Here is a 57671-nt window from a genome sequence, read left to right on the forward strand (position 1 = left end):
TCTTAGTAAAGCAGGATCAAGAACATCTGGACGATTAGTAGCCGCAATTAATATAACACCTTCATTGCCTTCAAATCCATCCATTTCTACTAATATTTGATTTAATGTTTGCTCTTGTTCGCTATGACTATTATTTATATTTATACCTCTTTTTCTTCCAATTGCATCAATTTCATCTATAAAAATAATGCATGGTGCATATTTTCTTGAATTTTCAAACATATCTCTAACTCTAGAAGCACCTACACCTACAAACATTTCAACAAAATCGGAACCTGATATTGAAAAAAAAGGAACATTAGCTTCACCAGCAATTGCTTTAGCTAATAATGTTTTACCTGTTCCAGGAGGACCAACCATTAATATTCCTTTAGGTATTTTTCCTCCAAGTTTTTTAAATCTTTTCGGTTCTTTTAAATAATCAACTACTTCAGAAACATCTTCTTTTGCTTCCTCGCACCCTGCTATATCTGAAAAAGTAATTTTTCCTTTGTTTTTTAATAACATTTTAGCTTTACTTTTCCCAAACAAAAATATTCCTTTACCTCCATTAATATATACTTGATTTATAAAAAAAAATAATATACATGTTGAAAAAAATGAAGGAAGACACGAAATAAAAACAGACAAAATAATATTACGACCTTTAGGATGAACTCCGATAATACTAACTTTATGATTCAATAATATATCTAATAGTCTGGAATCATTAATAGGTATATATGTAGTATACTGCGACAGATCCTTTCTAATTACTATAATTTGTTTTCCATTAATTCTAGCTTCACGAATTTTATTTCTATTAACTTCTATTAAAAAAGTAGAATAATCAACTTCATAATTATTTAAATAATAATTATTTATTTTTTGAAATAAAGATATTCCTATAATTAAAATTAAAGTCCATATAATGAAATTTTTAACTGTATTAGTCAAAAGATAACCCCACTTTACACTGATATTAAAACAAAACAAAAAAAATTATATTTTAAATCCACGAGCTATAATAAAAACTTCACGAGAATTCACACGTGAAGAACGTGGTTTATAAACTTTTACTATTATGAATTTACTATAAATTTTTTGTATATATTTATTAAAACCATGACCATGAAATAATTTTATTATTAAATATCCTTTACTCGACAAAACACGTATCGCAATTTTTAATGCAATATTACTTAATTTAAATACATTAACATTATCAACAATTGAACAACCACTAATATTAGGTGACATATCAGACATAACCACATTCCAAGAATGTTTTTTTAAAAAAAAAAACATTTTTTTCTGTATATCTATATCAGTAATATCTCCTTTAAAAAAGGTAACATTTTTTAAAGGACGCATAGGTAAAATATCATATGCGTAAATAATACCTGTATGACCTATCTCTTGACTAGCATATTCTGACCATCCACCAGGATGAGATCCTAAATCTATAATATTCATACCTTTTTCAAAAATTTTTTCTGATTCATTAATTTCTTTTAATTTAAACCATGATCTAGATCTTAAATTCCTTCTATTTCTTTCTCTGACATAAGGATCTTTACAGTGCTTTCTAAACCAATTTTTAGAACTACTCAAATTTTTTCTAAAAATCATAGTATATTAGTACCAATAAATATAAAAATATAGAAATTCAATAAAAATATATTATACATAAAAATATTTATTTTTTTTAAATTACTTAGATATTTATGTATAAAAAATAATCAGTATATTTTAAAAAACTATTTAATTAAAAATTAATAGATATAATCTATATATTATTATTTTAAATATATTCAATTTTTTTAATTAAATATTCTACTGAACCAGAAGGAGTTTTAACTAATATAATATCATTTTTTTTTCTTCCGATTAAAGCCCTTGAAACGGGCGAATAAATAGAAATAGAATATTCTTTATAATTTGCTTCATCATCACCTACAATAGTATATACAAAGATATTATTTGTATACATTTGTAATAACGTTACAGTACATCCAAATATAACAATACCCTTATAAGGTATTTTTGTTACATCAATAATTTGAGCACAAAGTAACTTATTTTCAATTTCACATATTCTATTTTCACAAAAACTTTGTTCTTCTCTAGCTGAATGATACTCAGCATTTTCTTTTAAATCACCTAATTGTCGAGCATCTGAAATTGCCTTCACTATACAAGGTCTTATAGTATATTTTAATTTTTTTAATTCAGATTTTAATTTATTAAAACCCCGTAATGTCATTGGAACTTTATTAAACAAGCTCTTAACTCCTTTACGTTACAATATAAAAAATGAAATCTAACTTCTTCATATTATAAATAATATATCTCTATAAAAAAGAGAAAAATATAAATAACGTTGAATATTTTAATATTATGTTAAAATATATTATAAGTACATAATTATATATGTATCAATTAAAAATATATAATCAATAAAATTATTAAAAAATATTAAAATTATCAAAAAAAAATAAAATTATAATATCAATATATTTATTTATAAAAATAATATTTTTTTTATATATTATAATAAAAAAATATATACATTAGTTAATTTTAATAATTTATTAATATTCTAAATATAGAGCGATAAATATGAAATCAAATAAAATAAGTTTTTTAATTAAAAAAAAATTAAATTTAAAAACAGTAAAAATACATAAACAATATAATAATATTATTATTACAGCAATAGGAGATTTTTTTATAGGAATGAATTCTTTTGAAAAACAAAAAAATATATATAAAATATTAATGCCTTATTTTTTAAAAAAAGAAATCCATGCAGTTACTATCAATGCATATACTATATCTGAATGGAATAAAAAAAATTTTATTAAATAATATAAAAATATTTTTTAAAAAATACAAAAAATTGATTATATGATCATATATCACAAATATAAAAAAAACATGTGATATACTATTTAATATAGTAATTTTATTTTTAAAATATATAAAAATTTGATTTATAAAAAATATTATTTAAAAAAAATAAATATTATATTAAAAAATTTTCATCTTCAACTTATAAATATCTAGAGAAAAAATTATGTACGCAATATTTTTAGATCGTAATAAACAATATAAAGCAAAATTTGGAAAAATTATTAGATTAGAAAAATTAAATATAAAAATAGGTCAAAAAATATTATTTAAAAAAATAATATTATTATCTAATAAAGAAAAAATATTAATTGGGAAACCAATATTAAAAAATATTTATATCGAAGGATCTGTATATAAACATGGAAGAGATAAAAAAATAAAAATTATAAAATTCAATCGTCGAAAACATTACAAAAAAAATCAAGGACATAGACAATATTATACAGATATTCAAATAAAAAATATTATTTATTTATAAAATAAATTAAGGAAAAAAAAATGGCACATAAAAAAGCAGGCGGTTCTTCACGCAACGGGAGAGATTCTCACTCAAAAAGATTAGGTATTAAAAAATATGGAGGAGAACACGTTTATTCAGGAAATATTTTAGTTCGACAAAGAGGTACAAAATTTCATCCTGGAAATAATGTAAAATGTGGAAAAGATCATACATTATTTTCTATTGCTAATGGAAAAGTAACATTTCAAAAGAGAGGTTTATTAAAAAGAACATATGTCAGTGTTATTTGTATAACATAAAAATATTAAATTATATAAATAAATAAATATTATTTAATTTGTATTACAAATATTTAAATAAGAGAGATATAACATGAAATTTGTTGATTCAGTTACGATTCATGTATCTGCTGGAAACGGAGGAAACGGATGTATAAGCTTTAGAAGAGAAAAATTCATACCAAAAGGAGGACCGGATGGAGGAGATGGAGGAGATGGGGGAAATATTTGGATAATTTCTGATTTAAATATGAATTCATTAACTGATTATAAAATTAAAAAAATATTTTATGCAGAAAACGGAAAAAATGGATCAGGTTCTAATAGTTCCGGAAAAAAAGGGAAAGATACATTTATTAAAGTTCCATTAGGAACTAGAATATTCAATAACGAAAATAAATCAATAATATCAGATATAATCTATAAAAATCAAAAAATTCTTATAGCTAAAGGAGGATGGCACGGTTTAGGAAACTCAAGATTTAAATCATCTACAAATAGAACTCCAAGAAAAAAAACAAATGGAACAATTGGTGAATATAAAATTATATCATTAGAATTAATATTAATTGCAGATGTTGGAACATTAGGTTTACCAAATTCCGGGAAATCTACTTTAACTAGCTCATTATCAAACGCAAAAACAAAAATAAATAATTATCCATTTACAACATTAAATCCTATATTAGGAACAGTGCAAATAAAAAAAAAAAAATTTATTATTGCTGATATACCGGGAATTATACAAGGAGCATCATCTGGAGTAGGTTTAGGAATAAAATTTCTAAAACATTTATCTCGTTGTAAATTATTATTACATATTATTGATATAACAACAATCAAAAAAAAAAATATTAATAAAATTAGATCAATCATTTTAAAAGAATTAAAAAATTTTAATAAATCATTATTTAACATACCAAGATGGTTAATTTTTAATAAAATTGATAGTTTAAGAAAAAAAAAAATTATTAAATTAATGGTATATATAAAAAAAAGAATGAAAAAAAATCAAAAATATTATTTGATTTCAGCTAAAAAAAAAATTGGGACGAGAAAATTATCTAAAGATATAATTAAATATTTATATAAAAAATATATTTAAATAATTTTTTTTTTAATAAAAATAAAATATCATATTTTTATTAACAAATAAAAAAAATAAAATATTTTATTTTTAATTAACTTTAAAAACATAACTTTATTTATTTCTATAGAATAGAAATATATTTTTATAATTTTTTTTATAAATAAAATTTATCTTTATTAAAAACCCGGATTCAAGTATACCGGGTTTTTATAAAAACATAAATTATCTCTTTGAAAACTGAGGTTTTTTTCTAGACTTACGAAAACCACATTTTTTACGTTCTACACGTCTAGAATCACGAGTAACAAAACCTTCTTTTCTTAACATATCTCTTAAGGAACTATCGTATTTTATTAATGCGCGAGTAATGCCTTGACGAATTGCGCCAGCTTGTCCCGAAATTCCCCCGCCCTTAACAGTAATATAAAAATTAAATTGATTTAACATATTAACTAAATCTAAAGGCTGTTGTACCACCATGCATGCTGTTTCTCTTCCAAAATATTTCTTCAAGGAGCGTTTATTAATAATAATTTTACCTTCTCCTTTATGTAAAAAAACACGAGCTGAAGAGCTTTTACGGCGACCTGTACCATAATTTATATATTTAGACATAACATCACAATCCTATCTTTTAAAGAATTAAATATCTAAAAAAATTGGTTTTTGAGCAATTAAATTATGTTCATGAAACGGAAATACTTTTAATTTTTTAAAAATAAGTCTACCTAAAGAATTTCTAGGTAACATTCCTTTTATTGCTTTTTCAATTACACGTTGTGGATGATGTAATAACATATATTGTAAAGTATATTTTTTTATACCCCCAACATACCCTGTATGATGATAATAAATTTTATTAATTGCCTTTTTTCCAGTAACAATTATTTTTGATGCATTTATAACTATGATATAATCACCAGTATCTACATGCGGGGTATATTCTGGTTTATGTTTTCCTCGTAAATATGTAGATATTTTACTTGCAAAACGACCTAATATTTTATTAGTTCCATCAACATAATACCAATATTTCATAATTTTATTTGAATTAGCCGAAAAACTTTTCATAATATATTACCTATATAGTTATACAAGTTAAAAATATATTTACTAATTTTTGTTTCTATAAAAAAAATTCTTTTCTATAAATATAGAATATATTTATAGAAATTTATATATTATAAAAATATAAAAATAATTAATTTGGAAAATAAAAAATGAATACTAAAAAAAAAATATATTTATTAAGAAATAAAATAAATTATATTGATAAAAAAATAATTAAACTATTAACATGTCGAGAATCTTTATCAATAGATATTGTAAAAAATAAAATATATAATCAATTTAATATTCAAGATAAAAATAGAGAAATAGAATTATTCAAAAATTTATATAGACTAAGTAAAAAAAATAAAATTAATCCTATATTTATAGAAAAAATATTCAAAATTATTGTAAAAAATTCTATTTTAATTCAGAAGAAATGGAAAAAAAAAATATTAAATTCCAAAAAAGAATTTCGTTGTGCATATTTAGGTCCTATAGGTTCATATTCATCTGCCACTTTTAATATTATTGCCAAAAAAAACAAACATATTTTATTAGAAGATGAACATATTGATTTTCAATCTATGATAAAATCTTTTAATCAAAAAAAATGTCAATTAGCATTATTGCCTATTGAAAATAGGATATCAGGAATTATTCCTGAAGTATATAATATACTAAAAAAACAAGAAAAAATTCATATTATTCAAGAGATAAATATATCTATTCAACATCATTTGTTTGCTCTAAAAAATTGTTTTTTCTATAATATAGAAAATATATATAGTCATATTCAACCATTTATACAATGTAGTATGTTTTTAAAAAAATTTCCAGAATGGAAAAGATATTATTTCAATAGTACTTCTGCAGCTATGAATCAAATTTCTATAGAAAATAAAAACACATCTGCTGTAATAGGAAATTCAATAGGTGGTGCTTATTATAATTTAAAAAAAATAGCAACCAATATATCTAATATAAAAAATAATATAACTCGATTTATACTAATTTCAAAAAAACCAAAAAAAATATCTAAAACAACTCCATCTAAAATAACTATATTATTAACATTAAAGAATAGTCAGATTAATAAAAAGAAAATATTAAAAATATTAAAAAAAAAACATATTTTAATTATAAAAATAATTTTAGCAAGTAAGATAGAAGAAAAAAAAGAAAAAACATATTTATTGGAAATAGAATCTAATATACAGTCAGAAATTATACACAATACATTAAATAATATACAAAAATATGTAAAATGTATAAAAATACTAGGTTGTTATCCAATTGAAAATAAAATAATAAAAATATATTAATTAATTTAAAAAAAAATTTTTATATATAAAAAAAATAATTATTCTATAATAATAATTATATTACTAATATAAGGATATTTAATCACCGTTATGTTTAATAACTTAACAAAAAAAATAACTGATATTTTTGAAAAAATTTCACATAAAAGTCAATTAAAAGAAAAAAAAATAAAAGAAACACTTAAAAAAGTAAAAATAGCATTACTAAATGCTGATGTATCATTAGAAGTTATAAAAATATTTTTAAAAAATATAAAAAAAAAAACATCAGAAATTTATATAAACAAAAATTTTAGTCCTAGTCAAAATTTAATACAAATTGTATTAAAAGAACTAATCGCAATAATGGGAAATAATTGTTATTTATTTAATTTTTTATTAAATGAATTAACAATTTGTACTATTATAGGTCAACCAGGTTCGGGTAAAACTACAAGTACAGCAAAATTAGCTTATTTATTATCAAAACAATATAAAAAAAAAGTACTTGTAGTATCTATCGATATATATAGACCAGCTGCAATTTTACAATTAAAAAATCTAATAAAAAAAACAAAAGCTAACTTTTTTTCGTCTAATCTCAATCAAAAAATAAATAAAATTGTAAAATCAGCAATAAAAACAGCAAAAAAGGAAAAATATGATGTATTATTAATTGATACAGCAGGGAGAATGCATACGAATCAAATAAAAATAAATGAATTAAGAAAAATACAAGATTATATTCAACCACATGAAACACTATTTGTTGTTGACTCTATGACAGGACAAGATGCTATACATTCAATTAATATATTTAACAAAAATTTTAAATTATCTGGAATTATTTTAACAAAACTAGATAGTGATACACGCGGGGGGATAGCTTTATCTATTAGAACATTAACAAAAAAACCAATAAAATATATTGGTATAGGCGAAAAAATTTATGATCTACAAATTTTTCACCCGGAAAGAATTGCTAAAAGAATTTTAGGAATGGGTGATATATTATCTTTAATAGATGATATTCAAAATAAAATAAAAAACAAAGAATTAAATCTATTAAAAAAAACTACCAAAAAAGGAGATACATTTAATTTAAATGATTTTTTGATACAAATAAAACAAATAAATCAAATAGGTGGAATTAATTCACTAATAAATAAATTACCAATTAATATATTTTCTTCAAATTCAATATTAGAAAAAATTGATGAAAAATCTCTTATAAAAATTGAAGCTATGATTAACTCAATGACTGAAAAAGAAAGAAAATTTCCATCTATTATAAAATTTTTAAGAAAAAAAAGAATATCAAAAGGTTCTGGAAATACAATACAAGAAATAAATATTTATCTAAAAAAATTTGAAAATATTAAACGTATCATGAAAAAAATCAAAAAAAGCAAAAAAAATAAAATATTTGAAAAAATTAAAAATTATCTGATAAAATAATATGTATAATAAATATATTAAATAAAAATTTAATATCATTTAAAAAATATAAAGGATTTCACATGATTAAAATAAGACTTGCTCGATATGGGGTAAAAAAAAGACCGTTTTATAAAATAATTGTTGCAGATGTTAGATCTGCTCGAAACGGGAAATTTATTGAACATATTGGATATTTTAACCCATTTGCTAAAAAAAATGAAAAAAAAATATATTTTTCTATTGAAAAAACAACATATTGGTTAAAAAAAGGAGCACAGAAAACAAATCGAATAAAAAAGTTATTAAATCAATATAATAAAAAAAATTATTCTAATTAATAAACTGAACATTGATTAATTTTTAATTAATTATGATTATTATTGGAAAGCTAGGTACACCATACGGGATTTTAGGATGGATACATTTAATTTCATTTACAGAAAAAAAAAAAAATATTTTTAATTATTTTCCTTGGAAATTAAATAAATTAAATATAACTATATATAAAAAAGATATAACTATATATAAAAAACATATTAATAATTTTATCATAAAATTAAAAAATATAAATAATAGAAATCAAGCTTTTAATATTTCTCAACAAAATATTTTAATTAAAAGAACACAATTACCAAAATTAAAAAATAAAGAATATTATTGGAATGATATTTTATCCTGTTATATATTTAATTTAAAAGGAAAAAAAATAGGATCAGTAATTAATATTATAGATAATAAAATTTACAATACATTACTAATACTATGTAATAAAACAAATAAAAATATATATATTCCATTTATACAACCAAATATTATTAAAAAAATAAATCTTAAAAAAAAAATTATTATTGTTAAATGGTTTCATTATAAATAAATACATTTTTTATATAATAAGAAAAAAAATGATACAATTTAGTATTATAACAATTTTTCCAAATATGTTTAACCCCATATTTAAATATGGGATAATAAGACAAGCAATCAAAAAAAAAATAATTAACATCAAAATATTAAATTTACGAGATTTTAGTATTAATAAAAGAAAAACCGTAGATGATAAAATATATGGTGGGGGGCCAGGAATGTTAATTATGTTTTTACCTCTATTTAAAGCTGTTATAAATGCAAAAAAAAATTATAAAGAAAAAAGTATAGTGATATACTTATCACCACAAGGAAAAGTATTAAAACATAATCATATAAAATATTTCATTAAAAAAAAACATTTAATATTTATTTGTGGACGATATAAAGGAATTGATGAAAGATTCATACAAACACAAGTTGATGAAGAATGGTCAATTGGAGATTTTGTATTAACTGGAGGAGAATTACCAGCCATGATATTTATAGATGCTATTACACGATCTATACCTGGAGTATTAAATAATAAACATTCCTTAATTGAAGAATCCTTTAATAATGATTTACTAGATTGTCCAAATTATACAAGACCAAAAAATATAGCGAATCATATCGTTCCTTCAATTTTATTATCAGGTAATCATAAAAAAATTAAAGAATGGAGATTAAAACACTCATTAAAAAATACTTTATTAAAAAGACCTGATTTATTAAAAAATAAAAAAAATAAAAAATAATAATATTAATATATATTTTAAAGTTAATTATATGAGAAATTAAAATATGAACAATCATATCCAAATAATTGAAAATGAATATAAAAAAAAAAATATTCCACAGTTTAAAGCAGGGGATTCTCTTTTAGTAAAAATATGGATCTTAGAAGGAAATAAAAAACGTATACAATCATTTGAAGGAATAGTAATTTCTAAAAGAAATAGAAACCTTAATTCATCATTTACTATCCGTAAAATATCGAATGGAGAAGGCATAGAAAGAACTTTTTTAGTTCATTCACCAAATATAAATAAAATAAAGATCATAAAAACTGGGTTAGTTAGAAAAGCAAAATTATATTATTTACGTAAATGTAAAGGAAAATCTGCTCGTATAAAAGAAAATTTAAAATAAATAATATAAAAATGTATATATTTATTTTATAAATTATAAAAAATTTAAATAATTAATAATTTAATTTATTTACATAAATTATGCAGTCATAATATTATTAAATTGACTGCAAAATATATATTTATTATATAATATATTATTGATTGTTAATTTATTTACTTTAATAACAGGGTTAACCTATATCAACAGAAATAGTTTGCCCATTTTTACTATAAAAAACTAATCTACTATCTATATTTACATTATCTCCAATCACAGATATAAATTGTATAATCTCTAAACCAGATCCAATTAATATAACTCCTTTTATAGAATAAAGAATTTTACTATTTTTCATAGTATATGTACCGGAAGTAAAAAAAATAAAATTTCCTAAAGTAATATCTACTTCCTTTCCACTAAAATTAACTGCATATATAAAAACATATTCTAAACTCTTAATAATATCTGTATATTTATCTTTACCAGCTATACATGGCATTGGAAGATGCTCATATGATTCTTTTCTTCCATTTTTAGTACTTTTACAATTCATTAAATGAGCATTCAACTTTTCTTATAAAAAAGATTTCAAAATTCCTTTTTTTAATTAATATTTTATATTGACCTCGCGCTCTCCATCATCAATATTGATTAATCCCATAAAAATAAAAAGAGTAGAATTATCAACCACAGTATACAATGAAAAAGCAAATTTTTTTTTCCAATTTTTTAGAAAAAATAGATATTTTTTTATGAACAAAATCTCCTTCTAATCCATTATCTACCGGTCTCATGAAATAAAATTTCAAACCAAATAGAACTTAAAACAAAAATAAAACTACCAGTAGTAGAAGATTTTTCAAATAAAAAAACAAGAGTAATACAAATATCTGCTTGCGCCCAAAAATCAATTAATATTTCATTATTATTTTTTTTAAAAAAATCACTAAATTGTAATCTATCCCCTCCCCACTATCACCTTTCTCATGAATATAATCTTATTTAACAATTATTCTAATAAAAATATTCACTAAAGGACGAATATCATGAGAAATAAAATTATTATCTGTTAAATCAATAATAACTTCTTCGTATTTGCATGTTAATGCGGGATAAATATCAATAACACAATAATCTTTTTTTTCTTACTAAAAAATAAATCTCCTTCAAAAAATAAATTTTTTTAAAAGAAAAATTTTTTATTGAATTAAATGGAGTATATATATGATTTATATATAAATATGATTCTTTTTAAAAAATATTTCAATCTATAACAGATAATAAAGAACAACCAAATTTAGTAGAATTAACTATATTACTTAATATACTAGAACTAGTATACGAAAAAATAGAAGAAAAATTTTTTACTACTCTTGTTATTTATACTTTCATCAGAAAAATAAGTTCCTGATTTAATAGTTTTATTTTCTAATATCCATACTTCTTTTTCTTTGAATTGAAAATAAATATCACCAAAATCAACTTTTTTTATCCAACATATTATTTAAAAATAAAAAAATATGATCTTTAATAAGATCATATTTTTTTAAAAAAAATATCTATCATAATTTAATATATCTTAAAATAATTAAGAAAATTAAATATTCTACATAATATATAGAAAATATTTATTTTGTAATATAAAAAAATAATAAATAAGTTTTCTTTAAAGAAATATTTTTAAAAATATTCTATATAATATAAAATTAATTTTAATTAAAATAATTATTATAAAAAACTACATAATTATTTCATTAAATGTTAATATATAAAATATATAATAATTATCACTTTTTATTAAAAATGTATAAAGATAGGAAATATTATGAAAAATAAATTTAAAATAATAATAATTAATGGACCAAATTTAAATTTATTAGGTACAAGAGAACCGAAAATATACGGAAAACAAACATTGTCAGAAATAATAGACAAAACAAAAAAAGTTGCCAATGAATTACATATTAAATTATATGATTTTCAATCTAATGCGGAACACAAAATAGTAGAAAAAATACACGAGTGCAAAAAAATAAAAATACAATTTATTTTAATTAATCCGGGTGCATTTGCACATACTAGTATATCAATCAGAGATGCGCTTTTAGCAATACAAATCCCATTTTTTGAAATTCATATTTCTAATATATTTTCAAGAGAGAATTTTCGTTCACACTCTTGGATATCTGATATATCTCGTGGAATTATATCTGGTTTTGGTTCTGATGGATATATTTGGGCGTTACACACAGCTGTAAATATTTTATTAGCAAATAAATAAATATAAACACTATGGAATAAATTTTTTTTAAAAAAATATTTTACTTGTTAATCTGTTTACTTTGATAATAAATATTTAATTTTCTTCTCAACGTACCTCTATTAATACCTAAAATTAAAGCTGCTTTTGTTTGATTACCTCTTGTATATTGCATAACACTATCAAAAAGAGGTTTTTCTATTTCAGATAAAAGCATTTGATATAAATTATTTTTTTTATTTTTACATGTTATTAAAAAATAATTTTTTAAAGCAATTTCAATATAATGAATTAAAGGAGTATAGAATACTTTTTTATTAAAAATATTTGATACTATATACTTACTAGGATTTTTTCTATTATTTAGCATATATTTACTTAATTGTTTTGTACATGATAAATTCTTAATATAAAGATATATATAAAATTTTAATATTATAAACAAATACATTAATTTAATAATTATTAATTATATCGTATATAAAAAATAGATTTTATGCAACTAAATTATATTATAATTATATAAAATATACATTATTTCATATCTTCTGAATATAAAAAATTGATTAATCGCATCATATCTGTTGGTGGGTTAACTAACCAAGTTTTTTTTTTATTAATAACTGGATGAATAAAACCTAACATTCTAGAATGTAACGCAGGCCTAGAAAATTTTAAAACAAAATTATACATTTTATCCGAAATATCTAAAAAATTTAATTTTATACCTTTATAATATAGTTTATCACCAAATACAGGGTGAAAAATAGAAGACAAATGTACTCTAATTTGATGCGTTCTTCCTGTTTTTAACTGCACACGAAGATATGTATAATTTCTAAAAATTGTAATAACTTTATAATAAGTTAAAGCTGATTTTCCACCTATACCAACAGTCATCATAGTTCTACGGTAAATATTTCTTTTAATGGGGCGATCAATAAAACCATCTTGCTCAATTCGGCCAATAACAATTACATCATATTCTTTTATTACTTTTCGTTTTTTAAATAAAGAAATTAAATAGTTATATGAATCAGCAGTCTTAGCTACTACTAATAAACCTGAAGTGTTTCGATCTAATCTATGAACAATACCAGCTCTAGGTAAAGTTATACTATTTTTATAATGATAAATTAAAGCATTAAATAACGTACCTGAAATATTTCCATAACCTAAATGTACTACCAAATTAAAGGGTTTGTTAAGTACTAATATTTCAGAATCTTCAAAAATAATATCTAAAAATATATTCTCTTTTTTTATTTTAATACAATTAAAATCTTTTTTTATACAAATGGAAATTTTATCTTTAAAAAAAATTTTTTTTTTGGAGAAGTTATAACATTATTGTTTACTACGATATATCCTGATAAAATCCATTTTTTTATACACGAACGAGAAACGGAGGAAATAAGTTTTACCAATATTTTATCTAATCTATATGGTTGTAATTTTAAATCAGGAACAATAAAATTTAATTTAGTTATATTAGACATTTAATACCTATTAAAAGGACATTTTTTAAAAAAATTCATTACATATTATATATGATCATATATTATGATATTTTATCTATATTTTAAATAGTTTAACAGATATATAATATTTTATATATAAAAAATATTATTTTAATTAATTAAAATAAAAAAAATAATATATTTATATTTATAAAATGTGTATTTATAAAAATAAAAAAAATATACTGTTTAAAAAAATATATATATTTATATAATAATTTTTTTTATTGCATTTTTAACAATATTTATGGATATCAGTTTTATGAAAACAGATGAAATTCGTTCTTTATTTTTACAATTTTTTAATGAAAAAAAACATACTATTGTTTCAAGTAGCTCTTTAATTCCTAAAAATGATGATAGTTTATTATTTACAAACGCTGGAATGAATCAATTCAAAAATATTTATCTAGGATATAAAAAAAAAAATCAATCATCTTTCACTAGTTCTCAATACTGTATTCGAACAGGAGGAAAACATGATGATTTTAAAAAAGTTGGTTATGAACCTTATCATCATACATTATTTGAAATGTTAGGAAATTTTAGTTTTGGGGAATATTTTAAAGAAAAAGCTATTATATATGCTTGGGAATTTTTAACAGATAAAAAATGGTTACAACTATCAAAAAAAAAAATATGGGTTACATATTATTATGAAGACTATGAAACAAAAAATATTTGGCTAAATATCATTAACTTACCGTCTGATCATTTAATCGCAATATATGATAAAAATGATATGAAATATAATTCTGATAATTTTTGGAGAATGGGGGATTTAGGTCCATGCGGGCCTTGTACAGAAATTTTTTATAATACAAGAAAAAAAAATACAAACATCCAGATTATAAAAAATAGTCATGAATTAAAAAAAAATTGTTTAGAAATTTGGAATTTAGTATTTATGCAATTTAATCAGATTACAATAGATAAAATGATTAAACTACCAATTCCATCAGTAGATACTGGAATGGGTTTAGAACGTATTTCTGCAATTTTACAGAATGTATCTTCAAGTTATCAAACAGACAATTTTATTACATTAATTCAATTAATTAAAGAAAAATTAAAAATCAAAAAAAAAAATAATGTTTCATTAAAAATTATTTCAGATCATATTCGAACATCTTCTTGTTTAATTTCTGAGAATATTATTCCTGGTAATGAAGGAAGAAGCTATGTATTAAGGAGAATTATTAGAAGAGCATTGAGTCATGGATATTTTCTAGATTTGAAAAAACCATTTTTTTATAAATTATCTAAATTTATCATTTATAGTTTTAAAAAAATTAATTCTGACTTTAATATTTATAATCAAATTCATAACATAAAAAATGTTCTATTTACTGAAGAAAAACAATTTCATCTTATTTTAAAAAATGGAATGAATAAATTAAAAAAGGAAATTAAAAAACAAAAAAATAATAAATTATGTGAAAAAAAAATATTCTATTTATATGATACTTTTGGATTACCCCTTGAAATTACTCAAGACATTTGCAGAGAAAAAAAAATAACAATTAATATAGCTAAATTAAATAAAATTTTTTATTCAAACAAAAAAAAACAAAAAAAAAATAAAAAAACAAAAAAAAATTCATATTTAATGTTTATCACCAAAAAATCTATTTTTGATGGTTATAATGAATATATAAAAAAAACTAAAGTAATTCAAATTATTTATAAAAATCAAATTGTTTCTTGTTTAAAAAATAAATATATAGGAATTTTAGTATTAGAAATAACACCTTTTTATGGTGAATCCAGTGGACAAATAGGAGATTCTGGTGAAATTATTAGTGATAATGGAATATTTATAGTTGAAAAAACAAAAAAAAATGGAAATTTTATAGCTCATATTGGATTTATAAAAACAGGATTTATAAAAATAAAAGATATTGTACAAGCTAAAGTTAATATTAAAAAAAGAAAAAAAATACAATCAAATCATACTTCTACGCATTTATTACATTTCGCATTAAATAAAATCTTTAAATCAAAAATTAATCAAAAAGGATCACTGATCAATGATAAATATTTAAGATTTGATTTTCAATATAATAAAGATATTACAGAAAAAAATATAAATAATTTAGAAATTATAGTAAATAAAAAAATTCAAAAAAACATACCAATAAATGCTATTATTACTTCACTTAAAAAAGCAAAAAAAAACAATGTTATATATTTACCATCAAAAAAATATAAAAAAACAGTACGTATAATTGATATTAAAGATATTTCTACTGAATTATGTAGCGGAACACATCATGATAATACTGGTCAAATTGGATTTTTTAAAATTATTTCATATAAAAAAACTGGACATCAAACAAAACGAATCAAAGCAATAACAGGAATAAAAGTAATTAAATATTTTCATAAAAAAACAAAAAAAGAAAAAAAAATAGAAAATCTATTTACAAATAATAAAAATAATATTTATCAATCCATAAAAAAAATTATTAATAATTTCAATGATATCAAGAAAGAAAATACAAAACTAATAAACCAAAATATTTTACAAATTTCTGCAAATTTAATATCAACCGCATATTTTTTTAAAAAAATATTTTTTATTATTAAAACTGTATCTTATCAAAAACATAAAATTATTAGAAAAATATCGGATATTGTTAAAGAGAAATTAAAAAAAGTAATTATTATATTACTTAATAAAAACGCAACTATAATAACATTTTTAATTAATATTACAAAAAATATAATAAAAAAGATTTGTACTTTAAAAATAATGAAAATTATATTCTCAATATTGCCGGGGCAGGGAGGGGGGAAAAAAAATATTGTAGAAGGAAAATTAACGAATAAAAAAATACATTCACATCAAATAAAAGAAATAAAAATAAAAATAATAAAATACATAAAAAAGCAAATTAAATAATAAAATTTATTAATAATTAAAAATATAATCTATATACGATCTATATAAATATTTAATTTAATTAATATAAATTTATTTAAAAATTTATAAATATATATCTGATTTTTTGAAAAGGAAAAAAAAGGAATGCTTATTTTAACTCGTCGCATTGGCGAAACATTAATAATCGGCGATGAAATAATGATAACAATTTTAGGAATAAAAGGAAATCAAATTCGCGTTGGTATTAATGCTCCAAAAGAAATACCAGTACATAGAGAAGAAATATATAAAAGGATTCAATTAGAAAAAAAAATATTACAGAAAATATAAAAAAAAATAATACTATACTGTATTTTGTTCACATTCAAAATACAGTAAAACAATTTTCTTAAAAAATATTTACTAAATTAATATATTTTTTAAAAAAATTACTAATAAATAGAATTAATAATATAATATCTAATATTTATTTAAAATAAAATATACAATTAAATTTCATTTGACTTATTTTATAAAAAAAGTAATATAGTTATTATTATTTATAATAAATATTGGTGAGATGGCCGAGTGGCTTAAGGCGCTCCCCTGCTAAAGGAGTATGTATTAAAATGCATCGAGGGTTCAAATCCCTCTCTCACCACAAAAAAAGAATCATATTATTTATGCATCCGTAGCTTAGTTGGATAGAGCACTCGGCTACGAACCGAGAGGTTGGAGGTTCGAATCCCCCCGGATGCATAAATAATATTATTTTTAAATATAAATGAAATAATTTTACATCTGTAATTTTTTTTATAAAATAATAAAATTATTTTAAAGACAGTTAGGTATTATATTATGTATATTCCTAGACTCTATTTCAATCAATTTATCAATCTTGACACAATTATAGAATTAAAAAAAAATACTATACATTATTGTTTAAAAGTAATCAAACTAAGAATAAACAGTATTATTCATATATTCAATAATACAAATTACATTTTTATATCTAAAATAATATATATAAAAAAAAATAAAATTTTTGTTAAAATAATAGAAAAAAAAAAAGATGATAAAGAATCACCAATAAATATTCATTTAGGACAAATAGTTTCTAAAAAAATGAATATTACAATTGAAAAATCAGTGGAGTTAGGTGTAAAAACAATTACTCCAATTATATCTAGAAATAAAAAATTCGATAAACAAAAAAAAAATATTATTTTAAAAAAAAATTATCACTGGAATAAAATAATAATTTCTGCATGTTCTCAATCACAAAGAAATATTTTACCTATTTTAAATAACCCATGCTCAATATATGAGTGGTGTAATTTAATACCCTATAAATCTACTAAAATTATTTGTAATTTAAATTCTATTAATAAAATTCATAATATTCCTTATAAATATAAAAATATTTATATATTAATTGGGTCAGAAACAGGATTTAATGAAAAAGAAATAAAATATACACAAGAAAAAAATTTTTTAAATGTTTCTTTAGGACCTAGAGTTTTAAGAACGGAAACAGCTAGTATGGTAGCTATAACAGCATTACAAATATATTTCGGGGATATATAATTCAATTATATTAATAATACAAAAAAAAGAAAAAATAATATTAAAAATATTATTCTTTCATTAAAGATTTGTTAATCATTTCAGTTAATACTAACATTCTAGACTTTAAATGTTTAACGCAATGCATTGATTTTTGTTTTTCTATTTCTAACTCATAACAAACATTTAAAGCGGTAATAAAAATTAATTGTTCTATATTTGAAACACCTGTTTTTTCCTTTAAATCTTCTAATCGTTTACTTAAAATATTCGCTATATAATGTAAATCAGAAGAATTATTATCAGGACAATTCACTCGTATAAAACGTCCAAATACTTCTATATCAATAGATTTCAATGACATAAATTATTTCTCTATAAAAATAGATTAAAAAATATTAATAATAATATTGTATTATAAAATTTTTAAAAATATATTTTTATATTTTGATTATTAATATATTTCTTTTATTTGATCTGCATAACTAACTAATAATAAATCAGCTTTTCTAATGCAGAATAAACCAACAGAAACAATTCCAGGTAAATTATTAAGAGTTTTTTCTAAATCAATAGAATTTTTTATATATAAATTATGTATATCAATAATACAATGTCCGTTATCTGTAATAAAGTTCTCTCTATATTTTGGCATTCCACCTAACTTAATGATTTCTTCAGAAATTTTTCTTAATGCCATAGGAATCACTTCAAGGGGAAATGAATAACAATCAAAATGTCTGACATATTTTGATTTATCGATTATACATATAAATTTTTTTGCAACCGAGGATATAATTTTTTCACGAGTTAATGCTCCTCCAGCACCTTTTATCATTTCCATTGAAGTGTTCACTTTATCGGCACTATCAATGTAAATATCTAAATGTTCTAAACTATTCAAATCTATAATAGGTATATTGTGTTTTCTTAACTTTTTTTCTGAACGTATAGATCCAGGAACTACCCCACGAATAGAAGATGAAATTTTCGATAATTCTTTAATAAAATAATTTATTGTAGAACCTGATCCAATTCCAATAATTGCATTTTTAGGGACATATTTTAAAGCAAACTTTGCTACAGATTTTTTTAACGTATTAAACATATATTCTCCAACATACATTAAAAACTATGCTATTAATGATATTAAATAAAATTATTTCTATAAATATAGAAATCAAGAATAAATACATAAAAAAATAATTATAATAATTTTTATAAGAAAATATTATCTGGGGTACCTGGATTCGAACCAGGGATGCCGGTATCAAAAACCGGTGCCGTAACCTCTTGGCTATACCCCAAAAATTTTATATTTATAAAAAATATTATTAAACACAATATTATCATACGGAAGGCGAGATTTGAACTCGCAAACTTTTCAGTGCCAGAACCTAAATCTGGTGCGTCTACCATTTTCGCCACTCCCGCAAAAAAATATATAATTTTAATGGCTATAACGAGATTTGAACTCGTGACCTCAGCGTTATGAGTGCTGCGCTCTAACCAACTGAGCTATATAGCCGAATTTTTACTAAAACTAATATTTAAATAATAATTTTACACAAATAAAATTATTTTTACAATAAAAATTTACAAATAAAACATTTTTTTTTTATTATTAAAGAAATAATTTAAATTTTTTATATTAAAATGCAATTTTATGAGAAATATTTTTATTATTTCTATATACTTTATATAAATAAAAAAATTTCGCTATTTAAAAAAATAATTATATCTTATCGTACACACTTTATCAAAAAATTTAAAATGGATATAATATGAAAAATAACTTTATTAAAAAAATAATAAAAAAATCAATATTAAAAAATACTAATTATAAAATAAAAACACGTTTCCCTCCAGAACCTAATGGTTACTTACACATTGGACATGCAAAATCTATATGTTTAAATTTTAACATTGCAAATAAATATAATGGTCAATGTAATCTAAGATTTGATGATACAAACCCTAAAAAAGAAAAAAAAAAATATATTGATTCAATAAAAAAAGATATAAAATGGTTAGGTTTTAATTGGTACAAAAAAACTAAATATACTTCAAATTATTTTAATCAATTATATCAATATGCTGTTCAATTAATTAAAGAAAATTTAGCATATGTCGAAGAATTAAATAAAAATGAAATAAAAAAATATAGAGGTACATTAAAAAAAGTAGGGAAAAAAAGTCCATTTAGAAATCGAACAATTAAAGAAAATTTAATTTTGTTTGAAAAAATGAAACTTGGTATGTTTCCAGAAGGATCTATGTGTCTACGAGCAAAAATTAATATGAAATCTCCATATATTATTTTGCGTGACCCCGTTTTATATAGAATTATTTATGCAAAACATCACCAAACAAAAAATGAATGGTGTATATATCCAATGTATGATTTTGCGCATTGTATTGCAGATGCTTTAGAGGGAATTACACATTCTTTATGTACACTAGAATTTCAAGATAATCGTCAATTATATACATGGATATTAAAAAAACTAAATTTTATACAAAAACCACCGAAACAGTATGAATTTTCTAAATTAACTTTAGAACATACGATCTTGTCTAAAAGAAAACTAAAAATATTAATAAATTCTAAACTTGTAAATGGATGGGAAGATCCGAGATTACATACAATTTCCGGATTAAGAAACAGAGGATATACAAAAAATTCTATCCGAATGTTTTGTAAAAAAATAGGAGTTACGAAACAACAAAATATAATTGAATTATCTTTATTAGAATCATGTATACGAAAAGATCTTAACATGTCTTCTCCTAGAAGAATGGCTATAATTAATCCAATTAAAATTATAATTACTAATCTTCCTGAAGATTATATAGAAAATTTTAGTGTTTTTAACCACCCCCAAGCCAAAGAAATGGGTACAAGAAAAATTCTATTTACCAAAGAGATATATATTGAAAAAGAAGACTTTTCTCAAAAAAAAAGAGAAAATTACAGAGGATTAATATTGGGAAAAAAAATCCGATTAAAATACGCTTATATAATAAAAGCTAAAAAAATTTTAAAAAATAAAAATAATGAAATAAATTGTATTTTATGTAAATATTATCCTAAAAAAATAGAAAAAAAAATAGGAATAATTCATTGGATATCTATAAAAAATTCTATTCCAGCGCAATTTCAATTATTTAATATTTTATTTATTTGTAAAAATCCTGAAAAACAAGATAATTTTATGCAATCATATAACTCTAATTCATATATCCTTAAACAAGGATATGTAGAATCTATAATCAATCAAGAAAAAATAAATCATGCATATCAATTTGAAAGGATTGGATATTTCTTAAAAACAAAGCAAGAAAAAACAAAACAAATGATATCTTTTAATAGAATTGTATCATTAAAAAATAAATATAGAAATTTTATTTAATGCAATTATTTATTATTAACAAATAATTTGTTTAAAATATATCAACATAATTTATTATGAAACTAATACATTAAAGATGTATATTAATAATATATAAAAAATATTTAAATTTTTATAAATATTAATAATACATTTTATTATTAATATTTATTAAAAATAATTATTATATTTTTATATAAAAAAATATTTTATTTAAAAAATATTACTATTAATAAAAAAAAATTAATAAAATAATATATTTATAAAAATATTATGTTATTTAAAAATTTAATTTTATAAAAAAAATTATTATATTAATTTTATAAAATATTGTTACAAATAAAGGATAAATTAAAAATGTCAAAAATAAAAAAAATATTTGCAAGAGAAATATTAGATTCACGTGGATATCCTACTATTGAAACCGAAGTCCATCTAGAAAGCGGGCATTTTGGTTGTTCTGCAGCTCCTTCAGGGGCATCAACAGGATCTAAAGAAGCTCTTGAATTAAGAGATTTTGATAAAAATCGTTTTTTAGGAAAAGGAGTAAAAAAAGCAATAAATTATGTAAACATAGATATTCATCAAGCACTAATAAATAAGCAAGCTGAAAATCAAAAAGAAATAGATTATTTAATGATTAAATTAGATGGGACAGATAATAAATCAAAATTTGGTGCTAATGCCATTTTATCTGTATCACTATCGCTAGCAAAAGCAGTAGCTTCTGAAAAAGAAATACCATTTTATTCCTATATTGCTCAAATTAATAATACAAATAATAAATTTTCTATCCCTCTTCCCATGATTAATATTATTAATGGAGGCATGCATGCTAACAATAATATTGATCTTCAAGAATTTATGATACAACCTATAGGAGCAAAAAATATAAGACAAGCAGTTCGTATGGGTTCAGAAATTTTTCATACACTTGGTATAATCCTTAAAGAAAAAGGATATTCAACCTGTGTTGGAGATGAAGGTGGATATGCTCCTAATTTACAATCTAATGAAGAAGCATTATCTATAATTAGTTTAGCTGTAGAAAAAACGAATTATCGATTAGGTGAAGATATTACTTTTGCAATAGATTGTGCAGCATCGGAATTATTTGATCATAATACGAAAAAATATAAATTAAAAAATGAAAATAAAGAATTTACTTCACAAGAATTTACACATTACTTAGAAAAATTAACTAATAAATATCCTATTTTATCAATAGAAGATGGACAAGATGAAAACGATTGGAAAGGTTTTATGTATCAAACAAAAATTTTAGGAAAAAAAATACAATTAGTTGGAGATGATTTATTTGTTACAAATAAAAAGATACTCCAAAAAGGGATACACGATAAAATTGCTAATGCCATTTTAATTAAATTTAATCAAATAGGAACACTAACAGAAACATTAGAAACTATTCGCTTAGCTAAAAAAAATAAGTATGCTGTTATAATTTCTCATAGATCAGGAGAAACGGAAGATACTAGTATAGCGGATCTTTCCGTAGGTACATCAGCAGGGCAAATAAAAACAGGCTCAATGTGTAGATCGGATAGAACAGCAAAATACAATCGATTAATTAAAATAGAAGAATCCTTAAAAAAACAAACAAAAACATTTAAAAATAAATTAAATATATTTAAAGTATAAAAAGATTTAATTTAATTAAATTCTATAAATAACTAAATTATCTATTAAATAAAAAACCCCTATATACTAGGGGTACAAAAAATTAAAAATACTATTTATATAAATAAAATAATTTTAATATATATAAATTATATAAATAAAAAATATTTATATTCTTTAATAATGTTAATAAATTTAATAATTAAATTACTATATTGGATGTTTTATGAAAAAAAAAACTATTGTTTTAATTGATGGACATTATTGTTTATATCAAACATATTTTTCTTTTTTAAAACTTAAAAACAATAATGGATTTTTTACAGGTGTTCTATATGGGTATATAAAAATATTTAATAAAATAATAAAAAAATTCAATCCTGATAATATCGTAGTTGTTTTTGATACTCCTACAACAACTTTTCGACATAAATTATATCCAGAATATAAAAAAAATAGATCTTCTATGCCTGAAAATCTCAAAAAACAAATTAGCCCTTTAAAAGAAATTATTCAAGATTTAGGAATATCTATAATTAGTATAAATAATATAGAAGCTGATGATATAATAGGTACATTATCTAAAAAGTTTACAAAAAAAAAATATTATATTTTTATATATAGCGCTGATAAAGATATGTTACAATTAGTAAATAAAAAAATAATAATAATTCCCGGAAAAAATACAGAAAAAATATTAAATGAAAAAGAAGTATATAAAAAATATAAAATCAAACCAAATTCTATAGCAGATTTTTTAGGATTAGTTGGAGACCCTTCTGATAATATACCCGGGGTGCCTGGGATAGGAAAAAAAACTGCTACAATACTTATAGAAAATTTTTCATCTATATGTAACATATATAAAAATATAGAACATATTTCTAAATTGCCTATAAAAAATATTAAAAATATTATATATAATTTAAAAAAAAATAAAAAAATAGCTTTTTTATCATTTAATTTAATTAAAATTAATAAAAATATATCACTAAATTATAATACAAATTCTTTATTAAAAAAAAATAAACCTAATATACCTTATTTATTAAAAAAATTTCAATATTATCAATTTAATGAATATATCAAACAAATATATAATAGAAAATTTCCAATAATTGATATGTATCATCAAGAAAAAAAAAAAAAAAAAAATATATTGAAATTATAAATAATATTATATTATTCAAACTTATAAAAGAAATATACAAAAAAAAAATATTTTCTATAGCAGTAAATGTTGTTCATAAAAAAGAAAAAAAAAATATTTTTTCTATATCTATTACTACAAATAAAAATATAACCTGGTGGTATAATTCTAATACAAATAACAAAGACAATACAAAAATTACTATACAGTATATATTAAAAAATTTAAAACCCATACTAGAACAAAAAAAATACAAAAAAATAGGAAAAAATATGAAAAACATTTTTCATATTTTTAAAAAATATGATATAATATTAAATGGTATGTATTTTGATATATTAATCATATATTATTATTGTAAATTAAGTCATAATCACGGTGATTACTATAAATACCTTATAAAAAAATATTCCACAAAAAAAAACCATATAAAATCAGAAAAAAAAATAAATTCTATTATTAAAGAATCAGAAATATCTTTTGAAATATATATTCAAACAAAAATATACTTTAAAATATATCCTATTAAAAAAATATTTCAATCCATTGATATGCCTTTACTAAATGTTTTATCTACTATAGAAAATAATGGTGTATTAATAAAAAAAAGAATATTAAAAAAACAAAAAAAAAAAATTACTAATACAATATATAAATTAAAACAAAAAATATATTATTTAACAAAAGAAAAATTTAATATTGATTCCCCGAAACAATTAATAAACATATTATTTAAAAAATATAAATTTCCGCATATTAAAAAAACAAAAAAAGGAAATATTTCTACTGATGAAAAAGTTCTTAATGAACTATCTCACATACATACATTACCAAAAATTATTTTACAATATCGATTTCTTAAAAAGATAAAAAATACATATTTAAATAACTTAATCCATTCAATCAATAAAAAAACAAATAGAATTCATACAACCTATCATCAAACATCTACATTAACAGGTAGATTATCTTCTAGTAATCCAAACTTACAAAATATTCCTATTAAAACTAAATTAGGAAGAAATATAAGAATTGCATTTATAGCAAAAAAAAAATGGTTATTATTATCAGCCGATTACTCACAAATTGAATTAAGAATTATAGCTTATTATTCACAAGATAAAAATTTAATCAAAGATTTATTAAATAATGATGATATATATATTAAAATAGCTGCTCATATTTTTAATATACATTATCAACAAGTGAAATCTTTTCAAAGAAATACTGCAAAAATTGTTATTTTTTCTATATTATATGGAATTAGTCCATTCGGTTTATCTCAAAAACTCAATATTTCTATAAAAAAATCTAGTGAATATATAGATAATTATTTTACAAGATATAAAAAAATCAAAAAATATATAAAAAAAATATGTAATATTGCAAAAAAAAAAGAATATATAAAAACACTTTTTGGAAGAAAACTATATATTCCAAACATTAACTCACATAATAATATTCTCAAAAAAAAAGCAAAACGTTTTTGTGTTAATACAATAATACAAAATACTGCTTCAGATATAATAAAAAAATCTATGATTAAATTAAATTCTATATTTCAAAAAAAATTTATAAATAAAGCAAAAATAATTATGCAAATACATGATGAATTAATATTTGAAATTAAAGAAGAAAAAAAAAATATACTCATGCATATAATAAAAAATTATATGGAAAATAATATTTTATTAAATATACCACTATGCGTTTCTATTAAAACAGGAAAAAATTGGAAAGAAATGAAAAACAAATAAATTACTTATTTTTATATAAAAAATACCATTCAGATAATTGATTTTGTAAAAAAAAAATATCTGATTTATTTTTCTTTGAAAAACTAAATATAGTAATATTCATATTTAAATGAGATAATTTTTTACGTAAATGTAATAATCTTTCTATTTTATTTTTTTTAGAAACTTTATCGCTTTTTGTTAAAATAATTAAAATTGGTAATAAACTATCTTTTAAAATCTTTAAAATCATTTTATCATATATTTTCATTGGTAATCGAATATCAGATAAAATTACAATACCATTTAAACATTTTCTATATTTTAGATAAAAAAAAATATTTTTTTCCAATAATTTTTTAGTAAAATTATTTATTTTAGAATATCCATAACCTGGAAAATCCACTATTCTAAAATCTGATAAAACATTAAAAAAATTTATTGTACTCGTTCTACCGGGTAATTTACTAACTCTAGCTAATTTTTTATTATTTGCTAAACAATTAATTATACTAGATTTACCAGAATTAGAATAACCCAAAAATGCAATTTCTATTCCTGAAAAATATTTTAATTCATGATAATTTATAATACCTTTTAAAAAAAAAGTTTTATTAAAATTAATAGATTTCAATAACTATTTTCCCTTTTTAATTAATAAAATTAATTTTTTTATAAGAACATAATTAATTTTAAAATATTCATCTTTATAAAAAAATATTGTAAAATAAAAACATATTTATAAACTAAATACATTAGATTATAGATACTATAATAGTATTTATTTAAAATATCAAATCTAAATCACAATAAATTATTGTTGCATAAATCCTAATTTATTTATACATAAAATAATATATAAAATATATATAAATCTCTATATTAAAAAAACTATATTTAAATAAAAAATAATATTTTATCTAACAATTAATATTTAAAATTGTATACTATTTAACTTTTAAAATAAAATTGGTATTTATATGAAAAAAAAAATTAGAAATATTGCCATTATTGCGCACGTGGACCATGGGAAAACAACACTACTTGATCAATTATTGCGACAATCTGGTACTTTTGAAAAACATGAAGAAAAAATTGATAGAATTATGGACTCTAATGAACTAGAAAAAGAAAGAGGAATTACAATCCTATCAAAGCATACATCAATACAATGGAACGAATATCATATCAATATTATTGATACACCAGGACATGCTGATTTTGGAGGAGAAGTAGAAAGAATATTATCTATGGTAGATTCTGTTTTATTAGTAGTAGATGCTTTTGAAGGCCCTATGCCCCAAACAAGATATGTAACTAAAAAATCATTTTTATATAATATTAAGCCTATTATTGTAATCAATAAAATGGATAGAGCTACAATTAGACCTGATTGGGTTATTAACCAAATATTTGATTTGTTTGTCAACCTATCGGCTAATGATGAACAATTAGATTTTCCAATAATATATACATCCGCTTTATTAGGAAAATCAGGCAATAATCCTAATAATATGAAAAATAGTATGATTCCATTACTAAGTGCTATTATAAAATATACACCAAAACCTAAAATAACAAAAAAAAATTTTTTTCAAATGCAAATATCACAATTAGATTTTAATAATTATTTTGGAATGATAGGAATTGGAAAAATACAACAAGGGGAATTAAAAATTAATCAAACTGTTTCAATTTTAAGAAATAAAAAAAAAATTTATACAGGAAAAATTAATAATATATTAAAATTTTATGGTTTAAAACAAAAAAAAACAAAAAAAGCATCAGCAGGAGATATTATTGCAATTACTGGTTTAAATAATCTTGAAATATCAGATACTATTTGTGATCCAGATTTTTTAAATCCTTTACCTAATTTAAAAATAGATGATCCAACAGTAAATATGTTATTTTGTGTAAATCAATCACCATTTTGTGGGCAAGAAGGTAAATATATAACATCCCGTCAAATTTTAGAACGTTTAAAAAAAGAAACAATTCGAAATATCTCTTTAAAGGTTCAAGAAACAAAAGATTCAAATATTTTTTCCGTTTCTGGAAGAGGGGAATTACATTTATCAATTCTACTAGAACAATTACGTAGGGAAAATTTTGAATTAGAAGTCTCAAGACCAAAAGTAATTTTAAAAAAGAAAAATAATATTCTTACTGAACCATTTGAAAATGTATTATTAGATATTAATAAAAATAATCAAGGACAATTAATAAAGAAATTAGGTGAACTTAGAGGAGATATACAAAGTATCACAAATAGCGAAAAAGAAAGAATCCAGATTGAATGTATTTTATCTAGTAGATCATTAATTGGATTTAGATCTGAATTTATGAATATTACTTCTGGAGGTGGTACTTTTTTTTCTTCTATTAGCCATTACGGGCCTGTGCAAAAAAATCAATTTGGACAGAGAAAAAATGGAGTTCTAATTTCTAAAAATACAGGCACAGCAGTTTCTTTTTCAATTTCTAATCTACAAAATAGAGGAAAAATGTTTATTAAACATGGAGAAAAAGTATATGAAGGACAAATTATAGGAATACATAATAGATCAAATGATCTTACAGTTAATTGTTTAATTGGTAAAAAACTAACAAATATGAGAGCTTCAGGGACAGATGAAGCTATACATTTAATTACACCAATAAAAATTACACTAGAATATGCTCTTAATTTTGTAAATGATGATGAATTAGTAGAAATTACACCAAATTCAATAAGATTTAGAAAAATACATCTAAAAGAAAGTGATAGAAAAAAAGCTAAAAAAAAATAATATTTTTATATAAAAATATACAGTTCTATATCAGTAAACTAATATTTTTTGTAACTAATAAAGAGAATCTTATTCCATTCAAAGATTCTTTTTATCAAATAAAAATATAAAAATATGTAAATATTAAAAAATTAATTAAAATAAATAATATTGTTTATAGTAAAAACACTTAAAAAGTAATATTCATATATTTTCACAAAAAAATTAAATATTATATATTTTAAAAAAACTATTTGGATGTGATGGTAAAAAAAAAATATTTTCTTTATTAAAAAATTTTTTTTTCATACGTATTTGTAATAATATTTGTTGTTTATGTACATGAACCCAGTATAAAACCATACCAACATTATATCTAAAACCTGAAATATCAATATACTCAATAGATTCACAAATATATGTAATATTATCTTGATAATGCTCGCCTATTAAAGCACAGATAACAAATTGATTTATTTTTTTATTTTCATATTTACATAATATTTCTTGTCCATAATAACAACCTTTATTGAAGTTAATTGCCCCCCATTTCTTTAAATCTAATGATTGTAATATAAAACGACCCATTATTTCTTCATTCATAATAGGGAAACAAGATTCAATATCTAATTCTATCCATTGCATGCTATTGCTATATCGTGCTTTACAATTTATAAATTTTAAAAAATCAATTAAATCTTCTTTATATGCAATAATTAAAAATCTTTTAATTGGTTTATTAATTCTTAATATAATTATATTATGAACAATTATCATAGATTTTTTTTTATTTAATTTTATAGAAAAAAAATTTTCTAATAATTTATATGCATAAAACCCACATAATCCAAATATATGAAATTTTTTTTCTTCAAAAATATTAACTTTAGAAAATAAAGAATATTTTTTTAATTCATATATATGTTTTTTACATACTGATGATCTAATTATATATATATAATAATTATCATATTGAAATATTAATAAAGAAGTCCAAACTTTTCCGTTGATATTACAATGAGCTCCAAACTTATACTGATTTTGACCAATCATATTTATATCAATGGTAAATTGATCATTTAAATATTTTTTTTTGTCTAACCCTGATACACATACTACAGACCATTCATCTAATTTCATATATGAAATAGGTAAATCATTGCTTAAATAAACAATTTTATTACTAATAATATTATTTTTCATAAAAAACCTTTTTTTAAATATTTATAAAATATAAATATAACATTACTATATAATATAACAAAAATCGTTGATATTTATAAAAAAAATAATTATATTATATATAAACTTATATAACTTGTTATTTATAATATAAATTTTTTTTAAAGACTATAATAAATAAAAATATATATTTAAAAAATATTTTTAAAAAAGAGAAAAAAATGTTTGATCAAATTATTTTACAGAAAAAAATACAAAAAATAAGAAATAAAATTACTGTATTAAAGAGGAATCTTTGACTTTTTTAATAAAAAAAAAAAAATTAAATATATTAACAAACAAATAAAAAATTTAATATTACATAAAAACTATGAAATAGTATCAGCATTATATAAAAAAAAAAATATATTATCACAAAAAATATATAAAATTCAAAAAATAATTAAAATATTTCAAGAAATAGAATATTGGATGCACATCTTTAATGAAGAAAAAGACTTATCTATTATACAAGAAATTAATATGCAATATTTAAAAATAAAAAAAAAAATAAAAAAATTAGAAATATATACCATGTTTAAAAATAAATATGATAAAAATAATTGTTATATGGATATACAATCAGGATCTGGGGGAGTAGAGTCACAAGACTGGACAAAAATATTGTTAAAAATGTATTTAAAATACTCATATAGTAAAAATTTTAAAACAAAAATTATTACAGAATCAATAGGAGAGACCGGGGGAATAAAATCTGTTACATTAAAAATTAAAGGTAATTTTGCGTTTGGTTGGTTTCGTACTGAAACTGGAATTCATAGATTGGTTCGAAAAAGCCCTTTTGATACAAGCAATAAAAGACATACTTCATTTAGTTCAATATTTGTATATCCTGAATTAAAAAAAGATATTTTGATAGATATTAAACCAGAAAATTTAAGAATTGATGTATATAGAGCATCAGGTGCAGGCGGGCAACATGTAAATCGAACGGAATCAGCTGTACGAATTACTCACATACCTACCGGAATTGTTACTCAATGTCAAAATGATCGATCACAACATAAAAATAAAAATACAGCAATAAAACAATTAAAAGCAAAACTATATAATATGGAAATTAAAAAAAAAAATCTAGAAAAAGAAAATATCAATAAAAATAAACTTGATATAAGATGGGGCAATCAAATTCGTTCATATATATTAGATGATTCTAGAATCAAAGATATTAGAACAAATATTGAACGAAATGATATATTTAATGTCTTAAATGGTGATTTAAATCAATTTATTGAAACAAATTTAAAAATGGGATTTTAAAAAAAATGCTTAAAAAAATTAAATTAAAAAAAGAAAAAGTTTCATCAAATAAAGAAAATTATATACGAAAAAATAAATTAATTCAATTACGTAAATTAGGTTTTAATTTTCCTAATACATTCAAATGTACAAAAACAATTAAAGAAATAAATTCTTTATATAAAAATCATACAAAAGACGATTTACAACAACTAAACTATCAAATTAACATAGCAGGCCGTATAACCAACAAAAGAATTTTAGGTAAAGCTTCTTTTTTTGTAATACAAAATAATAATTATGACATTCAAATATATATAAAAAGTAATATATTTCCAAAAAATTACTATATAGATTATATTATTGAATTAGATTTGGGAGATATAATTGGAGTTAAAGGAATATTATTTAAAACAAATACATTAGAGTTATCAATTTACTGTAAAAAAATATATTTATTAACTAAAGCATTAAGATCTTTACCAGATAAATATTCAGGACTAAAAAACAAAGAAATAAAATATAGAAAAAGATACTTAGATTTAATATCTAATTCTAAAATAACAAAAATTTTTCAAAAAAGATCATATATCATTTCTAATATTCGTTCTTTTATGAAAAAAAAAGATTTTTTAGAAGTTGAAACACCAATGATGCATCCAGTTCCGGGAGGCGCAAATGCAAAACCATTTGTCACTTATCACAACGCATTAAATGAAAAAATGTATTTAAGAATTGCGCCTGAACTATATTTAAAACGACTAATTATTGGCGGATTTGACAAAATTTTTGAAATAAATAGAAATTTTAGAAATGAAGGACTATCAACTCGACATAATCCTGAATTCACTATGATGGAAATCTATATGTCTTACAGTCATTATGCTGATATGATGATTCTTTTAGAAAAATTGTGTATATTTTTAATAAAAAAAATGTTTAATTCATTAATTATTAAGTATAATAAATATACATTAAATTTCGAAAAACCCATTAAAAAAATGACAATGATTGAATCAATATTAAAATTTAACAAAAATATTCATATATCTGATTTAAAAAATATAAAAAAAACAAAAAAAATAGCAAAAAAATTTAATTTAAATACTAATTTATGTAATTCTCTTGGAGAATTAATTCATTTAATCTTTGAAAAAACTACAGAAAAAAAAATTATTTCTCCAACATTTATAACTGAATATCCAATTGAAATTTCTCCATTAGCTAAAACAAACAAAAAAAATAGTAATATTGTCGAAAGATTTGAATTTTTTATATCAGGTTATGAAATAGCTAATGGTTTTTCTGAATTAAATGATCCTGAAGAACAAAAAGAGCGCTTTAAACTACAAAAATCACAAAAAAAAAATACAAACATATCAAAAAATTTTCATTATGATAAAGAATATATTACAGCATTAGAACATGGACTACCACCTACTTCTGGATTAGGTATAGGAATTGATAGATTAATTATGATTTTAACTAATCAAAAAAATATAAGAGATGTTATACTTTTTCCTATTTTAAAAAAGATATAATATAAATAAAAAAGATAATTTATATTCTGTAATATAATTTAATAAAAAAAATCAGATACAAAAATACAATCAAAAAATAGATAGGAAATAAAATTGTATATACTAAATATAGCGCTTAATATTTAGTAATTAACTATATTTAAATAATTCATTATAAAAAAATATGGAATATAATATGTATTATAAATCAAATTTACACAAAAAAATATTAACAAAAAATAAAATACTTTACTTGATAAAAAAATATAAAACTCCTATATGGATATATAATGCAGATATTATAATAAAACAAATAAAAAAACTAAAAAAATTTGATATTGTTCGTTTTGCACAAAAATCTTGTTCAAATATACATATTTTAAAATTAATGAAAAAATATAATATAAAAGTTGATGCAGTTTCATTAGGGGAAATAAAAAGAGCGCTTATAGCAGGATTTAAACCTAAAAATAATAATATTGTTTTTACATCTGATATTTTAGAAGATGAAGTCTTAGAAAAAGTTATTAAATATAACATTCCAGTTAATGCTGGTTCAATAGACATGTTAAAAAAAATAGGTAAAACATCCCCAAAACATCCTGTTTGGATTAGAATCAATCCAAAATTTGGTGATGGACATCATATTAAAACAAATACAGGAGGAGAAAATAGCAAACACGGAATTTGGAATCCTAAACAAGCATTATCAATTATTAAAAAATATCATTTAAATCTTATTGGATTACATATCCATATTGGTTCAGGAGTAAATGAAAAAAACTTATATAAAGTTTGTAATGCAATGAAAAAATATTCAATTCAATTAAACGAAAAAATACAATTTATATCGGCTGGAGGAGGTTTAAATATACCTTATAAACCTGAAGATAAAGAAATTAATATTGATAATTATTTTGAAAAATGGAATGAAACTAAAAAAATAATTTCTTCTATTTTAAACTGTCCAATCGAATTAGAAATTGAACCAGGCCGTTTTCTTGTAGGACAATCTGGTATATTAGTTGCTCAAGTATATTCAGTAAAAAAAATGGGAAAAAATACTTTTGTAATTTTAAATGCGGGATTTAATGATTTAATGCGACCTATTTTATATAGTAGTTACCATAAAATATCAGTATTACATATAAATAAAAAAAATAAAAAAAATTCTCCTACAATTAAATGTATTATTGCTGGGCCATTATGTGAATCAGGAGATATATTTACTTTTAAAAAAAAAGGATTAATTTTTTATAGAAATATTCCTAAAGTTTATCCAGGTGATTACATTATAATTCATGATACTGGTGCATATGGTGCATCTATGTCATCTAATTATAATAGTAGACCACTAATTCCTGAAATATTATATAAAAAAAATAAATTTAAATTAATTAGAAGAAGACAAAAAATAAAAGAGATGTTGAATTTAGAAACATCAATATAACTAATATATCAATAAAAAAATAAATATATATATAATATATACTATAAAATAAATTATTTATTTTCATTTAAACAAAAAAATATATTTTTTAAAAAAAATATGTTTAAAAAAATAATAAAATTACTTATGAATACAAATAAAATTAAAAAAAAAATATATATTAAAACATGGGGCTGTCAAATGAATGAGCATGACTCTTCCATAATAAAAAATATACTACAAAAAGAAAAAAAATATACTGTTACAAATAAACCAGAAATATCTAATATTTTAATTTTAAATACATGTTCAATTAGAGAAAAAGCTCAAGAAAAATTATTTCATCAATTAGGACGGTGGAAAAAATTAAAACAAAAAAATCCTGATATTATAATAGCCGTAGGTGGATGCGTGGCTACTCAAGAGGGAAAAAAAATTTATAAAAGAGCTAAATTTATTAATATAATCTTTGGCCCTCAGAGTTTACATAAATTACCTAAATTGTTATATCAATCCTATAAAAATAAAAATTTAATTATTGATATTAAAGGAAAATCACTAAAAAAATTTGATTATTCACCGCAAAAACAAACAAAAAAATTTACTTCATTTGTTACTATTATGGAAGGATGTAATAAATATTGCTCTTTTTGTATTGTACCATATACAAGAGGAAAAGAAGTTAGTAGAGATAATAAAGAAATTATATCAGAAATAAAAAAGCTTACAACAATCGGCGTAAGAGAAATAATTTTATTAGGACAAAATGTCAATTCATATCATATAAATAATACATTAAATAAAAAAAAATATCGTTTCTCAGATTTATTATATTCTATATCAGAAATTCCAGAGATACAAAGAATTCGATATATTACTAGTCATCCAAAGGATTTTAGTGATGATATCATTCAAGCATATAAATATATACCACAATTAACAAATTTTTTACATTTACCTGTACAAAGTGGTTCAAATAAAATTTTGAGATTAATGAAAAGAGGTTATACTATAGAAGTATATGAAAATATAATAAATAAATTAAAACACATACGCCCTAAAATCAACATTAGTTCTGATTTTATCATTGGATTTCCAGGAGAAACTGAAGACGATTTTGAAAAAACACTACATTTTATTTCAAAAATTAATTTTGATACAAGTTATAGTTTTATTTATTCTAAAAGACCTGGAACTAGAGCCGCTAAATTAATCGATAATACTTCAATAGAAGAAAAAAAAAATAGACTGTCTATTCTACAAAAAAAAATTAGCCAACAATCTCTCCAGTGGAGAAGAAGAATGTTAGGTACTACTCAATCCGTTTTAGTAGAGGGAATAGCAAAAAATAATATTCAAGAATTATATGGTAGAACAGAAAATAATAGAATTATTAATTTCGAAGGTAATCCTAAATTTATAGGAAAATTTATAAAATTAAAAGTAATAGATATTAATTACAATACATATCTAAAAGGAGAAGTAACATAAAATAAAAAAAAGTATTTTTATACAATAAATATTATTCTTTATCAATTATAAAATAATTATTAAAAATCATTATATGAAAATATATATTCAGAAAGCATGTAAAAAAAATATTTTTTTTCCAAAAAAAAAATATTTTTTGTTATGGTTAAAAGAAATTTTTAAAAATAAAAAAATAGAAATTACAATTAGATTAGTAAATATAAAAGAAATACAATTTCTTAATAAAAAATATAGAAATAAAAATTTACCAACTAATGTATTATCTTTTCAATCAACTAAACAAATAAATATAAAAAAAAATTTTTTCTTTTATATTGGAGATATTATTCTATGTGCCTCATATATTAATAAAGAAGCGGCATGTTTTAAAAAAAATATATTAGAATATTGGGCGCACATGTCTATTCATTCAGCATTACATTTATTAAATTATAAACATGATACATATCAAGATAAAAAGAAAATGGAGAACATTGAAAAAAAAATAATGAAAAAATTAGGTTTTCACAACCCATATTATATATAATCAAAAAAAATGCATATAAAAAAAATACTATATATAGATATAGTAAGTATTAAAAAAATTTAAAATATAAATTTTATATATAAATTATATTTTTAATAAAAATTAAAAAAGAATTCAATAATTTTATTATCAAGAAATATAAAATATTAAATAAATATAATATGTATATAAAAATTTTTTATTTTTTAAAAAAAATTACTAATAGGAAAATTATGGAAAATAATGAATATAATCCTAAAAAAATTGAGTCAATGGTTCAAAATTATTGGTATAAGAAAAAAACATTTTCTGTTATAGAAGATAAAAAAAAAGAAAAATTTTATTGTTTACCTATGATACCATATCCTTCAGGAAAATTACATATGGGTCATGTACGAAATTATACCATTAGTGATGTTATTGCTCGTTACCAACGAATGTTAGGAAAAAATGTATTACATCCAATCGGATGGGATGCTTTTGGTTTGCCTGCAGAAGAAACTGCAATAAAAAATAAAATTGCACCAGATAAATGGACGTTTCATAATATTTCCATAATGAAAAAACAATTACAATCATTAGGATTTAGTTATGATTGGGATAGAGAAATTACAACTTGTAAACCAGAATACTATCATTGGGAACAATCTTTTTTTATAAAGTTATTTAAAAAAAAATTAGTTTATAAAAAAAAAACTTTAATAAATTGGTGTGAATTTGATAAAACAGTATTAGCAAATGAACAAGCTCAAAATGGAGTATGCTGGAGATGTGGGTCAAAAATAAAATTAAAAAAAGTATCACAATGGTTTATTAAAATTACAAAATATGCAAATATTTTATTAAAAGATTTAAAATTATTAAAAGAATGGCCTAAAGAAGTAATTTCTATGCAGAAAAACTGGATAGGAAAATCAAAAGGTATACAAATAAAATGCAAAATATATAATATAAATTATTTTTTAAAGATATATACTACTAAACCCGAAACTATTATGGGGGTAACATATTTTGCAATATCAATACATCATCCATTAATTCATATATTTCTTAAAGATAATATTCAAATTAATAAATTTTTAAAAAGTAATCCAGATATTACAAATACTGAATTTCAAAATAATAATAATTTAATTGGAATTAATACAAATTTATTAATATTACATCCTTTAACTCAAGAAAAAATACCCTTATGGATAACTAATTATGTAAAACATGATTATGCTACTGGAGCAATCATGGCTGTTCCATGTAACTCTAAAATAGATTATTTATTTTCTAAATTAAATAATTTACCTATTAAATTAATATTTTCGGATATTACTAAAAATAACGAAAAAAATAAAAAAATATCTTTAATTAATAGTTCAAAATTCAATGGACTAACTATATTACAAGCGCGTAAAATTATTTCTAATATTTTAATATCAAAAAAAATAGCAAAATTATGTACATATTTTAAAATAAAAGATTGGTGTATTTCTAGACAAAGATATTGGGGAGCACCAATACCTATGGTAATTAATAATCAAAATAAAATCATACCTGTTCCAGAAGAAAAATTGCCAGTAATTTTACCTGATTATATACACCAAAATAATAAACAAAAATCATTACTTGCTTATAAAAATTGGTTAAAAATTAAAATAGCCGGAGAAAATGTAACTAGAGAAACTGATACTTTTGATACTTTTATGGAGTCTTCATGGTATTATGCAAGATATACTAACCCTAAATTCAATAAAGATATTTTAGATTCAAAATCAACAAAATACTGGTTACCAGTAGATCAATATATTGGGGGAATTGAACATGCAGTTATGCATTTAATATATTTTCGTTTTTATCATAAATTATTATATGATTTTGGATATGTAAAATCTAGAGAACCGGTAAAAAAATTAATTTGTCAAGGTATAGTAATCATAGATTCATTTTATACATATAATAATGACGGAAGTAAAACATGGTTATCACAATCAGATTTAAATATTACTCGTGATATTCACGGTAAAATTATTAAAGTTTCAAAAAAAAATTGTTTAGATAAAATTATCTATGCAGGTAAAATAAAAATGTCAAAATCAAAAAACAATGGTATAAATCCAGATAAAATTATAAAACAATATGGTTCTGATACATTACGTTTGTTTTTGATGTTTGCTGCACCAATAAATACATCACTAGAATGGAATTCTACTAGTATAGTCGGGATGTATAGATTTTTAAAAAAAATATGGAATTTTACTCATATAATTGATTTTAAAAAAATAATAACAATCACTAAAAAATATGATTATAATCAAAAAAAAATAAAATTTAATTTAAACAAAACAGTTATTAATGTTACCAACGATATTGATAAAAAAAATTCATATAATACAGCTATCGCACATATAATAAAATTTTTTAATTATATTAAAAAATTATATAAAGAAAAAAAAATAAACAAAAAAAATTTACAAATATCTTTAGAAACTATTATAAAAATGTTATATCCTTTTACGCCTCATATTTGTTTTATATTATGGAAAAAAATAAAAGGTAAAAAAAACAATATTGATACAGAAAAATGGCCAAAATATAATAATAAATTAATTATGCAGGAGAATTATATTCTTATAATTCAAATTAATGGTAAAAAAAGAAATTTTATAAAAATAAAAAATAATTTGTCAAAAAAAGAAATAATTAAATTAATTTTAATTAAAAAGGAAATAAAAAAATACTTTCATAATATGGTTATTAAAAAAATAATTTATATACCATATAAAATTATTAACTTTGTATTACTACAAAATAATCTAATATAATTCAATTGTTTTATAAAAAAAGATAATTTATGTTCATAGATACTATAAATTTAAAAAATTATATAAAGAAAAAAAAAATATTTACATATATTATTTTAGAATCTGAATATATTTTCATACAAGCAAATAAAAATATTATTTTAAATCATATAAAAAAAAAAAAATATATCTTCAAACAAGAATTAATAATTCATCACAATAATGATTGGAATAATATTTTTGAAATATTTAAAAAAAAAGATTTATTTAATAAAAAAAAAATATTTAGCATAACAATTTATGATTATTTTATGTCCTTAAATTTACAAAAAAAAATGAAAAAAATAGAAACTTATTCTCTAGATAAAACTATAAAAATTTTTTATTTTCCAAATTTATATTATAATTTTTTATGTAAAAAATTTTTTTATAGTTATTTAAAAAATACAGGTGTCATAATAAATAATTCATCATCATATATAAATAACATCAAATACTGGATTCATAGTACAATAAAAAATTGTAACTGTACTATGACTTCAGAAGCAAAAAATTTTTTTTTAAAAAAAATCTATATAAATATAAAATATTTTACAAATTTATTAGAAAATATAATTTTATTATATCCTAATACTCTTATTACAAAAAAAATGATATATAAATATTATAAAAAAAATAAAATATTAAACTATCACGATTGGATCCAATCAATTATTTATAAAAAAAAAGAAAAATCAATTAAAATATTAAAATTACTAAAAAAACAAAAATATAATTATGTCATATTAATAAATGCATATAAAAAATTAATATATATGATTTTATATAATAAAAAAAAAGAATATATAGAAAATAAATTTATTAATTATAAAATAAATATAAATACATTTTTATTAAATTGTTTAATAAAAAATAATTCTATAAATATAATTAAATTAATATTAAAATTACTTAAAAAAATAGAAATATGTATTCAAAAAAATCAAAAAAAAAATATTTGGATGCATCTTAAAACACTATCAATTATTTTTAATTAAAAAAATAAATTTAAAAAATAATTTAAAATAATATTTTTAATACAATATTTATATAAGAGAAAAATATCATGATATATATATTAAATTTATCAGGATTAAGGTGTCCGAATGTAATAATAACATTAAGAAATAAAGTCAGAAAAACAAAAAAAGAAGAAAAAATTTTAGTATTAACAAATGATAAATTTAGTAATAAAGATATTATATTATTTTGTCGATTTATGAAACATAAATTATTATCACATTCACTCAAATATATTCCTTATAAATATCTTATAAAAATTGGAAAAAAAAAAAAATATTAAACATTAATTTATAAAAAAATTCAATTAAATATTTATTAACTTATTAATATATTTAAAATACGACGTAATGGTTCTGCAGCTCCCCATAATAATTGATCTCCTACAGAAAAAGCAGACAAATATTTTTTTCCTATATTCATTTTTTTAATCCTTCCTATGGGAACATCTAAAGTACCTGAAACTGTTAAAGGGTTTAAGTGATTTATTGTAGAACTAAAATCATTTTGAACGACTTTAACCCATATATTATGTGAAGAAATTAATGACTCAATTTCTTTTATAGAAATATCACAATTTAATTTTATAGTAAAAGCTTGACTGTGACAGCGTAAAGAAGGAACGCGCACACATATACCATCAATAGGAATATATTTATCAGAATTTAATATTTTATTTGTTTCTACAGAGCCTTTCCATTCTTCTTTTGTTTGTCCATTATCTATAGACTTGTCAATCCATGGAATTAAATTACCTAATAAAGGAGATTTTATTTTTTTTTCAGAATAATTTATACTATTTAATGAATTAGTAAATACTTTTTCTATTTCTAGTATAGATTTTTTTGAAGAAATAAGATAACTAGAGATATTTTTATAAACAAATCCAATTTGTTCTAATAATTCTAACATCGATTTAGAACCACTACCTGATACAGACTGATATGTAGAAACAGAAATCCAATCAATAAGTTTATGAGAAAATAAACCTCCTAAAGCCATTAACATTAAACTGACAGTACAATTTCCACCTACAAATGTTTTAATTCCATTATTTATACCAGTTTGTATAGAACTTAAATTAATTGGATCTAATACAATAATTGATTCTTTATTCATTCTTAAAAATGAAGATGCATCAATCCAATAACCCTTCCAACCAAATTTCTTTAATTTTAGATAAATATGTCGTGTATATTTTTCTCCTTGACATGAAACAATAATATCCAATGTGATTAAATAATCAATATTATATGCATCTTCTAAATTGGAAGAAATACAATTTAATACTTTAGGAGATACAGAATTAAATTGAGATGTAGTAAAAAAAACTGAACGAAAATTAGCAAAATCATTATTTTTTTGTAAACGATTTAATAAAACTGACCCCACCATCCCTCTCCAACCAACAAAACCAACTAATTTTTTCATAGTTCCTCAATTATTTTTAAAAATTATATTACATTGATAATAAAAATTATTGTTCTATAAAAATATAACATTTATATTTTTAATAAATATTAATTAAATATTATTAATCCATAAAAAATGTTTATTATAAATTTTTACCTAAAATTATTAAGATGATATTTATTATACTATATAAGTAATGTATTTGTTATACAATCAAAAAAACTAATACTTTTTAGTAAAAAATCAATATATTCAAACATAATTATATATAATATTATTTATATACTCTATATATAATAGATATATTAATAATATTATTACTATAATAATACAAAAAATTACATTTAAAATTTATATTGTAGTAAAATATTAAACAATATATAAATATATATATTTATATATGTTAATAATATTAAAAATAAAATATATTTTTTATATAAATTATAAAATTACATATTAACCTAAAACGATTAGTATTATATTATATATATTTTTACGTAAAAATTTAGGGAATAAAAAAAATGATACATATGAAAGATATTGATTTAAAAAATAAAAGAGTATTCATTAGATTAGACTTAAATGTTCCGTTATATAATAATAAAATTACATCTAGCGCACGTATTGATTGTTCTATTCCTACCATTCAACTAGCATTAAAAAAACATGCAAAAATTATAATAGCTTCCCATTTAGGGAGACCTGAAGAAGGAAAATACAATGAAAAATTCTCTTTATTTCCAATATTTAAATATTTAAAAAAAAAATTACCAGAAGTAAACATAATTTTTTCTAAAAATTATTTACAGGGAATTAAAATAGAATCTAATCAAATTGTTGTATTAGAAAACGTTAGATTTAATTATGGGGAAACAAAAAATGATATAGATTTGTCTAAAAAATATGCTAATTTATGTGATATTTTTGTTATGGATGCTTTTGCTACAGCTCATAGAATAGAATCTTCTACATATGGAATTTGTGATTTTGTAAAACAAGCATGTATTGGTCCATTATTATTTTCAGAAATAAAAATATTAAAAAATATATTTAATAAACCAATACATCCTGTAGTAACAGTAATAGGTGGAGCAAAAGTATCAACAAAATTTAAATTATTAAATTCATTACTAAAAATTACAGATAGTATGTTAGTGGGCGGAGGAATTGCTAATACATTCATCTCTACAAATTATTCCATAGGAAAATCTCTGTACGAAAAAAGTTTTCAAGAAAAAGCAAAGAAATTATATGAAACAAAAAAAATATTTTTACCAATTGATTCTCGTGTTTGTACATCATTTTCTATAAAATCAAAATCAAAAATAAAATTAATATCAAATATATTACCAAATGAAGAAATATTAGATATTGGAGATCAAACTATAAAAAATTATAAGGAAGTAATAAAAAAAGCAAAAACAATAATTTGGAATGGTCCTATGGGTGTATTTGAATTTCCAAATTTTAGAAAAGGAACGGAAGAAATAGCTAAATCTATTGCAAATAGTTCTTCTTTTTCTATTGCTGGAGGAGGTGATACTATAGCTGTAATTGATCTATTTAATCTAAAAAATAAAATTTCTTATATTTCTACCGGAGGGGGGTCTTTCTTAAAATTTATAGAAAATAAAACATTACCAATTCTCGAAAGATTAAAAAAATTTTAAAACTACTATTTAAAAAATCATTTATAAAATATTTAATAAAATATTAATATATTTATCAAATAGGAAAAAAATATCATGTGTAAAATTTTAGATATTATTAAACCTGGGGTACTAAATTCTGACGAAATGAAAATTATATTTTCTTTAGCCAAAAAAAATAAATTTGCTATACCAGCTATCAATTGTATTAATACAGATTCAATAAATAGTGTTTTAGAAGCAGCGTCAGAGACAGGCTCACCTATAATTATACAATTTTCTTATGGAGGATCAGAATTTATAAGCGGTTTAGGACTAAAAAAGAAAGAATATTTTAATGCGATAAAAGGATCTATATCAGGAGCAAATCATGTTCATTTAATATCTAAATATTATAACGTTCCCGTAATATTACATACTGATCATTGTGATTTTAATCATCTACCTTGGATCAATGGATTACTAAAAGAAGGAAAAAAATTTTTTAAAAGATACGGTCGTCCTTTATTCTCATCTCATATGATAGATTTGTCAAAAGAAAATATTCAAAAAAATATTAAGATTTCATCAAAATATTTAAAAAAACTAACTCATTTAAATATGATTTTAGAAATGGAATTAGGTTGTACTGGTGGGGAAGAAGATGGAATCGATAATACCCAGATCAATAAAAAATTATTATATACTGATACACAAGATATTTATCTTGCTTTTAATCAATTAAATAAAATTAGTGATAATTTTATTATGGCGGCATCATTTGGGAATATACATGGTGTATATCAACCAGGACAAATAAAATTAAAACCTTCAATTTTAAAAAAAGCACAAAAATATATCAGTATAATGAACAAATTACCAAATAATCCTCTTAATTTTGTTTTTCATGGTGGATCAGGGACGAGTTTAATCGATATTAAAAAATCTATTAATTATGGTGTTGTAAAATTTAATATTGATACCGATATGCAATGGAATTATTGGAAAGGTGTATTAGATTTCTACATACATAATAAAGAATACTTAAAAAGTCAATTAGGTAATACATTAGGGGCAAATAAACCAAATAAAAAATATTATGATCCAAGAGTGTGGATAAGAAGAGCGCAAAAAAGCTCTATAAGACATTTAAAAAAAATTTTTACTATACTTAATTCACATAATAAATTATAAATATTTTAAATATATATTTTTATTATGAAAAAATAATTATATATCTAACATATAGATTTTATTATTTAAAATAAAAAATATTATTATAATTTATACAAAATTAAATATATAAATATTTAATTACATAAAAATTTTTAAAATTAATTTAATTAATAAATTACTTTTTATTACTATAATTAAATAAAAATATTTATTTTCAATAATCTATAAAAAATAGAAAATGTATAAAAAAATTATTGTCATAAAAAAAATAATAGAAAAATTATATATAATAGATTATGTTAATAATATAGGTTTTTGTTTTTTATGGGATAAACAAATCTTCCTATCTTATCTAATTAATTTATTTTTTGCAATTCTTGTGATAGCTATTGGTTTTTTTATTAGTCAACTTTTCGCAAATATAGCAAAAAAATTATTGTCGCTACGACATATAGACAATACAATTTCAGGGTTTTTATCTACTTTAGCACGTTATGTTGTAATTACATTTACATGTATTGTAGCTTTAGGACAAATAGGCGTACAAACAAATTCAATAATTACTATTATAGGGGCTGCCGGGATGGCAGTTGGGTTGGCGCTACAGGGATCATTATCTAATTTTGCAGCTGGTGTACTATTAGTTTTATTAAGACCTTTAAGAACAAATGAATATGTTAATTTAGGTAACGCCGCTGGAACTGTATTAAACGTACATATATTTTATACTACATTAAAAACATTAGATGGAAAAATTATTGTTATTCCTAACGGTAGAATTGTTGCTGGTAATATTATTAATTATTCACGTGAACCAATACGTAGAAATCAATTTGTTATCACCGTTGCATATGATTCAGATGTAGATCTAGTAATTTCAGTGCTACAACAGGTTCTTGATAAAGAAGAACGTGTATTAAAACATCCAGGTAACTTTGTTGGATTAAATGAATTTTCACCATCATCATTAAAATTTGTTGTCAAATGTTGGTGTCATACAAAGGAACTAAGTGCAGTATACTCAGACTTAATGCTTAAATTTAAAAAAGCACTTGATGAACATAATATCATAATCCCTTACACAAAAATGGATATTTATTTATATAAAAAAATATATAAAATATTAAAAAAAAATAAAAAAAAATAAAAAGAAAGAAAAAAATAATATATAATTAAGAAAAATTAGGCGTAGAATTAATTTTTTCTACGCTAAACAATAATATTAATTATATTTTGGAATAATATGTTAAAAATATATCAATCAAATCAAATAAATTTTCTTTTAAAAAAAATTTGCAAAAAAATTATGTCAAAAACAAATAAAAATATTTTTCATGAAGAAATATTTTTAATTGATAATATTAATATAAAAAAATGGATAGAAATATACATTTCTAAAAATAAAAACATTAGCATGAATATAAAATATATAATAATTTCAAAATTTTTTATTAATTTAATCAGAAATACAAATTACAAAAAAAAATATAAAATGCCTATTTTATTTAAAAAACAAAGTCTAGAATGGATTATCATGTCGATTATCAACGATAAAAAAAAAAGTTCATTTTTAAAAAAATATGGTATATATTACAATAATTTTGACTTTTGTTCCTACATGGCAAAAATTTTTATTAAATATATTTTTTTTAAACCTGAATTAATATATACATGGGAAACAGAAAAAAAAAGTAATTCATCTAAAATTTTATATGTATGGCAAAAAAAATTATGGAAAATAATAATAAAAAAAATCAAAAAATTAAAAGAAAATAACTTTACTGAAATAATAAATAATTTTTTACAAAATAAAAATTATCTTTTAAAAACTATTCCAAAAAAAATATTTATACTATCTATTATACCAATAAATCCATTTATAAATTTTATAATACATATCATTAAAGATATTACTTCAATATATTTATTTCAATACCAGTTTCATAAAAAAGAATATAAACATATCAATTTTACACTTAATTTCTTTAAAAAAAGAAATATATTACCTCAAAAAAAAGAAATAAAAAATAATTCTTATATAAAAAAAAATTTTTTTTTCATAAACCTTATTCAAAAAATATTTTACATATTTTACAATATGATTTATTTAACAGATCATTTTACAAAAAAAACATAAAAAAAAAATTTTATATCAATGACCGTTCTATTTATATACATAAATGTTACTCATATTTACAAGAAATTCAAATATTATATGAACATATAATTAATATACTAAATACTGACAAAAAAATAAAACCACATAATATTCTTATTACTTCTAATAATATAAGTCCCTATTTATTTTATATTAATCAAATATTTTATTCCTTACTACCTAATAATTCTTATTTTTATAATCCCGATGAAAATATTCTAAAAAAAAATATTTTGTTAATAATAAAAAAAATATTAAAAATTAAAAAAAATCGGTTTGAATATTCTTGGGTTTTATCTCTTTTGGACGAAAAATTATTAAGAAAAAAATTTTCCATAAAATCCAGTGACATTAAGATCCTTTATAAAATTATATCAGATTTAAATGTTCGATTCGGTTTTGATGCAAAACATTTTAAAAAAATATCTATTCCAAATATTAATACATATTCATGGAGTTATGCAATTAATCGAATTATAACAGGATTTTGGTTACAAAAAAAATATTCAATATTAAATAATATATCTGTATATAATGTATCTTCTAATGAACGAAACATTTTACTAGGTAATTTTATTAATTTAATTAATAAATTAAATAAATTAAGAAAAAAAATATTAAATAAAAAATTATTAAAAAACTGGTTAAACATTATTCCTCAAATAATAAAAGAATTTTTTTATATACCTTTAAAATATAAAATATTTTTTTTTAAATTGGAAAATATATGGAAAAAAATTATATTAAATGGAATAATTATAAATTATAAAAAAAAGATATCAATTGATTGTTTATTAAAACAATTCTTTCAATATAATTTTTCATTATATAAAACAAATACATTTATGTCGGGATATATTAATATTATGAATTTCAATAAAATTAGAATTATTCCATTTAAAATGATTTGTATAATAGGATGTGACCAAGAAAATCTATCATTATATACACAAACAAATATACTCAATTTAATAAATCAAAAAATTTATCAAAATAATAAGAATATTTTTTTTGAAACAGTGCTATCTACTCAAAAATATTTATTTTGTAGTTATACAAAAAATATAAAAACAGAAAAAAAAAATTATCCATCAAAATATATTACTGATATTTTGTATTATATAAAAAAAAATTTTTATATTACAAATAAAAACAAATATAATAAAAAAAAAATTCATATTTTAAAACAAGTATATATAAATAATAAAAATAAATTAAATTATTCATATTTAATAAATTATAATGTAGAGAAATTTTCTAAAGAAAAAAAAGATATAAAAAAATACAAAAAGATTAATTTTATTATTAAAAAAAATATTCCAATAACAGAATTAATAAATTTCTGGAAAAATCCAATTCAATATTTTTTTAAAAAAAATTTAAATATATATATTTTAAATAATATAAAAAATCAACTATCAGAAGATGAATTATTTCATATACCTTCTTTAGATAAGTATATTATAAAAAATAAAATATTAAAATATTATTTATTGAAAAAAAATACTAAAAGTTTATTTAAAAAATTTCAATTAAAAAATCAATTACCACATGATCATATAGGAAAAATATTATGGAAAGAAGAAGAAAAAAAAATATATTTATTATCTAATCAGATTAATAAAATTAAAAATTCTCCTAAAGAAATTAGTTTTAATTTAAAAATAAAAAAATATAAATTATCAGGAAAAATTAAAGAAATCAATAAACTAAATCTGATTCATTGGTGCACAAATAAAATTAATTTTAAGGAAATAATATCCTTATGGATAGAACATTTAGTTTTTTGTATTTTAAAAAAATCTTCAAAAAGTATTTTATTAGGGATTAATAATACTAATATTAAATTTTCTTATTTAACAAAAATAAAAGCTGAAAAATATTTAAAAAAATATATTCAAGGATATCTAGATGGATTAAAAAAACCATTATTAATATTAAAATCTGGAATAATTTGGTTACAATCAATATATATGAAAAAATTTAATATAATAAAAAACGATAAATACAATATAAATATTGCAAAAAAAAATTTTTTAAAAGAATGGAATGGAAATTCATTTTATAAAGGTGAAAAAAAAAATATTTATATAAAAAAATTAATTCCAAAAATAAATCCTATAATTATAAAAAAAATATGTCGTACTTGCGAATATTGGTTATTACCTATATTTAAAAATACTAATATTAGAAAATATCACATTAAATAATAACTCATTAAATGATTCATCTATAAAAGAAATGAGAAATAAAATGAAATATGAACCTTTCGATATAAAAAAAATACCAAGTCAAGGTATTACGTTAATAGAAGCTTCAGCAGGAACGGGAAAAACTTCGTCTATTATTTTTTTATACATACGTTTTATTTTAAATATTGGTACAAAAAAATCATATTCAAAACCTTTATCAATCAATGAAATACTTATTGTTACATTTACTGAATCATCAAAAAATGAATTAAAAAAAAGATTATATAAAAAAATTTGTCAATTATATCATATATGCAAAAAAAAAACAAAAAAAAATAATGAATTATCAGAAATTATTAAAGATATAAAAAATTTTAAAAAAACTATCAATTTATTAAAAAAAGTAAAAAAAAATATTGATTCAATCATGATATATACACTTCATGGTTTTTTTCGATATATATTGTTAGAACAAAAATTTTTATGTAAACAAAAAATATATAAAAAAATATTATCTAACATAAAAAAAATACAAGTTGAATCTACAAAAGATTTTTGGAGAAAATGTATTTATAGTATAAATAAAAAAATAGTCGAAATGATTATAAAAAAATGGAAAACACCACAACAATTTTTTTTATATATATATACATTGTTAAATCAAAAAAATATAGAATTTAAATATCATTTTCCAAAAAATGCTAATTTAAATGAAAAATATAATGATATAATTAAAGTTATAAAAAAAACAAAAAAAATATGGGAAAAAAAAGAAAAGGAAATCAAAAATTTAATAAAAAATATTACTCTTAATAATAGAATATATAATAAAAAAAATCTAAATATATGGTATACACAAATAAGTGTATGGTCGAAAAATAAAACAGTAGATTGCTCATTTCCTAGAATACTACAATATTTTCAATATCATAAAATACAAAAAAATAAAAAATTAAAAGATTATACTAAATACATATTTTTTAAATATATAGAAAAAATATTTTTTACTTATAATTTATTTTTTGAATATTTTATTTATTTTTCTTTAAAAACTATTTCACAGATAATTGAAAATAAAAAAAAAGAAAAAAATGGATTAGAGTTTAATGATTTAAATAAAATAATGTGGAAGCAAATAAAATTAAAAAAATCTATTATAAAACAAAATATATTAAAAAAATATACTATTACAATAATTGATGAGTGTCAAGATATTGACGATACTCAATTTAATATATTTTATTCATTATATAATAAAGAAAAAAATAAATCACTTATTTTAATTGGAGACCCTAAACAATCTATATATAGTTTTAGAGGGGCTAATATATTTTGGTATTTAACGTTTAAAAAAAAAATAAAAAAACATTTTTTTTTAAAAAAAAATTTTCGTTCATCCGAAAATATTGTTACTGGAGTTAATATATTATTTTCTCAAATTAAAAAACCATTTATCTTCAAAGAAGTTAATTTTCAACCATCATCTGTATATTCAGGGAATAAAAATTTTCAATTTACTGTTAATAACACTAAACAACCAGCATTTCAATTTATTTTTGAAAATAAAAAAATAATCACTAAAAAAGAATATTATTCATGGATTTCTAAAGAATGTGCAAATTCAATATATAATTGGTTATTTCATGCATCGAAAAACAAATCTTTTATTGAACTAAAAAACAAAAAAAAACGTACACTTAAACCTAATGATATAGCAATTTTAATAAAAAATAAGTATGAAGCATCTATTATTAAAAAAGAACTAGAAAAAAAGGGAATTAAAACAATTTATACATCTCAAAAAAATAATATTTTTCATACTATAGAAACAAAAGAAATAATATGTATTCTTGATTCTATAATTGATTTATCAAATGAATTAAAATTTCAGAGATTATTAATTACACAAATATTTAAAAAAAATATTTATGACATTAATTTAATAAACCAAAAAAAAGAATTATATTTTTCTTTATTAAAAAAATTAAAAAAATACTATATAATTTGGAATACATTAGGTATTTCAAAAATGATGATAGAAATAATAATTGATTTTAATATTCAAATTTCATCTATAGATTTAAAAAAAAATAATATTAATATACAAAATATTATTTTACTAGCTGAAATATTAGAAAAAAAAAACAAAAAAATTAAAAACAAATTTTTATTAATTACATGGTTAAAAAAAAAAATTGTACAAAATAATACAGAGAATAATAATGAAAATAACAAACAAAAATACAACAATACTGTAGATCAAAAATGTATAAAAATAATTACTATATATAAATCAAAAGGATTAGAATATCCGATAGTATGGATTCCTTTTTTTAGTAATTTTCAAACAAAAGATAATCATATATTTTTTTGTAAAAAAAAAATGAAAAATATAATTGACTTAAAAAACAAAAAAAATAGTTATAAATTATCTATACAAGAAAAATTATCAGAAGATATCCGTTTACTTTATGTTGCTTTAACACGAAGTATACTACATTGTAGTATAGGAATGGCGGTAGTAAAAAGAAAAAAAATGAATAAAAAAATTTATACTAATTTTCATAAAAGTAGTCTAGGGTTTTTAATACAAAAAGGAAAAAAACTTAGCTTTGATAAACTAAAAAAAGTAATTCAGAATATAAAAAAAAATACAGAAATTTTTTCAATAAACAAACCAATCAAAAAATCAATAAAAAAAACAATAATATATAAACAAAAAAATTTTAAAAAAAACACAATAATTAATATAAGATTATTAAAAAAAATAAAAAATCCCTGGACTAGAATTAGTTTTTCCAAAATTATGCAATATAATTCACTTCAAAAAAAAAATAATATTGAAATAAATATTGAAAATAACAAAATTATATATCCTATAAAAAACACTATATCTTCTAAAATAAATATTTATAAATTTCCACCTGGAAGAGAATATGGAATATATTTACATAATATTTTAAAAAAAATAAAATTTTCAAATACAAAAAATATACGAGAAATTATTAATAAATTAAATTTTATATCACTATCTAAGATATGGGTCAATAAGTTATATCACTGGATATGTATATTTATATCTTCATCATTAAATAAACATAAATTAAAATTAAATAAATTAAAAGAACAGGAATATAAAAAAGAAATAAATTTTATTATTCCAATAAAAAAAAATATTGATATAAATAAATTCAATAGAATTATAAAAAATTTTGATAAAATATCTAAAAAATGTAAAAATATTAAATTTAAAAAAATTTCTGGTATACTCACTGGAATAATAGATATAATATTTTTATGGAAAAAAAAATACTATATCATAGATTATAAATCTAATTGGTTAGGACCTAATAATAGTTATTATACTCAAGATAACATTAAAATGGAAATAATTAAATATCGTTATGATATTCAATATCAAATATATAGTTTAGCTATGCATCGTTTTCTAAAGAAAAAAATAAAAAAATATAGTTATAAAACACATTTTGGGGGGGTATTTTATTTATTTCTTAGAGCATTTGATGATCAAAAAAATTCTGGTATTTATTTTATTAAACCTTCTTATTTATTAATTAATAATTTAGATAACTTATTCTCTGGAAAATTTCATGATCTCAAAAAATAAAAAAAAATTTTTTAAAATAATACATGATGCAAAAAAAAAAAATATTATCTATTGTATAGATTTTTATTTTTGTTTTAATAAAAATTCTTTACATTATTCTCTAGAAACAATATTAGTAATATTATTTCTAAGTCATTCTATACATCATGGTCATAGTTGCTTGCCAATTACAATTTTTAAAAATAAAAAATATTTTAAAAAAGAAAATAAAATTTTTTTAAATTTACTGAAATTGATTAGTAAAAATAATAAAAACTGGTTTCATAAAGTAATTAATAGCATTTCATGTAGCAATGGAACACAAAAAACTCCATTAGTTTTAGAAAGAGGATATATTTATATATACAAATATTGGTATTCTGAAAATAAAATAACTGAATTTATTTATCATCAAAGTTTAAAAATTAATAATACTCAATTAAAAAAATATAAACAATTAATTCATAAATATTGTCCTAAACGAATTGATGATCATCAAAAAAGAACCATACAAAAAGCTTTATTAAATCATATATTTTTCATTATAGGTGGGCCAGGAACAGGGAAAACGTGTATATTGGCGTATTTAATATTAATTTTAATAAATTCTACAAAAAAAAAAATTAATATTCAATTATCAGCCCCAACAGGAAAAGCAGCGACAAAATTAACACAATCTATATTTACTATACTCAATCAAAAAAATATTAATAAACATAATAAATTATCATTTCCTAAAATAGGAGTGACTCTTCATCATTTATTTCAAATTAATAAAGAAACAAATCAATGCAATAAACAGAATAAAGAAAAAAATAAAAAAATAGATGTTTTAATAATTGATGAATCATCTATGATTGATTTAAATATGATGGATATTATTGTAAATAACATAAATAAAAAAACAAAAATAATTTTTGTAGGTGATATTCACCAATTACCTTCTATAGAAGTGGGATCTGTATTAAAAGAATTGTGTACTTATAAAGAAAAAAAATTTCAAAATAAAAAAAATATTTATAATCAAATTATAAAAAAAAACTATATATCTGTTCTAAAAAAAAAATATAGATTTAATGAAAAATCTGGTATTAGTATACTTGCAAAGAAAATAGAAAATAATCAATATTATAATGTATCTGAAATTTATAAACAAAAATATTCTGATGTTATATGGAAAAAATTAAAAACAAAAAAAAACTATATTAATATGTTAAAAAATATAAAAAATTATTATACTAAATATTTAAAATATGTTAATAAAAAATATGACCCTAAAAAAATAATTAAAAAATTTAATAAATATCGAATTTTATGTACTGTCAATAAAGGTATATTTGGAACAAAAAAAATCAATAAATATTTAGATAAATGGTTTATAAAAAAAATAAATAAAAAAAATAATTATAAAATAAAAGAATCATTTTATCATGGGAAACCAATTTTAATTAAAAAAAACAATACATCATTACAATTAATGAATGGAGATATTGGAATATGTTTATATTCTGATAATAAAATACAAGTATATTTTATACTGCCAAATAATAAATTAAAAATAATTGATCCAAGAATATTATTTAATTACGAATCAGCATGGTCTATGACCATACATAAATCACAAGGATCAGAATTTTCATCAATTCAAATAATTCTTCCAAACTATTTTTCAAAAATATTATGTAAAGAACTATTCTATACAGCTATTACACGAGCTAAAAAAAAAGTAACAATATATGGATGTGTGAAAGTCATAAGTAATATTATAAAAAATAAAAAAAAAAGATTTTCCGGTTTAAATAAAAACCTTATTTATTAAATAAATATTATTAAAATTATGGTTGCGGGGGTTGGATTTGAACCAACGACCTTCGGGTTATGAGCCCGACGAGCTACCTGACTGCTCCACCCCGCTATCAATTTTAAATATTATAACATAATTATAGTTATAAACAACCTTTTTTTTATAAAAAAATATTAATATATCTTTTATATATTAACAATTTATAAATATTTTCAAAATATATATATTTTATAATATAATAAAAAACATAATTATAGTATAGTTTATAAATAAAATTTACATTAATCAAAATTATTAATATGTATATTAAAGAACAGGTAATAAAATTATGAATCCCCTGAAAAGAAGAAAATCACGAGAATTAGCAATACAAGTAATATATTCATGGCAAATATCAAAAAAAATTATCCTATCAGAAATTAAAAATTATGTAATACAACAAAATAAAGGGTTTTCACTAGATTCAATCTATTTTGATGATATTGTGAATGGAGTAATTCAAAATGTTAATTATTTAGATAATATAATTAATCCAATTTTATCAAAAAAAATTCAAAAAATAGATCAAATTGAGAAAGCTATATTAAGATTATCTTCTTATGAAATTACAAAACGTTTAGATGTTCCATATAAAGTAGTTATAAATGAAGGAATAGAATTAGCTAAAAAATTTGGATCAAAAACTAGTCATAAATTTATTAATGGTGTACTAGATAAGTTAATTTCAAAGAAAAATTAAATTTAATTAAATAAAACATTTTATATACAAAATTTAATATGGAAAATTATATATTTTATATAAAAAATAAAATATATATAATTTTATATTAAATCTTAATCACTATTACAATTTACTATATTAAAAAAATGAAAAATTGGAATATACAATTTGCAATATCTACTGCAAAAAAATTAAATATAAATATGCATCAAAAACACTGGAAAGTTATTTTTTGTATGAGAAGTTTTTATAAAAAATATAATTTAACACCTACAATAAGAATGTTATTAACATATATGAAAAAAAAAAAAATATTTTTGACTAGTCAAGATTTATTTATCCTTTTTCCAAAGGGATTTATGAAAAATGCTAGTCAAATATCAGGACTGCCAAAAAATCAAAATTGTTTTTAAAAAAAAATACTCATTGTAAAATTATTTATAGATAGTAAAAAACTAACTAAAAAAACAACAAAAATTGAAAAAAAAAACATAATACGTGACCATTTTTTACAAGACAATAAAAAATTGTTTCCAACAATAGAAAAAATAAACCATATAAAAACAAAAATATTCACATAAAAACAATAAAAAAAATTCACATAACTAAAATAATATAATAAAAAATTTAAAAAAAATATACTCATAATACAAAAAGAAATACAATTTTTAGTATATATAAAACCATATAATATTGAAATTGTTGGAATATCTGCAGATTTATAGTCTTTATATCGAAATATTGTTATAGAACAAAAATGTGCTATTTGCCAAAAAAGAAAAATAAAAAATAAAATTAAACAAAATCCATTTAATTGATTATTAACAGATAAATAACCAATTATAGGCGGTAAAGATCCAGCAACACTACCTATTAAAATTGAATATAAAGATACTCTTTTAAAAAAAAATGAATAAAGAATAACATAAAAAAAAATACCTATAAAAGAAATAATAGCACATATTAAATTTATATATATAAAAAAAATGTATATACCAAAAAAACACAAAAAACAAGCTATTAAAAATATTATAACTAGTAATTTCTTACTAGTATTAATACATAATATCCGGTTTTTTGTGCGATTCATTTTTTTATCTAAATCTCTATCAATAATATTATTGAATATACAAGATGAAGAAATTATACTTACCATTCCAACTATTGTTTTTAAAAAAAAAATATTTAATAAATTTCCATGAGAGGCTAAAAAAAAACCACCTGATAAACTAATTAAATTACCAAAAATAATACCAGGTTTAATTAATCCTAATTTATCTGTTATTTTAAAATTTTTTAAAAAAGAAAAAAAATCTAGTTTTAATGATTTAAATGATCGAAAATCCATAAAGATCCTATACTAATTATACTAATAATAATACCAGTAAAAATTAGTGATAATATAATAAAAAAATTTTTTTGAGAAAAACTAATATCTATAAAATATTTAAAATAAAAAAAAATCTGTAAAATTGTTAAAAACAAAAAAAAATATTTATAATCATTTAAAAGTAATAAACGATCATTTAGAACAAAAAAACAAAAAATAATAAAAAATAAAGAAATAAAAAAACCAATAAAAAATTTTTTCTTTATAAAAAATGCAAAAATATTTATTAATGTATTTTTTTTTCTTAATAACATTATCAAAAACTCCAAATATATAATAATATATTTTTAATTATCTAAAATAAACACACATAATTAATACTGTCCAGATAACATCTAAAAAATGCCAAAATAAACAAAAACAAACTAAAGAAACATGAATGGAATCAGTTAAATTAAAAATAAAAATTTGACCAATCAAAATTAATAGCCATAATAAACCACAAAAAATATGTAATCCATGCATTCCTAATAATGCAAAAAAAGAAGAAAGATATCCATTCGAAAAAGGATAAAATCCTTTATAAAAAATATTTAACAATTCGACACACTCTAAACCTAAAAAACAACTTCCTAAAATAAAAGTAAAAAATAAAAAAATTAAAATACATACTTTAGAAGAATATTTAGAAAAATATTTAATTAAACTACATGACAACGAACTAAATAATAAAATTAATGTTTCAATCAAAACAATAGATGGGGAAAATAAATGATTTTCTTTTAAAAAATTACTATACCCATGTCTAGACATAATTATATGTACAATAAATAATACTGCAAAAATAATACAATCACTCATTAAATAAATCCAAGTACCAAAAATATTTTTATTTTCTAATGAAGAATATGAAATACACTTTTTTTTCTCATTCATAACTAACCCTTACTTTTAAATATGTGATTTAAAATT

Annotated in this window: 54 protein-coding genes and 6 tRNA genes (2 of these 60 cut by a window edge); 38 read left to right on the forward strand and 22 right to left on the reverse strand. The window is 19.8% G+C overall.

What is annotated here, in order from left to right:
* The 3 genes from ftsH to greA form a co-directional block, all read right to left on the reverse strand.
* On the reverse strand, positions 1-936 hold the 5' portion of the coding sequence (gene ftsH / locus BUCIPICE3303_RS01230; RefSeq protein WP_154049300.1) for an ATP-dependent zinc metalloprotease FtsH. The gene continues 897 nt to the left of window position 1, outside the view; only the first 936 of its 1833 coding nucleotides appear in the window; it begins with the start codon at positions 934-936; its stop codon lies beyond the left edge, outside the window.
* Between the two features lie 45 nt (positions 937-981).
* On the reverse strand, positions 982-1611 hold the full coding sequence (locus BUCIPICE3303_RS01235) for an SAM-dependent methyltransferase (protein WP_154049301.1): 630 nt from the start codon (positions 1609-1611) through the stop codon (positions 982-984).
* 172 nt (positions 1612-1783) lie between these two features.
* Positions 1784-2263: a transcription elongation factor GreA gene (greA, locus tag BUCIPICE3303_RS01240; protein WP_154049302.1), complete on the reverse strand. Its 480-nt coding sequence runs from the start codon at positions 2261-2263 to the stop codon at positions 1784-1786.
* Between the two features lie 338 nt (positions 2264-2601).
* Here greA and BUCIPICE3303_RS01245 point away from each other — a divergent pair, with 338 nt between their 5' ends.
* From BUCIPICE3303_RS01245 to cgtA, 4 genes are all read left to right on the forward strand, one after another.
* Positions 2602-2850 (forward strand): BolA/IbaG family iron-sulfur metabolism protein, encoded by a 249-nt coding sequence (locus BUCIPICE3303_RS01245; RefSeq protein ID WP_154049303.1) that lies wholly within the window; start codon positions 2602-2604, stop codon positions 2848-2850.
* Positions 2851-3058: 208 nt separating this feature from the next.
* A complete protein-coding gene (gene rplU / locus BUCIPICE3303_RS01250; protein ID WP_154049304.1) occupies positions 3059-3373 on the forward strand; it encodes a 50S ribosomal protein L21 in 315 nt (104 codons plus the stop codon).
* A 20-nt stretch (positions 3374-3393) separates the two neighbouring features.
* Positions 3394-3654, forward strand: coding sequence for a 50S ribosomal protein L27 (gene rpmA / locus BUCIPICE3303_RS01255; RefSeq protein ID WP_154049305.1), 261 nt, complete (start codon positions 3394-3396; stop codon positions 3652-3654).
* Between the two features lie 73 nt (positions 3655-3727).
* On the forward strand, positions 3728-4738 hold the full coding sequence (cgtA, locus tag BUCIPICE3303_RS01260; RefSeq protein WP_154049306.1) for an Obg family GTPase CgtA: 1011 nt from the start codon (positions 3728-3730) through the stop codon (positions 4736-4738).
* A gap of 207 nt (positions 4739-4945) precedes the next feature.
* Here cgtA and rpsI read toward each other — a convergent pair whose 3' ends face one another.
* Positions 4946-5338 carry a 30S ribosomal protein S9 gene (rpsI, locus tag BUCIPICE3303_RS01265; RefSeq protein WP_154049307.1) on the reverse strand — a complete coding sequence of 131 codons (393 nt, stop codon included), beginning with the start codon at positions 5336-5338 and terminating at the stop codon, positions 4946-4948.
* Positions 5339-5365: 27 nt separating this feature from the next.
* On the reverse strand, positions 5366-5794 hold the full coding sequence (gene rplM / locus BUCIPICE3303_RS01270; RefSeq protein WP_154049308.1) for a 50S ribosomal protein L13: 429 nt from the start codon (positions 5792-5794) through the stop codon (positions 5366-5368).
* Between the two features lie 149 nt (positions 5795-5943).
* Between rplM and BUCIPICE3303_RS01275 the strand changes: the two genes are divergently transcribed.
* The 6 genes from BUCIPICE3303_RS01275 (at position 5944) to rplS (ending at position 10512) form a co-directional block, all read left to right on the forward strand.
* Positions 5944-7098, forward strand: coding sequence for a prephenate dehydratase domain-containing protein (locus BUCIPICE3303_RS01275; protein ID WP_154049309.1), 1155 nt, complete (start codon positions 5944-5946; stop codon positions 7096-7098).
* 90 nt (positions 7099-7188) lie between these two features.
* Entirely contained in the window at positions 7189-8535 is a 1347-nt protein-coding gene (locus BUCIPICE3303_RS01280; protein ID WP_154049310.1) for a signal recognition particle protein, read from the forward strand.
* 62 nt (positions 8536-8597) lie between these two features.
* Positions 8598-8855 carry a 30S ribosomal protein S16 gene (gene rpsP, locus BUCIPICE3303_RS01285; RefSeq protein ID WP_154049311.1) on the forward strand — a complete coding sequence of 86 codons (258 nt, stop codon included), beginning with the start codon at positions 8598-8600 and terminating at the stop codon, positions 8853-8855.
* A 32-nt stretch (positions 8856-8887) separates the two neighbouring features.
* On the forward strand, positions 8888-9391 hold the full coding sequence (gene rimM, locus BUCIPICE3303_RS01290; RefSeq protein WP_154049312.1) for a ribosome maturation factor RimM: 504 nt from the start codon (positions 8888-8890) through the stop codon (positions 9389-9391).
* Positions 9392-9407: 16 nt separating this feature from the next.
* Positions 9408-10118: a tRNA (guanosine(37)-N1)-methyltransferase TrmD gene (trmD, locus tag BUCIPICE3303_RS01295; RefSeq protein ID WP_172598712.1), complete on the forward strand. Its 711-nt coding sequence runs from the start codon at positions 9408-9410 to the stop codon at positions 10116-10118.
* A gap of 46 nt (positions 10119-10164) precedes the next feature.
* On the forward strand, positions 10165-10512 hold the full coding sequence (gene rplS / locus BUCIPICE3303_RS01300) for a 50S ribosomal protein L19 (RefSeq protein WP_154049314.1): 348 nt from the start codon (positions 10165-10167) through the stop codon (positions 10510-10512).
* Between the two features lie 172 nt (positions 10513-10684).
* Here rplS and BUCIPICE3303_RS01305 read toward each other — a convergent pair whose 3' ends face one another.
* Positions 10685-11047, reverse strand: coding sequence for a metallopeptidase TldD-related protein (locus tag BUCIPICE3303_RS01305; protein ID WP_154049315.1), 363 nt, complete (start codon positions 11045-11047; stop codon positions 10685-10687).
* A gap of 1272 nt (positions 11048-12319) precedes the next feature.
* On the opposite strand from BUCIPICE3303_RS01305, the gene aroQ reads away from it, so the two are divergent.
* Complete coding sequence (gene aroQ / locus BUCIPICE3303_RS01310; RefSeq protein ID WP_154049316.1) at positions 12320-12775, forward strand: type II 3-dehydroquinate dehydratase; 456 nt, start codon at positions 12320-12322, stop codon at positions 12773-12775.
* 40 nt (positions 12776-12815) lie between these two features.
* Here aroQ and BUCIPICE3303_RS01315 read toward each other — a convergent pair whose 3' ends face one another.
* The 3 genes from BUCIPICE3303_RS01315 to BUCIPICE3303_RS01325 form a co-directional block, all read right to left on the reverse strand.
* A complete protein-coding gene (locus BUCIPICE3303_RS01315) occupies positions 12816-13124 on the reverse strand; it encodes a helix-turn-helix domain-containing protein (protein WP_154049317.1) in 309 nt (102 codons plus the stop codon).
* Positions 13125-13288: 164 nt separating this feature from the next.
* On the reverse strand, positions 13289-14077 hold the full coding sequence (locus BUCIPICE3303_RS01320; RefSeq protein WP_154049318.1) for an RluA family pseudouridine synthase: 789 nt from the start codon (positions 14075-14077) through the stop codon (positions 13289-13291).
* Positions 14044-14253 carry a S4 domain-containing protein gene (locus BUCIPICE3303_RS01325; protein WP_154049319.1) on the reverse strand — a complete coding sequence of 70 codons (210 nt, stop codon included), beginning with the start codon at positions 14251-14253 and terminating at the stop codon, positions 14044-14046. Before BUCIPICE3303_RS01325 ends, BUCIPICE3303_RS01320 begins: the two co-directional genes overlap by 34 nt.
* 283 nt (positions 14254-14536) lie before the next feature.
* Between BUCIPICE3303_RS01325 and alaS the strand changes: the two genes are divergently transcribed.
* The 5 genes from alaS to BUCIPICE3303_RS01350 all read left to right on the forward strand — a co-directional run bounded on the left by alaS (position 14537) and on the right by BUCIPICE3303_RS01350 (position 18727).
* Positions 14537-17179: an alanine--tRNA ligase gene (gene alaS / locus BUCIPICE3303_RS01330; protein ID WP_154049320.1), complete on the forward strand. Its 2643-nt coding sequence runs from the start codon at positions 14537-14539 to the stop codon at positions 17177-17179.
* A gap of 126 nt (positions 17180-17305) precedes the next feature.
* Complete coding sequence (gene csrA, locus BUCIPICE3303_RS01335) at positions 17306-17491, forward strand: carbon storage regulator CsrA (RefSeq protein ID WP_154049321.1); 186 nt, start codon at positions 17306-17308, stop codon at positions 17489-17491.
* Between the two features lie 223 nt (positions 17492-17714).
* Positions 17715-17801 (forward strand) — tRNA-Ser (locus tag BUCIPICE3303_RS01340).
* A gap of 24 nt (positions 17802-17825) precedes the next feature.
* Positions 17826-17899, forward strand: a tRNA-Arg gene (locus BUCIPICE3303_RS01345).
* Between the two features lie 99 nt (positions 17900-17998).
* Positions 17999-18727, forward strand: a complete 729-nt coding sequence (locus BUCIPICE3303_RS01350; RefSeq protein ID WP_154049322.1) for a 16S rRNA (uracil(1498)-N(3))-methyltransferase — start codon at positions 17999-18001, stop codon at positions 18725-18727.
* Positions 18728-18776: 49 nt separating this feature from the next.
* Here BUCIPICE3303_RS01350 and zapA read toward each other — a convergent pair whose 3' ends face one another.
* From zapA to BUCIPICE3303_RS01375, 5 genes are all read right to left on the reverse strand, one after another.
* Positions 18777-19070, reverse strand: coding sequence for a cell division protein ZapA (gene zapA / locus BUCIPICE3303_RS01355; RefSeq protein WP_154049323.1), 294 nt, complete (start codon positions 19068-19070; stop codon positions 18777-18779).
* Between the two features lie 90 nt (positions 19071-19160).
* Entirely contained in the window at positions 19161-19814 is a 654-nt protein-coding gene (gene rpiA, locus BUCIPICE3303_RS01360) for a ribose-5-phosphate isomerase RpiA (protein ID WP_154049324.1), read from the reverse strand.
* A 127-nt stretch (positions 19815-19941) separates the two neighbouring features.
* Positions 19942-20013, reverse strand: a tRNA-Gln gene (locus tag BUCIPICE3303_RS01365).
* A 45-nt stretch (positions 20014-20058) separates the two neighbouring features.
* A tRNA-Leu gene (locus BUCIPICE3303_RS01370) sits at positions 20059-20140 on the reverse strand.
* A gap of 20 nt (positions 20141-20160) precedes the next feature.
* Positions 20161-20234: transfer RNA gene (locus tag BUCIPICE3303_RS01375), tRNA-Met, on the reverse strand.
* 256 nt (positions 20235-20490) lie between these two features.
* Between BUCIPICE3303_RS01375 and BUCIPICE3303_RS01380 the strand changes: the two genes are divergently transcribed.
* From BUCIPICE3303_RS01380 to BUCIPICE3303_RS02105, 4 genes are all read left to right on the forward strand, one after another.
* Positions 20491-22119, forward strand: a complete 1629-nt coding sequence (locus BUCIPICE3303_RS01380; RefSeq protein ID WP_154049325.1) for a glutamine--tRNA ligase/YqeY domain fusion protein — start codon at positions 20491-20493, stop codon at positions 22117-22119.
* A gap of 336 nt (positions 22120-22455) precedes the next feature.
* Positions 22456-23757, forward strand: a complete 1302-nt coding sequence (gene eno / locus BUCIPICE3303_RS01385; protein WP_154049326.1) for a phosphopyruvate hydratase — start codon at positions 22456-22458, stop codon at positions 23755-23757.
* A gap of 205 nt (positions 23758-23962) precedes the next feature.
* Positions 23963-24907, forward strand: a complete 945-nt coding sequence (locus BUCIPICE3303_RS02100; RefSeq protein ID WP_232512959.1) for a 5'-3' exonuclease — start codon at positions 23963-23965, stop codon at positions 24905-24907.
* A gap of 251 nt (positions 24908-25158) precedes the next feature.
* The gene (locus BUCIPICE3303_RS02105; protein ID WP_232512960.1) at positions 25159-26643 is read left to right on the forward strand and encodes a DNA polymerase; all 1485 of its coding nucleotides are present in this window, start codon (positions 25159-25161) and stop codon (positions 26641-26643) included.
* A gap of 1 nt (position 26644) precedes the next feature.
* Here the strand turns inward: BUCIPICE3303_RS02105 and yihA are convergent, their stop codons facing one another.
* Positions 26645-27256 (reverse strand): ribosome biogenesis GTP-binding protein YihA/YsxC, encoded by a 612-nt coding sequence (yihA, locus tag BUCIPICE3303_RS01395; protein ID WP_154049327.1) that lies wholly within the window; start codon positions 27254-27256, stop codon positions 26645-26647.
* Between the two features lie 346 nt (positions 27257-27602).
* Here yihA and typA point away from each other — a divergent pair, with 346 nt between their 5' ends.
* Positions 27603-29414, forward strand: coding sequence for a translational GTPase TypA (typA, locus tag BUCIPICE3303_RS01400; protein WP_154049328.1), 1812 nt, complete (start codon positions 27603-27605; stop codon positions 29412-29414).
* A 204-nt stretch (positions 29415-29618) separates the two neighbouring features.
* On the opposite strand, the gene BUCIPICE3303_RS01405 is transcribed toward typA, so the two are convergent.
* Entirely contained in the window at positions 29619-30596 is a 978-nt protein-coding gene (locus BUCIPICE3303_RS01405) for a hypothetical protein (RefSeq protein WP_154049329.1), read from the reverse strand.
* A 200-nt stretch (positions 30597-30796) separates the two neighbouring features.
* On the opposite strand from BUCIPICE3303_RS01405, the gene prfB reads away from it, so the two are divergent.
* The 8 genes from prfB to BUCIPICE3303_RS01445 all read left to right on the forward strand — a co-directional run bounded on the left by prfB (position 30797) and on the right by BUCIPICE3303_RS01445 (position 40953).
* Positions 30797-31895, forward strand: a protein-coding gene (gene prfB / locus BUCIPICE3303_RS01410) for a peptide chain release factor 2 (protein ID WP_172598705.1) whose coding sequence is annotated in 2 segments (ribosomal slippage) — positions 30797-30871 and positions 30873-31895 — 1098 coding nt in all. Because the reading frame shifts where the segments join, the coding sequence is not laid out codon by codon here.
* A gap of 5 nt (positions 31896-31900) precedes the next feature.
* Positions 31901-33415 carry a lysine--tRNA ligase gene (gene lysS, locus BUCIPICE3303_RS01415; RefSeq protein WP_154049331.1) on the forward strand — a complete coding sequence of 505 codons (1515 nt, stop codon included), beginning with the start codon at positions 31901-31903 and terminating at the stop codon, positions 33413-33415.
* Between the two features lie 175 nt (positions 33416-33590).
* Positions 33591-34844 (forward strand): diaminopimelate decarboxylase, encoded by a 1254-nt coding sequence (gene lysA / locus BUCIPICE3303_RS01420; protein ID WP_154049332.1) that lies wholly within the window; start codon positions 33591-33593, stop codon positions 34842-34844.
* A gap of 126 nt (positions 34845-34970) precedes the next feature.
* Positions 34971-36314, forward strand: a complete 1344-nt coding sequence (miaB, locus tag BUCIPICE3303_RS01425) for a tRNA (N6-isopentenyl adenosine(37)-C2)-methylthiotransferase MiaB (RefSeq protein WP_154049333.1) — start codon at positions 34971-34973, stop codon at positions 36312-36314.
* A gap of 73 nt (positions 36315-36387) precedes the next feature.
* Positions 36388-36840, forward strand: a complete 453-nt coding sequence (ybeY, locus tag BUCIPICE3303_RS01430; protein WP_154049334.1) for an rRNA maturation RNase YbeY — start codon at positions 36388-36390, stop codon at positions 36838-36840.
* Between the two features lie 212 nt (positions 36841-37052).
* On the forward strand, positions 37053-39632 hold the full coding sequence (leuS, locus tag BUCIPICE3303_RS01435) for a leucine--tRNA ligase (RefSeq protein WP_154049335.1): 2580 nt from the start codon (positions 37053-37055) through the stop codon (positions 39630-39632).
* A 29-nt stretch (positions 39633-39661) separates the two neighbouring features.
* Positions 39662-40648, forward strand: coding sequence for a hypothetical protein (locus tag BUCIPICE3303_RS01440; protein ID WP_154049336.1), 987 nt, complete (start codon positions 39662-39664; stop codon positions 40646-40648).
* A gap of 68 nt (positions 40649-40716) precedes the next feature.
* Positions 40717-40953 (forward strand): sulfurtransferase TusA family protein, encoded by a 237-nt coding sequence (locus BUCIPICE3303_RS01445; protein ID WP_154049337.1) that lies wholly within the window; start codon positions 40717-40719, stop codon positions 40951-40953.
* Positions 40954-40988: 35 nt separating this feature from the next.
* On the opposite strand, the gene asd is transcribed toward BUCIPICE3303_RS01445, so the two are convergent.
* Complete coding sequence (asd, locus tag BUCIPICE3303_RS01450; protein WP_154049338.1) at positions 40989-42101, reverse strand: aspartate-semialdehyde dehydrogenase; 1113 nt, start codon at positions 42099-42101, stop codon at positions 40989-40991.
* 503 nt (positions 42102-42604) lie between these two features.
* On the opposite strand from asd, the gene BUCIPICE3303_RS01455 reads away from it, so the two are divergent.
* The 7 genes from BUCIPICE3303_RS01455 to recD all read left to right on the forward strand — a co-directional run bounded on the left by BUCIPICE3303_RS01455 (position 42605) and on the right by recD (position 54663).
* On the forward strand, positions 42605-43753 hold the full coding sequence (locus tag BUCIPICE3303_RS01455; RefSeq protein WP_154049339.1) for a phosphoglycerate kinase: 1149 nt from the start codon (positions 42605-42607) through the stop codon (positions 43751-43753).
* A 75-nt stretch (positions 43754-43828) separates the two neighbouring features.
* The gene (gene fbaA / locus BUCIPICE3303_RS01460; protein WP_154049340.1) at positions 43829-44905 is read left to right on the forward strand and encodes a class II fructose-bisphosphate aldolase; all 1077 of its coding nucleotides are present in this window, start codon (positions 43829-43831) and stop codon (positions 44903-44905) included.
* 253 nt (positions 44906-45158) lie between these two features.
* A complete protein-coding gene (gene mscS, locus BUCIPICE3303_RS01465; protein ID WP_172598713.1) occupies positions 45159-46034 on the forward strand; it encodes a small-conductance mechanosensitive channel MscS in 876 nt (291 codons plus the stop codon).
* A 96-nt stretch (positions 46035-46130) separates the two neighbouring features.
* On the forward strand, positions 46131-47024 hold the full coding sequence (locus tag BUCIPICE3303_RS02130) for an exodeoxyribonuclease V subunit gamma (RefSeq protein WP_154049342.1): 894 nt from the start codon (positions 46131-46133) through the stop codon (positions 47022-47024).
* A 323-nt stretch (positions 47025-47347) separates the two neighbouring features.
* Entirely contained in the window at positions 47348-49255 is a 1908-nt protein-coding gene (locus tag BUCIPICE3303_RS02135; protein ID WP_172598706.1) for an exodeoxyribonuclease V subunit gamma, read from the forward strand.
* Positions 49256-49298: 43 nt separating this feature from the next.
* The gene (gene recB / locus BUCIPICE3303_RS01480) at positions 49299-52865 is read left to right on the forward strand and encodes an exodeoxyribonuclease V subunit beta (protein WP_172598707.1); all 3567 of its coding nucleotides are present in this window, start codon (positions 49299-49301) and stop codon (positions 52863-52865) included.
* Positions 52849-54663 carry an exodeoxyribonuclease V subunit alpha gene (gene recD, locus BUCIPICE3303_RS01485; protein ID WP_154049345.1) on the forward strand — a complete coding sequence of 605 codons (1815 nt, stop codon included), beginning with the start codon at positions 52849-52851 and terminating at the stop codon, positions 54661-54663. The genes recB and recD overlap by 17 nt, the downstream gene beginning before the upstream one ends.
* A gap of 19 nt (positions 54664-54682) precedes the next feature.
* On the opposite strand, the gene BUCIPICE3303_RS01490 is transcribed toward recD, so the two are convergent.
* Positions 54683-54759, reverse strand: a tRNA-Met gene (locus BUCIPICE3303_RS01490).
* Between the two features lie 217 nt (positions 54760-54976).
* On the opposite strand from BUCIPICE3303_RS01490, the gene nusB reads away from it, so the two are divergent.
* Positions 54977-55387: a transcription antitermination factor NusB gene (gene nusB / locus BUCIPICE3303_RS01495; RefSeq protein WP_154049346.1), complete on the forward strand. Its 411-nt coding sequence runs from the start codon at positions 54977-54979 to the stop codon at positions 55385-55387.
* 128 nt (positions 55388-55515) lie between these two features.
* The gene (locus BUCIPICE3303_RS01500) at positions 55516-55782 is read left to right on the forward strand and encodes a TusE/DsrC/DsvC family sulfur relay protein (protein WP_154049347.1); all 267 of its coding nucleotides are present in this window, start codon (positions 55516-55518) and stop codon (positions 55780-55782) included.
* Here BUCIPICE3303_RS01500 and BUCIPICE3303_RS01505 read toward each other — a convergent pair.
* The 4 genes in view from BUCIPICE3303_RS01505 to cyoB are tightly spaced (at most 37 nt apart) and all read right to left on the reverse strand, a layout consistent with a single transcriptional unit that may run on beyond the window.
* Positions 55779-56717 carry a protoheme IX farnesyltransferase gene (locus tag BUCIPICE3303_RS01505; RefSeq protein ID WP_154049348.1) on the reverse strand — a complete coding sequence of 313 codons (939 nt, stop codon included), beginning with the start codon at positions 56715-56717 and terminating at the stop codon, positions 55779-55781. The genes BUCIPICE3303_RS01500 and BUCIPICE3303_RS01505 overlap by 4 nt on opposite strands.
* Positions 56690-57013, reverse strand: coding sequence for a cytochrome o ubiquinol oxidase subunit IV (locus BUCIPICE3303_RS01510; protein WP_154049349.1), 324 nt, complete (start codon positions 57011-57013; stop codon positions 56690-56692). Before BUCIPICE3303_RS01510 ends, BUCIPICE3303_RS01505 begins: the two co-directional genes overlap by 28 nt.
* A gap of 37 nt (positions 57014-57050) precedes the next feature.
* Positions 57051-57635 (reverse strand): cytochrome c oxidase subunit 3, encoded by a 585-nt coding sequence (locus tag BUCIPICE3303_RS01515; RefSeq protein WP_154049350.1) that lies wholly within the window; start codon positions 57633-57635, stop codon positions 57051-57053.
* Positions 57636-57650: 15 nt separating this feature from the next.
* Positions 57651-57671, reverse strand: the end of a protein-coding gene (gene cyoB, locus BUCIPICE3303_RS01520) for a cytochrome o ubiquinol oxidase subunit I (RefSeq protein WP_154049445.1). It continues 1986 nt past the right edge of the window; only the last 21 of its 2007 coding nucleotides appear in the window; its start codon lies off the right edge, out of view — the gene reads right to left on this strand; it ends in the stop codon at positions 57651-57653.

It is taken from the genome of Buchnera aphidicola (Cinara piceae) (genome assembly GCF_900699035.1).
In the GTDB taxonomy this organism is placed as follows: domain Bacteria; phylum Pseudomonadota; class Gammaproteobacteria; order Enterobacterales; family Enterobacteriaceae; genus Buchnera_F; species Buchnera_F aphidicola_AV.

What these genes read in the sequence shown, in the direction of transcription:
- BUCIPICE3303_RS01235 (WP_154049301.1), bottom strand. Translation starts at nt 1,611, where the DNA reads ATGATTTTTAGAAAAAATTTGAGTAGTTCTAAAAATTGGTTTAGAAAG.
- BUCIPICE3303_RS01245 (WP_154049303.1), top strand. Translation starts at nt 2,602, where the DNA reads ATGAAATCAAATAAAATAAGTTTTTTAATTAAAAAAAAATTAAATTTA.
- rplU (WP_154049304.1), top strand. Translation starts at nt 3,059, where the DNA reads ATGTACGCAATATTTTTAGATCGTAATAAACAATATAAAGCAAAATTT.
- rpmA (WP_154049305.1), top strand. Translation starts at nt 3,394, where the DNA reads ATGGCACATAAAAAAGCAGGCGGTTCTTCACGCAACGGGAGAGATTCT.
- cgtA (WP_154049306.1), top strand. Translation starts at nt 3,728, where the DNA reads ATGAAATTTGTTGATTCAGTTACGATTCATGTATCTGCTGGAAACGGA.
- rpsI (WP_154049307.1), bottom strand. Translation starts at nt 5,338, where the DNA reads ATGTCTAAATATATAAATTATGGTACAGGTCGCCGTAAAAGCTCTTCA.
- rplM (WP_154049308.1), bottom strand. Translation starts at nt 5,794, where the DNA reads ATGAAAAGTTTTTCGGCTAATTCAAATAAAATTATGAAATATTGGTAT.
- BUCIPICE3303_RS01275 (WP_154049309.1), top strand. Translation starts at nt 5,944, where the DNA reads ATGAATACTAAAAAAAAAATATATTTATTAAGAAATAAAATAAATTAT.
- BUCIPICE3303_RS01280 (WP_154049310.1), top strand. Translation starts at nt 7,189, where the DNA reads ATGTTTAATAACTTAACAAAAAAAATAACTGATATTTTTGAAAAAATT.
- rpsP (WP_154049311.1), top strand. Translation starts at nt 8,598, where the DNA reads ATGATTAAAATAAGACTTGCTCGATATGGGGTAAAAAAAAGACCGTTT.
- rimM (WP_154049312.1), top strand. Translation starts at nt 8,888, where the DNA reads ATGATTATTATTGGAAAGCTAGGTACACCATACGGGATTTTAGGATGG.
- rplS (WP_154049314.1), top strand. Translation starts at nt 10,165, where the DNA reads ATGAACAATCATATCCAAATAATTGAAAATGAATATAAAAAAAAAAAT.
- BUCIPICE3303_RS01305 (WP_154049315.1), bottom strand. Translation starts at nt 11,047, where the DNA reads ATGAATTGTAAAAGTACTAAAAATGGAAGAAAAGAATCATATGAGCAT.
- aroQ (WP_154049316.1), top strand. Translation starts at nt 12,320, where the DNA reads ATGAAAAATAAATTTAAAATAATAATAATTAATGGACCAAATTTAAAT.
- BUCIPICE3303_RS01315 (WP_154049317.1), bottom strand. Translation starts at nt 13,124, where the DNA reads ATGCTAAATAATAGAAAAAATCCTAGTAAGTATATAGTATCAAATATT.
- BUCIPICE3303_RS01325 (WP_154049319.1), bottom strand. Translation starts at nt 14,253, where the DNA reads ATGTCTAATATAACTAAATTAAATTTTATTGTTCCTGATTTAAAATTA.
- alaS (WP_154049320.1), top strand. Translation starts at nt 14,537, where the DNA reads ATGAAAACAGATGAAATTCGTTCTTTATTTTTACAATTTTTTAATGAA.
- csrA (WP_154049321.1), top strand. Translation starts at nt 17,306, where the DNA reads ATGCTTATTTTAACTCGTCGCATTGGCGAAACATTAATAATCGGCGAT.
- BUCIPICE3303_RS01350 (WP_154049322.1), top strand. Translation starts at nt 17,999, where the DNA reads ATGTATATTCCTAGACTCTATTTCAATCAATTTATCAATCTTGACACA.
- zapA (WP_154049323.1), bottom strand. Translation starts at nt 19,070, where the DNA reads ATGTCATTGAAATCTATTGATATAGAAGTATTTGGACGTTTTATACGA.
- rpiA (WP_154049324.1), bottom strand. Translation starts at nt 19,814, where the DNA reads ATGTTTAATACGTTAAAAAAATCTGTAGCAAAGTTTGCTTTAAAATAT.
- BUCIPICE3303_RS01380 (WP_154049325.1), top strand. Translation starts at nt 20,491, where the DNA reads ATGAAAAATAACTTTATTAAAAAAATAATAAAAAAATCAATATTAAAA.
- eno (WP_154049326.1), top strand. Translation starts at nt 22,456, where the DNA reads ATGTCAAAAATAAAAAAAATATTTGCAAGAGAAATATTAGATTCACGT.
- BUCIPICE3303_RS02100 (WP_232512959.1), top strand. Translation starts at nt 23,963, where the DNA reads ATGAAAAAAAAAACTATTGTTTTAATTGATGGACATTATTGTTTATAT.
- BUCIPICE3303_RS02105 (WP_232512960.1), top strand. Translation starts at nt 25,159, where the DNA reads ATGAAAAACATTTTTCATATTTTTAAAAAATATGATATAATATTAAAT.
- typA (WP_154049328.1), top strand. Translation starts at nt 27,603, where the DNA reads ATGAAAAAAAAAATTAGAAATATTGCCATTATTGCGCACGTGGACCAT.
- BUCIPICE3303_RS01405 (WP_154049329.1), bottom strand. Translation starts at nt 30,596, where the DNA reads ATGAAAAATAATATTATTAGTAATAAAATTGTTTATTTAAGCAATGAT.
- lysS (WP_154049331.1), top strand. Translation starts at nt 31,901, where the DNA reads ATGCTTAAAAAAATTAAATTAAAAAAAGAAAAAGTTTCATCAAATAAA.
- lysA (WP_154049332.1), top strand. Translation starts at nt 33,591, where the DNA reads ATGTATTATAAATCAAATTTACACAAAAAAATATTAACAAAAAATAAA.
- miaB (WP_154049333.1), top strand. Translation starts at nt 34,971, where the DNA reads ATGAATACAAATAAAATTAAAAAAAAAATATATATTAAAACATGGGGC.
- ybeY (WP_154049334.1), top strand. Translation starts at nt 36,388, where the DNA reads ATGAAAATATATATTCAGAAAGCATGTAAAAAAAATATTTTTTTTCCA.
- leuS (WP_154049335.1), top strand. Translation starts at nt 37,053, where the DNA reads ATGGAAAATAATGAATATAATCCTAAAAAAATTGAGTCAATGGTTCAA.
- BUCIPICE3303_RS01440 (WP_154049336.1), top strand. Translation starts at nt 39,662, where the DNA reads ATGTTCATAGATACTATAAATTTAAAAAATTATATAAAGAAAAAAAAA.
- BUCIPICE3303_RS01445 (WP_154049337.1), top strand. Translation starts at nt 40,717, where the DNA reads ATGATATATATATTAAATTTATCAGGATTAAGGTGTCCGAATGTAATA.
- asd (WP_154049338.1), bottom strand. Translation starts at nt 42,101, where the DNA reads ATGAAAAAATTAGTTGGTTTTGTTGGTTGGAGAGGGATGGTGGGGTCA.
- BUCIPICE3303_RS01455 (WP_154049339.1), top strand. Translation starts at nt 42,605, where the DNA reads ATGATACATATGAAAGATATTGATTTAAAAAATAAAAGAGTATTCATT.
- fbaA (WP_154049340.1), top strand. Translation starts at nt 43,829, where the DNA reads ATGTGTAAAATTTTAGATATTATTAAACCTGGGGTACTAAATTCTGAC.
- BUCIPICE3303_RS02130 (WP_154049342.1), top strand. Translation starts at nt 46,131, where the DNA reads ATGTTAAAAATATATCAATCAAATCAAATAAATTTTCTTTTAAAAAAA.
- recB (WP_172598707.1), top strand. Translation starts at nt 49,299, where the DNA reads ATGAAATATGAACCTTTCGATATAAAAAAAATACCAAGTCAAGGTATT.
- recD (WP_154049345.1), top strand. Translation starts at nt 52,849, where the DNA reads ATGATCTCAAAAAATAAAAAAAAATTTTTTAAAATAATACATGATGCA.
- nusB (WP_154049346.1), top strand. Translation starts at nt 54,977, where the DNA reads ATGAATCCCCTGAAAAGAAGAAAATCACGAGAATTAGCAATACAAGTA.
- BUCIPICE3303_RS01500 (WP_154049347.1), top strand. Translation starts at nt 55,516, where the DNA reads ATGAAAAATTGGAATATACAATTTGCAATATCTACTGCAAAAAAATTA.
- BUCIPICE3303_RS01505 (WP_154049348.1), bottom strand. Translation starts at nt 56,717, where the DNA reads ATGGATTTTCGATCATTTAAATCATTAAAACTAGATTTTTTTTCTTTT.
- BUCIPICE3303_RS01510 (WP_154049349.1), bottom strand. Translation starts at nt 57,013, where the DNA reads ATGTTATTAAGAAAAAAAAATACATTAATAAATATTTTTGCATTTTTT.
- BUCIPICE3303_RS01515 (WP_154049350.1), bottom strand. Translation starts at nt 57,635, where the DNA reads ATGAATGAGAAAAAAAAGTGTATTTCATATTCTTCATTAGAAAATAAA.